Source organism: Acinetobacter sp. OYA S30 (assembly GCF_033599315.1).
In the GTDB taxonomy this organism is placed as follows: Bacteria; Pseudomonadota; Gammaproteobacteria; order Pseudomonadales; family Moraxellaceae; genus Acinetobacter; species Acinetobacter baumannii.
The window spans coordinates 57,126-106,070 of record NZ_JAWVAV010000011.1 but is presented as its reverse complement, the minus strand read 5'-3'; the positions used below and the strand labels follow the sequence as shown (position 1 = coordinate 106,070).

Annotated in this window: 41 protein-coding genes and 2 tRNA genes (1 of these 43 cut by a window edge); 12 read left to right on the top strand and 31 right to left on the bottom strand. The window is 39.3% G+C overall.

Annotated features, from left to right (window positions below; translation table 11 throughout):
* Positions 1-8 precede the first annotated feature (8 nt).
* The 3 genes from R5R67_RS08075 to R5R67_RS08065 all read right to left on the bottom strand — a co-directional run bounded on the left by R5R67_RS08075 (position 9) and on the right by R5R67_RS08065 (position 1,761).
* Positions 9-84: transfer RNA gene (locus R5R67_RS08075), tRNA-Asn, on the bottom strand.
* A gap of 146 nt (positions 85-230) precedes the next feature.
* Positions 231-857, bottom strand: coding sequence for a superoxide dismutase (locus R5R67_RS08070; protein ID WP_000208082.1), 627 nt, complete (start codon positions 855-857; stop codon positions 231-233).
* 145 nt (positions 858-1,002) lie between these two features.
* On the bottom strand, positions 1,003-1,761 hold the full coding sequence (locus tag R5R67_RS08065; protein WP_318754802.1) for a Nif3-like dinuclear metal center hexameric protein: 759 nt from the start codon (positions 1,759-1,761) through the stop codon (positions 1,003-1,005).
* A gap of 193 nt (positions 1,762-1,954) precedes the next feature.
* On the opposite strand from R5R67_RS08065, the gene R5R67_RS08060 reads away from it, so the two are divergent.
* Entirely contained in the window at positions 1,955-3,130 is a 1,176-nt protein-coding gene (locus R5R67_RS08060; RefSeq protein WP_001254962.1) for a S1C family serine protease, read from the top strand.
* 49 nt (positions 3,131-3,179) lie between these two features.
* Here the strand turns inward: R5R67_RS08060 and R5R67_RS08055 are convergent, their stop codons facing one another.
* The 6 genes from R5R67_RS08055 to ahcY form a co-directional block, all read right to left on the bottom strand.
* Positions 3,180-4,418, bottom strand: a complete 1,239-nt coding sequence (locus tag R5R67_RS08055) for a multifunctional CCA addition/repair protein (RefSeq protein ID WP_001198531.1) — start codon at positions 4,416-4,418, stop codon at positions 3,180-3,182.
* Between the two features lie 91 nt (positions 4,419-4,509).
* On the bottom strand, positions 4,510-6,780 hold the full coding sequence (locus tag R5R67_RS08050) for an NADP-dependent malic enzyme (RefSeq protein WP_000342684.1): 2,271 nt from the start codon (positions 6,778-6,780) through the stop codon (positions 4,510-4,512).
* A gap of 236 nt (positions 6,781-7,016) precedes the next feature.
* Positions 7,017-9,866, bottom strand: a complete 2,850-nt coding sequence (locus tag R5R67_RS08045; protein ID WP_318754801.1) for a putative bifunctional diguanylate cyclase/phosphodiesterase — start codon at positions 9,864-9,866, stop codon at positions 7,017-7,019.
* A gap of 134 nt (positions 9,867-10,000) precedes the next feature.
* Positions 10,001-10,723: a 16S rRNA (uracil(1498)-N(3))-methyltransferase gene (locus R5R67_RS08040; protein ID WP_001078583.1), complete on the bottom strand. Its 723-nt coding sequence runs from the start codon at positions 10,721-10,723 to the stop codon at positions 10,001-10,003.
* A gap of 18 nt (positions 10,724-10,741) precedes the next feature.
* Entirely contained in the window at positions 10,742-11,578 is an 837-nt protein-coding gene (gene metF / locus R5R67_RS08035) for a methylenetetrahydrofolate reductase [NAD(P)H] (RefSeq protein ID WP_000167014.1), read from the bottom strand.
* Between the two features lie 71 nt (positions 11,579-11,649).
* The gene (gene ahcY, locus R5R67_RS08030; protein ID WP_000994845.1) at positions 11,650-13,032 is read right to left on the bottom strand and encodes an adenosylhomocysteinase; all 1,383 of its coding nucleotides are present in this window, start codon (positions 13,030-13,032) and stop codon (positions 11,650-11,652) included.
* 221 nt (positions 13,033-13,253) lie between these two features.
* Between ahcY and R5R67_RS08025 the strand changes: the two genes are divergently transcribed.
* Positions 13,254-13,790: a cysteine peptidase family C39 domain-containing protein gene (locus tag R5R67_RS08025; protein WP_001196991.1), complete on the top strand. Its 537-nt coding sequence runs from the start codon at positions 13,254-13,256 to the stop codon at positions 13,788-13,790.
* 38 nt (positions 13,791-13,828) lie between these two features.
* On the opposite strand, the gene R5R67_RS08020 is transcribed toward R5R67_RS08025, so the two are convergent.
* The 3 genes from R5R67_RS08020 to lipA form a co-directional block, all read right to left on the bottom strand.
* Complete coding sequence (locus R5R67_RS08020; protein WP_000043121.1) at positions 13,829-14,212, bottom strand: carboxymuconolactone decarboxylase family protein; 384 nt, start codon at positions 14,210-14,212, stop codon at positions 13,829-13,831.
* Between the two features lie 103 nt (positions 14,213-14,315).
* Positions 14,316-16,781, bottom strand: coding sequence for an acyl-CoA dehydrogenase (locus tag R5R67_RS08015; protein WP_000576650.1), 2,466 nt, complete (start codon positions 16,779-16,781; stop codon positions 14,316-14,318).
* 283 nt (positions 16,782-17,064) lie between these two features.
* On the bottom strand, positions 17,065-18,078 hold the full coding sequence (gene lipA / locus R5R67_RS08010) for a lipoyl synthase (RefSeq protein WP_001289259.1): 1,014 nt from the start codon (positions 18,076-18,078) through the stop codon (positions 17,065-17,067).
* Positions 18,079-18,274: 196 nt separating this feature from the next.
* Between lipA and sthA the strand changes: the two genes are divergently transcribed.
* Positions 18,275-19,687, top strand: coding sequence for a Si-specific NAD(P)(+) transhydrogenase (sthA, locus tag R5R67_RS08005; protein WP_001137505.1), 1,413 nt, complete (start codon positions 18,275-18,277; stop codon positions 19,685-19,687).
* Positions 19,688-19,930: 243 nt separating this feature from the next.
* Here the strand turns inward: sthA and R5R67_RS08000 are convergent, their stop codons facing one another.
* From R5R67_RS08000 to map, 4 genes are all read right to left on the bottom strand, one after another.
* Entirely contained in the window at positions 19,931-21,145 is a 1,215-nt protein-coding gene (locus R5R67_RS08000) for an MFS transporter (protein WP_000169409.1), read from the bottom strand.
* Positions 21,146-21,319: 174 nt separating this feature from the next.
* Complete coding sequence (locus R5R67_RS07995; protein ID WP_000097622.1) at positions 21,320-22,666, bottom strand: MFS transporter; 1,347 nt, start codon at positions 22,664-22,666, stop codon at positions 21,320-21,322.
* A gap of 414 nt (positions 22,667-23,080) precedes the next feature.
* Positions 23,081-24,175, bottom strand: coding sequence for an OmpW/AlkL family protein (locus tag R5R67_RS07990; protein WP_000976523.1), 1,095 nt, complete (start codon positions 24,173-24,175; stop codon positions 23,081-23,083).
* A 204-nt stretch (positions 24,176-24,379) separates the two neighbouring features.
* Positions 24,380-25,207, bottom strand: a complete 828-nt coding sequence (map, locus tag R5R67_RS07985; RefSeq protein ID WP_001089491.1) for a type I methionyl aminopeptidase — start codon at positions 25,205-25,207, stop codon at positions 24,380-24,382.
* Positions 25,208-25,416: 209 nt separating this feature from the next.
* Here map and rpsB point away from each other — a divergent pair, with 209 nt between their 5' ends.
* The 6 genes from rpsB to R5R67_RS07955 all read left to right on the top strand — a co-directional run bounded on the left by rpsB (position 25,417) and on the right by R5R67_RS07955 (position 29,786).
* Positions 25,417-26,169, top strand: a complete 753-nt coding sequence (gene rpsB / locus R5R67_RS07980; protein WP_001982118.1) for a 30S ribosomal protein S2 — start codon at positions 25,417-25,419, stop codon at positions 26,167-26,169.
* Positions 26,170-26,306: 137 nt separating this feature from the next.
* Positions 26,307-27,182 carry a translation elongation factor Ts gene (tsf, locus tag R5R67_RS07975; protein WP_000125378.1) on the top strand — a complete coding sequence of 292 codons (876 nt, stop codon included), beginning with the start codon at positions 26,307-26,309 and terminating at the stop codon, positions 27,180-27,182.
* Positions 27,183-27,247: 65 nt separating this feature from the next.
* The gene (locus tag R5R67_RS07970) at positions 27,248-27,733 is read left to right on the top strand and encodes a DUF3465 domain-containing protein (RefSeq protein ID WP_000182514.1); all 486 of its coding nucleotides are present in this window, start codon (positions 27,248-27,250) and stop codon (positions 27,731-27,733) included.
* Positions 27,734-27,831: 98 nt separating this feature from the next.
* Entirely contained in the window at positions 27,832-28,656 is an 825-nt protein-coding gene (locus R5R67_RS07965; protein ID WP_000554500.1) for a helix-turn-helix transcriptional regulator, read from the top strand.
* Positions 28,657-28,750: 94 nt separating this feature from the next.
* Entirely contained in the window at positions 28,751-29,467 is a 717-nt protein-coding gene (locus R5R67_RS07960; protein ID WP_025466911.1) for an AzlC family ABC transporter permease, read from the top strand.
* Between the two features lies 1 nt (position 29,468).
* Positions 29,469-29,786 carry an AzlD domain-containing protein gene (locus R5R67_RS07955; RefSeq protein ID WP_000118661.1) on the top strand — a complete coding sequence of 106 codons (318 nt, stop codon included), beginning with the start codon at positions 29,469-29,471 and terminating at the stop codon, positions 29,784-29,786.
* A 43-nt stretch (positions 29,787-29,829) separates the two neighbouring features.
* Here R5R67_RS07955 and R5R67_RS07950 read toward each other — a convergent pair whose 3' ends face one another.
* The 11 genes from R5R67_RS07950 to R5R67_RS07900 form a co-directional block, all read right to left on the bottom strand.
* Entirely contained in the window at positions 29,830-30,282 is a 453-nt protein-coding gene (locus tag R5R67_RS07950) for a DUF962 domain-containing protein (protein WP_000835608.1), read from the bottom strand.
* Between the two features lie 556 nt (positions 30,283-30,838).
* The gene (locus tag R5R67_RS07945) at positions 30,839-31,456 is read right to left on the bottom strand and encodes a septal ring lytic transglycosylase RlpA family protein (protein ID WP_001177236.1); all 618 of its coding nucleotides are present in this window, start codon (positions 31,454-31,456) and stop codon (positions 30,839-30,841) included.
* A gap of 290 nt (positions 31,457-31,746) precedes the next feature.
* Positions 31,747-32,748 carry a lytic murein transglycosylase B gene (mltB, locus tag R5R67_RS07940; RefSeq protein ID WP_000951088.1) on the bottom strand — a complete coding sequence of 334 codons (1,002 nt, stop codon included), beginning with the start codon at positions 32,746-32,748 and terminating at the stop codon, positions 31,747-31,749.
* 19 nt (positions 32,749-32,767) lie between these two features.
* The gene (gene rodA, locus R5R67_RS07935; RefSeq protein ID WP_000075225.1) at positions 32,768-33,910 is read right to left on the bottom strand and encodes a rod shape-determining protein RodA; all 1,143 of its coding nucleotides are present in this window, start codon (positions 33,908-33,910) and stop codon (positions 32,768-32,770) included.
* Positions 33,911-34,038: 128 nt separating this feature from the next.
* Entirely contained in the window at positions 34,039-34,689 is a 651-nt protein-coding gene (locus R5R67_RS07930; protein WP_001115740.1) for a hypothetical protein, read from the bottom strand.
* A gap of 23 nt (positions 34,690-34,712) precedes the next feature.
* On the bottom strand, positions 34,713-35,525 hold the full coding sequence (gene queF, locus R5R67_RS07925; RefSeq protein WP_000110173.1) for an NADPH-dependent 7-cyano-7-deazaguanine reductase QueF: 813 nt from the start codon (positions 35,523-35,525) through the stop codon (positions 34,713-34,715).
* Positions 35,522-36,295 carry an ABC transporter permease gene (locus tag R5R67_RS07920; protein WP_001010536.1) on the bottom strand — a complete coding sequence of 258 codons (774 nt, stop codon included), beginning with the start codon at positions 36,293-36,295 and terminating at the stop codon, positions 35,522-35,524. The genes queF and R5R67_RS07920 overlap by 4 nt, the downstream gene beginning before the upstream one ends.
* Positions 36,292-37,227 carry an ABC transporter ATP-binding protein gene (locus R5R67_RS07915; RefSeq protein WP_000128671.1) on the bottom strand — a complete coding sequence of 312 codons (936 nt, stop codon included), beginning with the start codon at positions 37,225-37,227 and terminating at the stop codon, positions 36,292-36,294. The genes R5R67_RS07920 and R5R67_RS07915 overlap by 4 nt, the downstream gene beginning before the upstream one ends.
* A gap of 117 nt (positions 37,228-37,344) precedes the next feature.
* Positions 37,345-37,421 (bottom strand) — tRNA-Arg (locus R5R67_RS07910).
* Positions 37,422-37,520: 99 nt separating this feature from the next.
* Entirely contained in the window at positions 37,521-38,156 is a 636-nt protein-coding gene (locus R5R67_RS07905; RefSeq protein ID WP_168079895.1) for a hypothetical protein, read from the bottom strand.
* Between the two features lie 144 nt (positions 38,157-38,300).
* A complete protein-coding gene (locus tag R5R67_RS07900; protein WP_001147935.1) occupies positions 38,301-38,987 on the bottom strand; it encodes a putative quorum-sensing-regulated virulence factor in 687 nt (228 codons plus the stop codon).
* Between the two features lie 250 nt (positions 38,988-39,237).
* On the opposite strand from R5R67_RS07900, the gene R5R67_RS07895 reads away from it, so the two are divergent.
* Positions 39,238-40,467: an alpha/beta hydrolase family protein gene (locus R5R67_RS07895; RefSeq protein WP_000782581.1), complete on the top strand. Its 1,230-nt coding sequence runs from the start codon at positions 39,238-39,240 to the stop codon at positions 40,465-40,467.
* 32 nt (positions 40,468-40,499) lie between these two features.
* On the opposite strand, the gene R5R67_RS07890 is transcribed toward R5R67_RS07895, so the two are convergent.
* Positions 40,500-40,652 (bottom strand): hypothetical protein, encoded by a 153-nt coding sequence (locus R5R67_RS07890; protein WP_001985370.1) that lies wholly within the window; start codon positions 40,650-40,652, stop codon positions 40,500-40,502.
* Between the two features lie 60 nt (positions 40,653-40,712).
* Here R5R67_RS07890 and glyA point away from each other — a divergent pair, with 60 nt between their 5' ends.
* Positions 40,713-41,966: a serine hydroxymethyltransferase gene (glyA, locus tag R5R67_RS07885; protein WP_000457893.1), complete on the top strand. Its 1,254-nt coding sequence runs from the start codon at positions 40,713-40,715 to the stop codon at positions 41,964-41,966.
* A 40-nt stretch (positions 41,967-42,006) separates the two neighbouring features.
* On the opposite strand, the gene adeH is transcribed toward glyA, so the two are convergent.
* From adeH to adeF, 3 genes are read right to left on the bottom strand one after another with little or no spacing between them, the layout of a single operon-like run.
* Positions 42,007-43,455, bottom strand: coding sequence for a multidrug efflux RND transporter outer membrane subunit AdeH (adeH, locus tag R5R67_RS07880; protein ID WP_000246701.1), 1,449 nt, complete (start codon positions 43,453-43,455; stop codon positions 42,007-42,009).
* Between the two features lie 12 nt (positions 43,456-43,467).
* Positions 43,468-46,647 (bottom strand): multidrug efflux RND transporter permease subunit AdeG, encoded by a 3,180-nt coding sequence (gene adeG / locus R5R67_RS07875; protein WP_001027054.1) that lies wholly within the window; start codon positions 46,645-46,647, stop codon positions 43,468-43,470.
* Between the two features lie 6 nt (positions 46,648-46,653).
* Positions 46,654-47,874 (bottom strand): multidrug efflux RND transporter periplasmic adaptor subunit AdeF, encoded by a 1,221-nt coding sequence (gene adeF / locus R5R67_RS07870; protein ID WP_000010636.1) that lies wholly within the window; start codon positions 47,872-47,874, stop codon positions 46,654-46,656.
* A 197-nt stretch (positions 47,875-48,071) separates the two neighbouring features.
* Here adeF and adeL point away from each other — a divergent pair, with 197 nt between their 5' ends.
* Positions 48,072-48,945, top strand: the 5' portion of a protein-coding gene (gene adeL / locus R5R67_RS07865; RefSeq protein WP_002040670.1) for a multidrug efflux transcriptional repressor AdeL. Its footprint extends 158 nt past the window's final position; only the first 874 of its 1,032 coding nucleotides appear in the window; the start codon lies at positions 48,072-48,074; its stop codon lies off the right edge, out of view.

Below are 48,945 nucleotides of genomic sequence, written 5' to 3'. Positions count from 1 at the left end.
TTAGTAGATGGCTCTCCAACCTGGGCTCGAACCAGGGACCTGCGGATTAACAGTCCGTCGCTCTACCGACTGAGCTATTGGAGAATCTGATGCGCATTTTATGGATGAAATCTAAAAGCGTCAATAAGAATATTAAAGAAAATGAATCGTTTGCTTGATTAATATGCTTTTGTTGTACTAAAAATAAAAAAACCACCCAAAACAGGGTGGTTTTTTATAAAGAAATAAAATTATTTCTCTACACCAGCTGGTTGGCCTGCAAGTTTTGCATTTGCATAGTCCCAGTTCACAAGGTTTTCTAAGAAAGTTGCGATGTATTTAGGACGTAAGTTACGGAAATCGATGTAGTAAGCATGTTCCCATACGTCAATTGTTAATACAGCAATTTGACCATGTGCAAGTGGAGTGTCTGCATTAGAAGTTTTAGTAATAGAAAGTTTACCGTTTACTTCATCAGCAACTAACCAAGCCCAACCTGAACCGAATTGAGTTGTTGCAGCAGCAGTAAATTCTTCTGCAAATTTTTCGTAGCTACCAAAAGCTTCGTCAATTTTAGCAGCGATTGCGCCAGTAGGCTTACCACCACCGTTTGGCTTCATGCTGTTCCAGTAGAAAGTGTGGTTCCAAACTTGAGCAGCATTGTTGAAAATACCAGCTTTAGATGCATCACCAGCAGTTGCTTTAATGATTTCTTCTAAAGTTTTACCTTCAAGGTCAGTACCTTTGATTAAGTTGTTTAAGTTAACAACATAGGTATTGTGGTGTTTATCGTGATGGTATTCTAAAGTTTCTTTACTGATATGTGGCGCTAAATCATCATAGCCATATGGAAGTGCAGGTAAAGTAATGGTTGTCATGTTCCTATTCCTTGCATTTGCTGGGTTATACAATTAAGTGGCTCTATTGTAAATGATTCTGGATGCAATAGGGCAGCCTTTTAAAGAACTATACACAATAAAGATCTAATTAATACGCATAACACAGATTGAAAAAAAGACTTAATTAAATCGGATTATTCAATTCAAAATATTCACTTTCAATAGCAAACTGTTTTGAAATTGCTTGTGCTAAACGTTGAACCCCATAACGTTCGGTTGCATGGTGACCACAGGCAAAATAATGAACGCCTAATTCTTTTGCTTCATAAAAAGTTCGTTCACTGACTTCGCCTGAAATATAAGCATCGCAATTTTGTAAAGCAGCTTTAGCAATAAAATCTTGAGCACTGCCTGTACAAAAGCCTACTTTTTGAATACTTTGTTTTTCAGCCGGTAAATGGATCACTTTAAAATCAAAACTGTTTTGTAGTTTTGCTTTAAATTCCTCTACAGAAAGCGCTTGCTCTAAATAACCGATATTACCAATTGGATGTTTCTCGGTTAGATCAAGTGGTTCTAAATTTTGTAAGTTTAGTTTTTCTGCAATAGCGATATTATTGCCTAAAATCGGATGTGCATCTAAAGGCAGATGGTAAGCGACTAATGAGATATTATTTTGAATAAGTTTTTTTATACGGTTACCTCGCATACCAGTAATTGGATATGGTTCGCCTTTCCAAAAATAACCGTGGTGTACGAGTAAGAGATCGGCATTCTGAGCAATGGCTGCATCAATTGCATCTTCAGAAGCAGTAACCGCACAAAGAATACGTTTTACTTCAGTTGAACCTTCAATTTGCAGGCCATTTGGTGCGTAATCTTTAAATTCTGCTGCTTTTAAGGTTTGGTCGCACCACTGAATAATTTCATGCAAATTTGCCATGATATTTCCTGAATTGAGTAGTAAAAGTTGCTAAAGCTATAGAAACATATTTTGTTGTGTAACTAAAGCTAGACAAATCTTTTTTGACTTTTTTATGTATATCGACATATTTAATTTAAAATGCTTAACTGAAAACTCTTTTTGTTCAATATATTAATTTAATTAAAAACTTCTTTGCGTAGAGGATATGAACGTGCGCCGCACCTTTACATGGTTACCTTGGGTGTTACTTATTATTGTAATTGCCAGTTTTATTGCATGGCAAAAATACCATCAGCCGAAACCAACTGTTGCAGTTGATGGGGTGCAAATGCCAGCTGAGAAAGTTGAGCCACTGGTTGATACTTCTCGAACGGGCGGGGTGGTGTCTTATAGTGCTGCGGTAAAAGTTGCAGCACCAGCAGTAGTTAATATTTTTACGACCCAGAAAGTTAAACAAAATCATCCTTTATTAAGTGATCCGGTATTCCGTGAATTTTTTGGAAATCAGGTTCCTGAGCAACAACAGCAAAATGAAAATAGTTTAGGTTCAGGGGTTATTGTTCGCGCCGATGGTTACATTCTCACCAATAATCATGTGATTGCTCAAGCTGACCAGATTGTGGTGGCATTACATGATGGACGCCGAGCAGAAGCTACAATTGTTGGCACCGACCCTGATACAGATTTGGCGGTTATTAAAATCGATTTAGATAAATTACCAGTATTGCCTTTTAAGCTCAGTGGTAATGAAGTTGGTGATGTTGTTTTAGCGATTGGTAACCCATTTGGCGTAGGGCAAACTGTAACTCAAGGGATTATTTCAGCAACCGGTCGCTCTGATTTAGGTATTAATACCTATGAAGACTTTATTCAAACTGATGCTGCAATTAACCCAGGTAACTCAGGTGGCGCATTAATCGATGTGGCTGGTAACTTGATTGGTGTAAATACGGCGATTTTCTCACAATCGGGTGGCTCTTTAGGTATTGGCTTCGCGATTCCGGCAAAGGTTTGTCAGCAAGTATTAAACTCGATTTTAAAAGATGGTCGTGTTGTTCGTGGTTGGTTGGGTATTAGTTTACTTCCACCTACACAAGACGATGTATTGGCACCTAAACAGCAAGTGGGTGTAGTGGTTGCTGATGTCTTAAAAAATGGTCCGGCAGATGCTGCGGGGATTAAAGTTGGTGATAAAATTGTTCAGGTGAATAATGAGCCGATCACTTCAGCTTCTCATTTAATTAATTATGTCGCTTTGCAAGCACCAAATAGCGAAATTAATGTTCTGGTTGAAAGAGAAGGCAAACAACAAAACTATGTTGTGACGGTAGGTGAGCGAAAAGCACAGAATACACAATCTCAGTATATTCCGCTTCCAAGACGTTAAAACCTAAATAAAAAAAGCCTCATTTTGAGGCTTTTTTTATTGTTGTTCATTAGGAGTGACTAAGACTTTGATGCTGATTTTTAAATTCAGCTAAAGCTTCAATTCGATATTGAATAAGCATTTCACCAATTTCAGCACCCTTAATGTTCTCTGGTAAATCTTGAACTTTAATGGAGCGAACAATTTGCATGGCTTCACGCATGTATTGAGCTTGAGGATATGGACGATCTTCTAGTCCTAATCTGCCTTTTGCATCACACTCGCAGGCTTGTACAAAAGCTTCCACTCTTTCTGGACGACGTAAAACATCTAAACGTTGCAATAGACGCCATAAAGTACCAGGTTTCAAGGACATAATCTGATGACATTTTAAATGTTCTTTGCACACTGATAATGCCAATTGTTTGGTCTGTGTCGGAACTCTTAAACGTTCACATAATTGGGTAACTGGCTTGATTCCACGTTCTTCATGCATGATATGACGAGGAAGTTCCTCGGCTGGAGTGAGGGCCTTACCGAGATCATGCACTAAAACAGCGAAGCGTACATCAAGTGAATAGTTCGACTTACAAGCTTGCTGTAATGACATTAAAGTATGAATGCCGCAATCTACTTCAGGATGATATTCAGGACGTTGAGGCACACCGAATAAAGCATCAATCTCAGGGAAAAGATGTTTTAAAGCCCCACAATCACGCAAAGTTTGGAAATAAATATCGGCATGATTTTCCATTAAAGCGCGTGAAGTTTCTTTCCAGACGCGCTCTGGTGTTAGTGCATCAAGTTCACCTGAATCTGCCATGGTTTGCATAAGTTGCAATGTCTCTGGCGCAATTTGAAAACCATATGGGAAATATCGGGCGGCAAAACGCGCGACTCGCAATACCCGTAGAGGGTCTTCTGCAAAAGCTTCTGAAACGTGGCGCAGAATTTTATTTTCTAAGTCGTTTTTACCACCATATGGATCATATATTTTACCGTCTTGATCCATTGCAATCGCATTAATGGTTAAGTCTCGACGAATTAAGTCATCTTCTAAACTAACTGTTGTATCAGTAAAGAATTGAAACCCGTGATATCCCTGTCCAGACTTTCGTTCGGTTCGTGCAAGTGCGTATTCTTCTTTGGTTTCGGGATGAAGAAACACAGGGAAATCTTTGCCTACAGGTTGAAAACCTTGGGCGAGCATGTGTTCCGGCGTTGCACCGACCACAACATAGTCTTTTTCTTGATAGGGATGCCCAAGTAAATAATCTCGAACAGCACCGCCTACTAAATACACTTGCATGAAAAAACCTCTATTCTTCAAGCAATCATGCTACAGAATAGAGGTTTTCTCAAGTCATTAGAAAGGCTTTTCGTAAAAAGCGGTTTCTAAATTACTTTTCTTGCTGTTGAATTTCAGCAACAGTTAAAGCAGTCATATTGATAAGACGGCGAGTCGTTGCTGTCGGAGTCAAAATATGAACTGGTTTAGCAGCACCTAGCAAAATTGGACCAATTGTTACGTTGTTACCAGAAGTTGCTTTTAACAAGTTGAACGAAATATTTGCTGCATCTAGGTTCGGCATAATCAACAAGTTCGCTGAACCTTTGAAACGAGAACCAGGGAATGCAAAATGACGAATATTTTCGTCTAATGCTGCATCACCATGCATTTCACCTTCAACTTCAAGCTCTGGAGCTTGCTCAGATAAAATACGATAAACTTCACGCATTTTTTGAGCGCTTGAGTCTGTCTGGTCACTACCGAAGCTTGAATGAGAAAGTAGCGCTACGCGTGGTGTAATACCAAAGCGACGTACTTCTTCAGCCGCCAAAATAGTCATTTCAGCAAGTTGTTCAGCAGTAGGATTAGTGTTTACATAAGTATCAGCAATAAACAAGTTGCGATCTTCAAGCATTAATGCATTAAGCGTGAAGAAGTTGTTCATGCCTTCTTTAAGACCAATTACATTGCGTACGAAGTCAAGGTGAATGTTATAGCTACTGTAAGTACCACATAACATACCATCTGCTTTGCCAAACTTAACTAGAAGCGCAGCAATGAGTGTTGAACGACGGCGAGCTTCACGTTGAGCATATTCAACAGTGATGCCTTTGCGTTGCATGGTTTGATAGTAGTCTTTCCAGAACTCTTCGTATAACGGATTTTGTTCTTGATCTACAATCTCGATATTTACGCCGTGTTGTAAACGTAAGCCTAATTTTTTGATGTTTGCTTCAATGACTGCTGTACGACCAACTAAGATTGGTTTAGCTAAATCTTCATCAACTGCAATTTGAACAGCACGTAATACGCGCTCATCTTCACCTTCAGCGTATGCAATACGTTTAGGATCTGTTTTTGCTTGAGCAAAAATCGGTTTCATCAAGAATGCTGAGTTATAAACAAACTCAGAAAGTTTTTGACGATATGCAGAGAAATCTTCGATAGGACGAGTTGCAACACCTGAATCCATTGCTGCTTTAGCAACAGCAGGCGCAATTTCTAAAATCAAACGTTGATCAAGTGGACGTGGAATTAAGTAGTCACGACCAAATGAAGCAGATTTTTCACCATAAGTAGCTGCGTCAGCTTCTACGTGAGCCATACGTGCAATTGCATGTACACATGCAATTTTCATATCTTCGTTAATTGTTGTAGCACCTACGTCAAGTGCACCACGGAAGATATAAGGGAAACATAAAGCATTGTTTACTTGGTTCGGGTAGTCCGAACGACCAGTTGCCATGATTACATCTGGACGTACTTCATGTGCATGTTCAGGCAGAATTTCTGGATCCGGGTTTGCTAATGCAAAAATAATCGGATTTTCAGCCATTTGTTTCACCATATCTTTGGTGAGAATACCAGCAGCTGAAAGACCTAAGAACATATCCGCGCCAGCCATTACTTCATGTAATTGAGTCGCTTTAATGTCTTGTACATAACGTTTTTTCGATTCATCCAAGCCTTCACGTGAAGTTGTAAGAAGACCACGAGAATCGGCAACAATGATGTTTTCTTTATTTACGCCTAAAGCACAAAGTAAATCTAAACAAGAAAGGGCAGCAGCACCTGCACCTGAAGCAACGATTTTGATTTCTTCAATTTTCTTATTAACGATTTGTAGAGCATTTAATAATGCTGAACCTACAATAATACTTGTTCCGTGTTGGTCATCATGGAACACAGGAATTTTCATGCGTTCACGAAGTTTCTTCTCGATATAGAAACATTCAGGTGCTTTGATATCTTCAAGGTTAATACCGCCGAAAGTTGGTTCTAATGAAGCAACAATATCAACGATTTTATCTGGATCGTTTTCAGCAATTTCAATATCAAATACATCGACACCAGCGAACTTTTTGAACAGAACGCCTTTACCTTCCATTACCGGTTTAGAAGCTAATGGACCAATATTACCTAAACCAAGAACCGCAGTACCGTTACTGACAACAGCAACCAAGTTACCACGCGCTGTATATTTTGCAGCAGCTGAAGGATCACGTTCAATCTCTAAACATGGAGCAGCAACCCCTGGTGAATAAGCTAGAGCCAAATCTCGTTGGTTGACAAGTTGCTTACTTGGCGTGACGCTGATTTTCCCTGGATTTGGATATTCGTGGTAATTTAAAGCGGCCTGTTTTAAAGATTGATCGTCCATCTGAGTCTCTATTGATACAAAAAAGCAAACTAGTCAAGTTGCTCACAAAGGTTGGTAATTTATCTGCTTACTATGTACAAAATTATATCAAGTAACATAATAGGTAGACGAATGGCCAATAGCCTCATGGTGAGCTAAATGCTAAAGAATATAACACTACTTCTCTATTTCTCACAGTCAAAAACGCTCATTTTTGGAAAAACCAGCGCATGTAAAATAGACTGTTAAAACAATTATCAAATATGCGTATTTGTTTGTAGATATTGAAGAATCTGATTTGGATGAAGTGGACGGCTAAAGAAAAAGCCTTGTAAAAAATCACATTGCTGCTTTTGTAGATAAATAACTTGTTCTTCGGTTTCCACACCTTCTGCAACTAGCTTTAATCCCATGCTTTTACCCATCGCAATCATCGCATTCACAATTGCTTCTTGTTTTTGATCACCGATTTTCGAAACAAAGGCCCGGTCAATTTTTAAAACATCGATTGGGTATTCTGTTAAATAAGCTAGCGATGAATATCCAGTGCCAAAATCATCTAGTGCAATTGAAATATTACGTTCTTTAATGGAGTGCAATAGTTTTTTTACATTGTCAGTATTATCTAATAAAGCAGATTCCGTGATTTCTAGTTCTAAATTTGAACCATCAAGATGATATGTGTCTAAAACTTCGTCTAAATCACTGAGTAAAAGACCTCGATGAATTTGTTGAGCAACAATATTTACAGAAACTCGGACATCGGCGTAGCCTGCTTTTTTCCATTCTTGTAGCTGTTTGCCAACTTTATCTAAAACGACTTTACCAATATCGGAAATAAGGCTACTACGTTCAGCAAAAGGAATGAACATATTCGGCATAACTAACCCTTTTTCAGGATGCTGCCAGCGAATGAGTGCTTCAAAACCTTTAATCGATTTGTCATTTAAATTAATTTTTGGTTGGTAATACACCACAAATTCATCATTTTGAATGGCTTTACGCAACTCTTGTTCTAAGTCTGCTGTCTTATATGGGTTTGTAGTTTTATTACAATAATAGCTAATAGTGTTGCCACCTAAACGTTTTGCTTCCGACAAGGCTTGTTCGGCATGATTGTTGAGGTGATCAATTTGTCGGCCATGCTCAGGGAAACAAGCAACCCCAATAGAAGCTGTAATGAAATATTCTTGTTCATCAATATAAAAAGGCGCATTTAAAGCTTGTAATATATTTTGGCAATATTGCTCAATGTTGGGATGAATAGGTGATATTTCATAAATAATTGCAAAATCATCGCCGTTTAAGTAAGCCACTAAAATTGCATTGATATTGGTCAGTCGTAGTCGCTGTGCAAATTGTTTAAGTAACTCATCCCCACTATCATTATTTAGAAACTCATTAAATGCTCTAAATCTATCGATATTAATACGTATTAAAGCCAAATTTTTAAAACTATAAGATGGATTAACAAGATATTGATCTAATTGATTATAATAGTAAAAGCGGTTAGGAAGGTGAGTCAAACTATCATAGTTTTTTAAATAAGATAAATGCTGCTCTTGTCGCTTTTGGTCGGTTAAATCACGTGCAAAACCAATATAATTAATAATCTGGTTGTACTCATCTTTAACTGCATTAATATGAAGCCATAAATAGACACTTTTACCCGATGTAAACTTTTCATCAAATTGGCCCATATATTCGCCAGTTTTTAGAAGTTGCTGAGTAATGGAGTCGTGAAATTGTTGTTGCTGTAGCTTCTGATTTATTGTGATATTAAATAGCTGCTGACTTAATAATTCAGATTTTGAAAAGCCAGTTAATTTCTCATAATAGGGGTTAACTTCAATATAGTTGAGTTTTTCATCTAGAATAAAAATTCCTTCAGCTGCCTGCTCAAGCACAATCGCAGAAAGTCTCAAATGTTCTTGATCTTTTTTTTCCTGATGAATATCTCTGGTCATTCCAACCATACGTAAAGCTTTATTGGTTTTAGGATCACGGCTAATGACACGTCCTACGTCATGAATCCAACGCCACGAACCATTACGACGTAGAATACGGAAGGTAATATTGAAGTGATCAGATTTTCCTTCCAAGTGTTCTTTTAAACGTTCATCAAATAACTTTCGGTCATTGGGATGAATGCGCTCTAAAATTGACTTGAGGTGTAAAGGAGTATTTTGAGTTTGTTTTTGTTGATCAAAAAACGTTATTTCTAATTTTTGTTTCTCAATATCCCAATCCCACGGTCGGATACCTGCTGTTTCATGTGCAAATGCTAAATTATGATGATGGCTTTCAAGCCTCTCATTCATTTTAGTGAGGTCATATGTCCTTTCCCGAACCTTTTGTTCGAGCAAATGATTATTAAATTGAAGCTGTGCTTCAATATCTTTAGATTTATTTACTTCTTGTTGGAGCTGTACACATAACTCTTCAGCCCATTGAGTATGCTGTTCTGCTACTTGAACAAGTTGTTTATTTTTAAATAATAGTTGAGAAATTTTTTGATAGTTACGCTGAGTTGCATAAGCACAAAGTAAAGTTGCGACGAAAGCTAAATTATATGCAAAGTAAAAGGGGAGTTGGGTGATTTGAGAATGAGTAAACTGTCCAATAATGAGTGGAACTGTACTTGGAATAAAGAGTAAATAAAAATATCGAGGTTGTTGAGTTAAAAATGTAAGACCAATTATGTGGGCTGAGGTAATAAATAATGCTATGAGGATATGAACATCAGAAACAGATATTAAAGTGTCAGGAAGGGAAAAATGCAGAACAATGATATTTATTCCCATTAAAATTCCAGACGCCAAACAAATGCCTTGTAGCACTAAATCTGTTTTCTTAATGAAATGAATATCACGATAATGTGTTAATACCTTTGGGACAAATAATAGACAAGTAAGCGTCAAAATAGTAAAGCCAATTGACCAAATAAAGTTTGTAATGTAAGAAGTAAAGTAACAAAAGAAAATAATAGCTGAAATTAGGCACAGTAAAATTAGGCTAACAAGATACCAGCGGATATATTGAATTGAGAGGCGAAGCTGCTCAATTTTTGTTTGATGCTGTAAATATTCTTCCTGAAGGCCAGACATAAGATTTTTCTATCCTATTTTTTTACATTTATACAGAAAGAATCTGATTTATCAGTGGAAAAAAATTTAAATTAATATTCATACCGTAAAAGTAAGTTAACTTTAATTGTTGATTTAATCAATGTTCAATAAGTTTATATGGATAAAAACCGATAATTTAAAATAGATAATGCTACAACAGGTGCAGTTTCAGTACGTAATACACGGTCCCCAATACACCAGTTCATAAATCCAGCTTGATTGGCTTGCGTAATTTCATTGTCACTTAAACCACCCTCAGGACCAATTAAGAGGGCTAGTTCAGGTTGTATCCCTGCCAATACATCTTTTTGCTCTTTTTCAGGAGCTAAAACAAATTTAGATGCAGGAAGGTCAGATGAGTTTAACCATTCATGAAGAGAAATAGGGGCTAAAACTTCTGGAACTAAATTGAGTCCACATTGCTCACATGCTGCAATTGCAACAGCTTGCCAATGATCTAATTTTTTTTGATCGCGGTCGTATTTCAAACGCATTTCGCAACGTTCACTGGTCAAGAGCTGAATCTTACTGACGCCAAGTTCAGTTGCTTTCTGAATCGCATAATCCATTCGGTCACCTTTACTCATGACCTGACCAAGAAAGGCTTTAAATGGAGCATTACGGTTTACAGGATTAAAATTCTCAATAGTGACAAACGCATTTTTTTTATTAATTTCGGTCAATGTCGCGAGATACTCACCACCTTGCCCATTAAATAGTGTGGCTTGTTCTTGTAATTGTGCGCGTAAAACACGTACCCAATGATGGAAGACTGATTCAGTTAGTTGAATTGTTGAGCCAACTGTAAGTTCAGTTTCGATAAAAAAACGATTCATTGGGTACGCCTTACAAAATTAATTTAAACCAAGGTCAACAACAAGCTGACGAGTTGGTTCGACTTGGTTCATTGAGTAGAAGTGTAAGCTTGGTGCACCACCTGCAATGAGGCGTTCGCATAGTTTAACAACAACTTCATGACCAAAAGCTTTAATACTTTCACTGTCATCGCCATAGGCTTGTAATTGCTTACGAATCCAGCGAGGAATTTCAGCACCAGTACCATCTGCAAAGCGAATTAAATTACTTGCATTGGTAATAGGCATGATACCAGGAGCGACTGGAATGTTAATTCCAGCTTTTTCCAAACGCTCTATAAAATAAAAGTATGAGTCTGGATTAAAGAAGAATTGAGTAATTCCCGCATTGGCACCAGCTTGTACTTTTTCAATAAAACGTTGGATATCTGAGTCAAGGCTTTCGGCTTGAGGATGCATTTCTGGATAAGCCGCAACTTCAATATGAAAGTGGTCGCCTGAGTGCTCACGAATAAAACGTACTAAATCTTGAGCATAAGGAAGTTCGCCAAGACCAACCTGTCCAGATGGTAAGTCGCCACGTAAAGCGACAATACGGTCAATGCCTTGAGCTTTGTATAAATCGAGTAGTTCAGCAATACGCGTCTTATCATCACCAATACAAGAAAGGTGAGGGGCAACAGGAGTGCCTTTACCATTGAAATCTTCAATAGCAGCAAGTGTGCGTTCACGAGTAGAACCACCAGCACCATAAGTAATTGAGAAAAACTCTGGATTTAATTGCTGTAATTCTTGGTGAACAATACGAAGTTTTTCAGCACCGGCATCAGTTTTTGGCGGAAAAAACTCAAAAGAAATAGGTGTACGTTTAGTCATGTCAAATCCTTGTAAACAGCGAAACATTTTTAGAAAAAAGGGCAGTCGGTTCACCGTCTGCCCTTATGTTCTTAGTATTTGTAAGCGTCAGATTTGAATGGCCCCTCAACAGCAACGCCTAAATAATCAGCTTGCTCTTGAGTTAACTGAGTGAGTACACCACCGAAACCTGCAACCATTGCAGCAGCAACTTCTTCGTCAAGTTTCTTAGGAAGAACTTCTACGCGAATTTTTGCAGCTTTTTCACTTGCAGGTAGGTCGGCAAATTTCTCTTGGAATAAGTGAATTTGACCTAAAACTTGGTTAGCAAAAGAACCGTCCATTACACGTGATGGGTGACCAGTTGCATTACCTAAGTTTACAAGGCGGCCTTCAGAAAGAAGGATAAGATAGTTGTTTTCGTCTTCTGAACGATAAACTTGGTGAACTTGTGGCTTAACTTCAACCCACTTGTAACCACGTAAATAAGCTGTGTCGATTTCTGTATCGAAGTGACCGATGTTACATACAACTGCACCAGCTTTTAAGCTGTCTAACATCGCTGCATCACACACATGGTAGTTACCAGTTGTTGTTACAACAAGGTCAGTGTTGCCAAGAAGATCGTGGTTAATATCTTCTTTTTTACCTGTTTGTACGCCGTTTTTGTATGGAGATACAACTTCATAACCATCCATACATGCTTGCATTGCACAAATTGGGTCAACTTCAGTTACACGAACGATCATGCCTTCTTGACGTAAAGATTGAGCAGAACCTTTACCTACGTCACCGTAACCGATCACAAGCGCACGACGGCCAGATAAAAGCATATCTGTTGCACGTTTGATTGCGTCATTTAATGAGTGACGGCAACCATATTTGTTGTCGTTTTTAGACTTAGTAACAGAGTCATTTACGTTGATTGCCGGTACTTTTAAAGTGCCGTCTTTCCACATTTCGATAAGACGTTGAACACCTGTTGTGGTTTCTTCGGTAATACCGTGAATGCGCTCTAAAAGTGCAGGATATTTTTCATGAACAAGAGCAGTTAAGTCACCGCCATCATCCAAGATCATGTTGGCATCCCAAGGTTGGCCATTTACATTGATTTGTTGTTCAAGACACCATACATATTCTTCTTCAGTTTCACCTTTCCAAGCAAAAACTGGAATACCGCGAGCAGCAATTGCAGCAGCAGCGTGGTCTTGAGTCGAGAAGATATTACAAGATGTCCAACGAACTTCAGCACCTAATTCAACAAGCGTTTCAATAAGAACCGCTGTTTGAATGGTCATGTGGATACAACCAAGAATTTTTGCACCAGCAAGTGGTTTAGACGCTGCATAGCGTTTACGTAAGCCGATCAAAGCTGGCATTTCTGCTTCAGCAAGTTTGATTTCTTTACGACCGTAGTCAGCAAGTGAGATGTCAGCAACTTTGTAATCTGTAAATGAAGCATTAACCGCGTTCATCAGGATCTCCTAGGAAAAAATAGTATTGATCATTCTGTTCGCGGATGCCGTTGTTGGTTAAAACGACTGTTTAACCGATCGTCGAGCCTGGCAAAATGATCTTTAGTGCCGATCATTTGTCGCAGCATCCCTCGACTAGCGAAACATTGTACTTGGAAAAGCTTTTAGTGCCAATCCAGTTTTGTTTATTATCTGCGTAATTACGACTTTAGATTTAAATTATGGCCTTAAATATTCCCGAATCTTTGGCAAACCTCGAAGCGAATTGTGGCCTTTTTGCGGTTTGGATGGTACTTCAACATCATGGAGTGCAAATTGATGTTGCTGAGCTGATTAAAGTTTGCCGCTATGACGATGAAGGAACTTATACGATTGCTTTAGCCGTTGCTTTAAAAAAGTTGGGCTTTGAGGTGTCATTTCACTCAGATCATGATCCTAACATTAGCTCAAGCGAACGCATGAGCTATAAAGAAGCAAAGATATTAAAAATACCAACTGGGCCAGCGCTGAGCTATCAAGATATTCAAACAGAGACGCAAAATGGAAAAATGGTGATTGTGTACTACGACACTTTAGAAGGGGTAGGGAATCAGTCGCTCATTTATTCTATAGATCAAAATGAAATCTGCTTTTTTGATAGTTTTGAGCCGATGTCGGCAGCAGTTTTTGAGAATCAACGTAAAGCAGAAGGTATTTGCCGTCAGGCTGTCGTGATTGGTGATCGTAATTTAAATATTCATTCGACTAAATTGAATTAAATTTAAATGAGCCAGTAAAGTGCTGGCTCATACTGAAGTTATTGTTGTTGATATTCTTGAATGACTTCTAACGCAGCCCGGAAAGCTTCCTGAGTAGCAGGGGCACCGCAATATGGCAGGCTATGCAATAAAGTTTCCTGAATTTCTTCAACTGTACAACCATTGTTGAGTGCACCACGAACATGGCCCTTGAGTTCTGTTGGTGATTTGAGTGCAGTTAACATTGCCAAAGTAATTAATGAGCGATATTTACGTGGCAGCACACCTTCACGTTGCCAAGTCGATCCCCATGCATGTTCATTAATCCAGTCTTGTAAAGGCTGGGTAAAGGGCACGGTATTTTCTTGGGCACGTTTTACAAAAGCTTCTCCCATCACTTCTGTGCGAACTTTTAATCCATTTTCGTAATCTTGCTTAGACATTAATTTCTCCTAAAAATAAAAGCGTCGAGTGACGCTTTTATGGCTGTTTATTAATTAATGCGATTCAAAAATGATTGCAATAGTGAATTAGTGGAGGCATCAGTCACACTATTTGATGAGGATTTGATAAAGGTAGGTCTTTATTTAGCTTTTCATCAAAAACATCGGTAAGCATGCTATCGAATCGAATTGCGTTGTACTGCAATAATTGTTGAGCTTCGCTTTCAGAAATAAAGCCTTCTTTTATCGCTTGAGCAATATTCTCTTCAAAAGTAAGACCCGTAAATTTGCCTTTGGATTCAGCTTTCTTAAACTTATCCCAAAGCGGCTCAATGGTTCTTAACATTTGGAATGTGTGCTCTAGACGGCCAGTGACATCATTAGGTTCAGTTGAATAGTACACATGGCGTTTGAGTTGCTCTCTAAACGGATGTTCTTCCATCATGAGTTCAGCAACTTGTTGTTTTAACTCATCGTCAGGTTTTGAAATCACACGACCTAGCGGGAAACATATCCATTTGACAAATGCTGCTGGAAGCTTGGCTGGGAAGTTGTCAAATAGCCCCCAAAATGCTTCCTGAATATTCAAGAATGCTTTTTGCAGTGCTAGTTTTGCATGCAATTGTTCAGCTTCAGTTTTTTGTCCAGCCTCATAAAATTTTAAAATCGCTGTGGCAATAAACAAGTGCGCGTGAATATCTGCCAAGCGGCCTGATAGCATTTCTTTACGCTTTAGGTCTCCTGCGAGTAAGCCAAGTGCCATATCGGAAACAAGTGAAAAATTGGCGCTAAAACGATTGATGGTTTTATAGTAACTTGCAGTGAATTGATCTGCTGATTGAGGTGCATCACTCGAACCACCCGTCCAACCATAAGCAAATGATCTAGCACCGCGGTTAAAGGTATAGGCTAAATGTTTAAACAACAAATCATCGAATTTTTGTACGGCATTGGCTTTGTCGTCAGACTGAAGTAATTGCAATTCTTCAAAAAGATAAGGATGACAACGCATTGAGCCTTGACCAAAAATCATCAACGAGCGGGTTAAAATGTTTGCACCTTCTACCGTAATGGCAATTGGAATCGCTTGATAGGTGAGAGCAAGGAAATTGCGTGGTCCAAGTTGAATTGCACGTCCTCCAGCAATATCCATTCCGTGATTAACCACTTTACGCATCGTTTCAGTTGCATAGTATTTTGCCATGGCAGTCATTACAGCAGGGGTTCCACCTTGGTTTAGACCACACGTCACTAAATAACGGAATGCTTCAAGCATATAGGCATCGCTGGCAATTTCACTGCTTGCTTCTTGTACACCTTCAAATTTGCCGACAGAAATATTGAACTGTTGACGAATTCTTGCAAATGCACCGACAGTGAGATAGCTCATTTCACCTGCGGCTGTGGCTAATGCTGGCAATGAAATGCCGCGGCCAACACCTAGGCATTCCATCAGCATGCGCCAGCCTTTACCGGCATTTTCTTGTCCGCCAATAATCCAGTCAATTGGAATGAAGACATCTTTACCCTCTACTGTCCCATTCATAAATGGAGAGCCTGGATAATGTCGTGCACCTATTTTTACGCCTGCATGATTGGCTGGAATTAAAGCACAGGTAATTCCGTACTCAGTTTTAGTTTTATCTCCAAGTAAACCTTCGGGGTCATAAAGTTTGAATGCTAGACCGACCACTGTGGCAATTGGAGCGAGCGTAATCCAACGTTTAGAGAAATTCATGCGGAGTCCAAGAACTTGAGCACCTTCATATTCGCCATAGCAGACTACACCCGAATCTGGAATTGCACCTGCATCTGAACCTGCTTCCGGACTGGTTAAACCAAAGCATGGAATTTCTTCACCTTTAGCAAGTCCCGGTAGATATTGCTGCTTTTGCGCATCTGTACCGTAATGCATGAGTAATTCACCGGGTCCTAATGAGTTAGGAACCATACAACTCACCGCAGCAGTTAATGAACGCGAGGCAATTTTGCTCATAATGCGACTTTGAGCAAATGAGCTGAACTCTTTACCGCCAAAGGATTTTGGAATAATAAGGCCTAAGAAGCCTTTATCTTTAATGAACTGCCAAACTTCAGGAGGAAGATCTTTTAATTGATGGTGAATTTCCCATTCATCAAGCATGCTACATAGCACTTCAACTTCATTATCGATAAAACTTTGTTCTTCTGGTGAAAGTGTAGGATAGGGATATTTTTCAAATTGCGACCAATCTGGAGCCCCCATAAATAACTCTTTTTCCCACCAGCTTGTTCCTGCTTCTAAGGCTTCTTGTTCAGTGGTACTGATGCTCGGCATTGAGTTGGCCAGAGTTTTATATGCAGGTTGGGTAATTAAGTTAAACCGTAAAGGTTTAAACAAAATAATAATGCTAAGTGCAATAAGGGGGATCCCTAAAAGTAATGCCCACGGCGTTAAAATGAAAGCAGTAAGTATGGCTACAGCAATCGTAATAACACTACCAGCGACTCTATTTAGGTTAAAAAAGAAAATTGCCCATATTGCAACAAGCTGAATGACAATACTTAAAACAAAGAGTAGGAAAATCATACTTGCTCCTTGCTAGATAAGCCCTCAAGTTAGAAATAATAAAAAAGCGAGGAGAGATTTAAGGCTTAACTAGCGAATTTTTTAATGCTGTTTAAATTTGATTTTTTATGTCGCAATTGATGTATATGCTAGAGCAGGGATATATCGTGCTTTTAGGTATAAAATATTTTTGAATGAAAGTGTAATGGCTTGTTTTATCGATTTGTCAAGAAATGTTATTGATTTTCTTGTATAAATAAAAAAGCCCTCATAATCTGAAGGCCTTTTTAATACTTATGAAGTGTTAAGCTTCGATTGCTTGTACCGCAATTTTTTTCGCAGGATCTACCTTGCGACGAACTTCAGGAACAGGTTCACCATAGTATTGGCGATCAGCAAAATAGCTTGAACGAACCATTGGTGCAGACCAAATATTTCTAAAGCCAAGTTTACGGCCATGCTCTGCATAACGTTCAAATTCTTCTGGTGTTACAAAACGGTCAATTGGTGCATGCTGTTTAGAAGGCTGCAAGTATTGACCAATAGTGACATAGTCGACATCGTGAGCACGTAAGTCATCAAGCAATGCAATGACTTCTTCTTCAGTTTCACCAATACCGACCATCAAACCACATTTTGTTGGGATGTCTGGGCAGTATTCTTTAAACATTTTTAATAGGTTTAAAGAGTGCTGATAATCTGAACCTGGACGCATCGCTTTATATAGACGAGGCACAGTCTCAATGTTGTGGTTAAATACGTCTGGTGGACATTCAGTCATAATGCGTAAAGCAATATCCATACGTCCACGGAAGTCTGGTACTAAAATTTCAAGTAATGTATTTGGGCTAAGTGCGCGAGCTTCTTTAATACAGTCCACAAAATGTTGTGCACCGCCGTCAAGCAAGTCATCACGGTCAACCGAAGTGATTACTGCATATTTGAGCTTAAGATTGGCAATTGTCTCTGCCATATGGCGTGGTTCATCAGGGTCCAATGCATTTGGACGACCATGCGCTACGTCACAGAAAGGGCAACGACGTGTACAAATATCACCCATAATCATGAATGTTGCTGTACCACCGCCAAAGCATTCTGGAAGGTTCGGACAAGCTGCTTCTTCACAAACGGTATGGAGTTTTTGAGCACGTAAAGTCGTTTTAATACGCTGAACTTCTTCTGGTGCCGTCATCTTGACACGAATCCAGTCAGGTTTACGCGGCACTTCAACCGTAGGTACAACTTTTACAGGAATTCTTGCGACTTTTTCTGCGCCACGAAGTTTTACACCCTGTTCAGGTTTACGGTGTTCTGACATATTTAACTTTTCCACTCGTTTATAGAGACATTGACATTGTATTATAGCGGACTTCTACAAGTAATAGCGGAAAATAACTATTCATATAATAAATGTGGCTATTCAGAAATATAGGGTTGAGAAATACATAAATTCACCGCATATTAGCCATAATTTATTATAAAATATGGTCATTCAACAGAGGAAGGAGCTTTCAATGCCACGTAAAAAAGAGGTCGTTAGTGGGAATTTCGTTAAGTACGATGCGGTAGTTCTCGGTTCTGGACCTGCAGGTGAAGGCGCGGCAATGAAGCTTGCAAAAGCTGGTAAGCGTGTTGCAATTGTAGATGTACGTGATCAACTCGGTGGTAACTGTGCACACGTAGGAACCATTCCAAGTAAAGCATTACGTCAAACAGTTTCTAGCATTATTCGCTATCAGCGTGATCCAATGTTTCAAAAAGTAGGTGAATGGAAACAGTTCACTATGAAACAGGTCTTGCGTAATGCGCACAAAGTGATTCAACAACAGGTTGATACGCATACGCGCTTTTATGACCGTAACAAAATTGGTGTCTTCCACGGTCGTGCATATATTCAAGACAAAAATACAGTTTTAGTTTTTAGCCACGAAGGCATTAAAGAAACAATTATCTGTAAGCAAATCGTGATCGCGACAGGTAGTCGTCCTTATCATCCGCAAGGTCTTGATTTTGACCACCCACGCGTATTTGATTCGGACAAAATTCTTGATCTTGATTACTCAATTCAAAAAATTATTATTTACGGCGCAGGTGTTATTGGCTGTGAATATGCCTCAATTTTTATTGGTTTAGACCATAAAGTTGACTTGATCAATACTCAACAAAAACTCTTAAGTTATCTAGATGATGAAATCGCCGATGCTTTGTCTTATCACTTACGTGAACAGGGTGTGTTGATTCGTCACAATGAACAAATGGATCATCTTGAAACATTTGATGACCACGTTGTTCTACATTTACAAAGTGGTAAAAAGATTAAAGCTGATGCGATTCTTTGGTGTAATGGTCGTTCAGGTAACACAGAAGGTTTAGGTCTTGAAAATGTTGGGTTGGTACCAAATAGCCGTGGTCAACTTTCTGTAAATGATCAATATCAAACTGAAGTTGAAAACATCTATGCGGCTGGTGACGTGATTGGTTGGCCTTCACTTGCTTCGGCTGCCTATGACCAAGGGCGTTGTGCTGGTGCAAACATGAGTGGTGAAGACGCTAAGCCAGTACGTGATATCCCTACAGGTATTTATACCATTCCGGAAATCTCGTCTATTGGTAAGAATGAACAGGAATTAACGGAAGAGAAAATTCCGTATGAAGTCGGTCAGGCTTCTTTCCGGCATTTAGCTCGTGCACAAATTACCGGTGATACAGTAGGTGAGTTGAAGATTCTTTTCCATCGTGACACTTTGGAAATTTTAGGTATTCACTGTTTTGGTAATAATGCTGCTGAAATTATCCACATTGGACAAGCAGTTATGCACAGCCCAAACAATACTTTGAAATATTTTGTTGAAACGACTTTTAACTATCCAACCATGGCTGAAGCATACCGTGTGGCTGCACTTAATGGTATGAATCGTTTATTTTGATTTTAAATAAGTTTTTCATAAAAAAGCCCGCAAACTTGCGGGCTTTTTTATTTTTATTAGACCATATGTTTTTTATATTTTTATGACAATGTACAGAGTGATTTCAGCGTCTCATCTTTCTAGTGTGCACAAAATGCTTGATTAAAATATTCAAACAAATCAGGTGTCTGTTTCCATAAAACAATAGAAAAAACCAGAAGAGCTAAGATGAGGAAAGTCATAATTGTTTTCAAAAGTACGGCATTATGCGTCATGAATAACAGCCTCCTCATTTACAAAGAAATGTACGATTACCCCTAATATACTCAATGCGATAGAACAGAGCCAAATCGCATTGTAATTACCTGTTAAATCATGGTTAACACCACCAAGCCAACCACCAAAGAAAGACCCGACTTGATGGGTGAAAAATACAATACCACTTAACATTGAAAGGTATTTAACACCAAACATATTTGCCACGATACCATTGGTGAGAGGAACCGTAGAAAGCCATAGAAGCCCCATGATAATACCGAAAGCATATACTGTATAAGTGCTTAGAGGTAACAATAAGAAAGCAATGATTGCGATGCCGCGGCTACCATAAAGTGTCATTAATAACTTAGGTTTCGAGAAACGATCTCCTAACCAGCCTGCGCCATAAGTCCCTACGATATTAAATAATCCGACTAAAGCAAGAAACACCGTACCTGTAGCGGCATCAAAGCCGTGGTCGATTAAATAACCTGGTAGGTGAACACCCAGGAAGACAACTTGGAAGCCACATACTAAAAAGCCTAAAGCTAACCACCAAAAAGGTTTATGTTTTCTCGCAATGTGAAGTACTTGTTTAAAGGTGAGCTGAGGTTGGGCAATTGCTTTTGGGGTTTGGTTGCTTGGCCCTTTTAACATCCATGCTAGAGGAATAATAAGAGCGATTAACAGCGCACTTACCATTAAAGCTGATGACCATCCCACTGTCTTAAGTAAGAGAAGGGTAGAAGGCAGCATAATAAATTGGCCAAAAGAACCGGCTGCACTGGCAATACCCATTGCCATACTTCTTTTTTCTGGCGGAGCAGCTCGGCCTACTGCGCTAAGCAAAACTGTAAATGAGGTTGCTGATAAAGCTAAACCAATAATAAGACCTAAGCTTAAATTCAAAATGAGTATACTCGAACTAAAAGCCATTAAAAGTAGGCCTAGGGTATAAAGTAAGCCACCAACAGCAACCACAACTTTACTGCCATATTTATCTGCAATTGCCCCAGTAAAAGGCTGAACTGCACCCCAGATTAGATTTTGCATGGCAATTGCTAGACTAAAAACATGCTGTCCCCAACCGAACTCATGACTCATCGGGACTAAATAAAGCCCAAAACCATGTCGTACACCTAGTGACAAAGCCAAAATAATGGCACTTCCAATGAGCATATAAATGAGTGATTGAGAAAACTGATGGCTTGTTTTAGTCATTGTGAGTAGAAAATTATAAGAATGTGATAAATCATTGTAGAAGATATATCGAATAATATCGATATATCTATAAAATTATTTTAAGAAAAATTAAAAAGTATCTTAGAGATTTCGGATTATTATGAAAAAGGTGAAGAAGCAAAAATCATTTGTGATTTCTGCTTCTTATCGGAATTAGGCTGCGGAATTGCGTTCAAGTAGAGCTTGTTCAAAAAGTATTTTTTCTTTTTCTTTGTGCTCGGTTGTGAAGCGAATCAAAATTACACTACAGCCTGCAACCATAACCAGTCCACCTAAAATAAATAGACAAGTTTGCAGATCGAGTACGCCTTTTAGTAAGAAACCAGCTGCCACTGCACCCACATTTCCACCTGCGCCAATAATGCCGGCGACGCCGCCTAATGCATTTCGGTCAATAAAAGGGACCAGTGCATATGTTGCTCCGCAAGCCATATGGGTAAACAATGCAAAAACTGTCATGGAAATAATTGCAAGAGCTACGACGTTCATTTGAGAGAAGAGTATTAAGAATAAACCTTCGCCTAAAATCATCAGTACAAGTACTTTAGTACGTCCGTCTAAACCTTTTTTAAGTGCGACTTTATCGGAAATAATACCACCCAATGCACGTGCAAATAAGGCTAGAAGACCAAATATACCTGCGGTTAACCCTGCTGTTTTTAAATCCATTTTGAATTGGTCAACATAGTACATTGCCGCAACATTATGGATGAAAATTTCAATACCAAAGCAAGCACCATAAGCGAGAAATAAAATCCAGACACGGTAGTTACGAGCCGCTTGCATTAAGATTGCCATGCCACCTTTTTTACCGCTACCCACCTCAATACCTTGTGCACGAACTTCTTTAAAGTTTCCTTGAGGACAGTCTTGGGTAAGTTTCCAGTAAAGAACCCCAACAATTACCATCATTACGCCTGGTACGATTAATGCAACGCGCCAACCCATAGTTTGCTCGACACCGAACATTACAATTGCACCGAGTAATAAAGGCATTAGAGCTTGTGTTGCACCACCGCCAGCATTACCCCAACCCGCAGCAGCTGCATTTGCTGTGCCTACGACATTTGGTGCAAACATGATACTGGTATGATATTGCGTAATGACAAAGCTTGCGCCAATTGCACCGATGAGTAAACGGAAGAAAAGAAAAGATTCATAGCTGTTGGCAGCGGCAACACCAAATACAGGAATACTGCCAAGTAAGAGAAGGGTGGTGTAAGTAATACGCGGACCATATTTATCACAAAGTGGTCCGACAGCAAGCCGCACTAAAATTGTAATTGCAACGGCGGCAATATTAATATTGGCAATTTGATCTTTGGTTAAGCCGAACTCACCTTTAATAACGGGCATTAATGGAGCGCAAGCAAACCATGCGAAGAAGCAGACAAAGAACGCGAGCCAAGTCATGTGGAAAGCACGCATGGCTGGGGTTGAAAAACTGAATAATTTAATTTCAGTCGCTTTTTTTGCATCTAAATTAATATTTGAAGACATACGCCGTCCCCCTGAACTGAACGAAATTTTAATTTGCATGACAAAATGAATTGTCTATTTGCATACCGATCAGAGCGGACATCTTTGGCCGTCTTGGTTTATCCATTGAATCGCCATTGATTCATCATGTCATAAATAAAGCAAAGGGCGTGCCAAAAGATAATTTTTACTAAAAGGAAAATCTTAGTTTTTAATTTTATTAGGTTAGTTATCTAACATAAAAATCATTAGAGAAAAGGAATTAAAAGAAGAGGTATTAAATAAAAAATAAAGAAGGTTGAACTTAGTAAATATGATCCTAAAAAATGCTCATTTTTTTGGCATTTTGGTTTAAAAAGAAGCAATTTTGGCAGGATAAATAAAAAAGCTATAAAAGCTTAAGTAAAGCTTTTATAGCTTGTGTGCTTTTGAGATTTAGAATCGGTAACCAATACCGGCATAACCTAATATTGGATTAATTTCGATATCTGCTTTTGCATTAATTAACTCACCGTATTTGGCGTCATTGACTGTAATAGTTGTATCTGTTTTTAAGTGAGCATAAGACACAGAACCAACAGCATACCATTTGTCATTAAAGTCATAGGTGAAACCGGCAGTCGCAACAGGTGCAATGGCATCGGAAGCCTCAAGATTTACTTTTGGATCACCAGAACTTTTTAAACGATCAAGAGCAGCTCCCGCTTTGCCATCTTTAATATTGACAATCATATGACCAGCATTTACTAAATCTTTTTCGATTTCAGGATTTATTTCTAATTCATTGAAATATGCATACATTACGCCCAGTCCAATATAAGGCCTGAACTTATTTACACCGGTCTTGCCAAAATGATATTGAAATTCAAATGCTGGTGTCCAAGCTCGAGCTGATGCCGCACTTCCATGGCCTTCAAGGTCAGTGATAAAAATTTGTTTTTCTAAATCAATAGATGGTAAACCAATACCCCCAATTAAAGGTAGCTCAATTGATGGATGAGCTTGGGCTTTAAGAGGAGCATAAATTTTACCTTTACCCTGTAAGTCGACTTTTGGGGGAATACCTGCCTTTATTTCTAATGAAACATTATCGGTAAAGAAGTAGTTTGTCATGATGCCTAGTGTTGTAACATCATCTGCTTCTAAACCTGTCCCCGGATTATCCCATTGATCTAATCCATAAATATTCGCATTACCACTTAATTCTGCTGGTAGTTTTTCTTTTCCTAGTTTATCTAAGAAATCTATAAAGAATGTAGATAAGTTGGGATCCATATCTTTAGACATGCTCTCTTTGACTGTCTTAATAGAGACATCGCCAACCTGAGCTTGTTCACCTTTTTTCACAGCAGTATTCACAAAAACAGGTTGGGCTTTTCCTGTTGGTTTGACATATAAAGGACCAGCTGAGACTGAAAAACGTTTGAAACCATCACCATCTTTTAAACTAAAATATGGGGAAGCGGCGGAAGTGACTGTTGGCAGAGCAAATAAGGCAGCTGTCATACAAAATAATGACTTTTTCATCATAAAAGGACTCCATGTCCGAGCATTTGTTTACTGATTTTTATTGAGCCCACCATAACGCGTTTTATTGAAAAAATTGTGTATTAAAAATTAATAATTGTAATTTTTTTGAAATATTTGTTTATATTTGGAAATATTTATTAATAAAAAGTACAAAATAAAAAAGAAAAGGCTACATAAAGCAGCCTTTTATTAATTTTGATTAAATTATTGATTAAAGCGTGAAAGATCTTCTTCTGGGCGAGCTGTTAATACTTCAATCCCTGTTTTAGTAACTAAAATAGTATGTTCATATTGAGCTGAAAGTTTATGGTCTTTGGTTACAACTGTCCATTTGTCACCCAGCAATTTGGTTTGCCAAACACCCGCATTTACCATAGGTTCAATAGTGAAAGTCATACCAGCTTCTAAACGCATGCCCGTACCAGCTTGGCCATAGTGCAACACTTGAGGTTCATCATGGAAAACGGTACCAATGCCATGACCACAATATTCACGCACTACGCTAAAACGCTCTGATTCGACATATTTTTGGATGGCATGTCCAATATCGCCTAAATACGAACCATCTCTAACTGTTGCCATTCCACGATACATCGCTTCTTGAGCTACTTTACATAAACGATTTGCCAGAATAGAAGTTTCACCACCCACGATATACATCATGTTGGTATCGCCATGATAACCATCTTTAATGACGGTCACGTCGATGTTAAGGATATCGCCGTTTTTTAAGATTTTATTTTCAGAAGGAATACCATGACATACAACATGGTTAACCGAAGTACAGATAGAGTGTTGAAAAGCAGGGCGTCCTGGCGCACCACCGTAACCTACACAGGCCGGAATAGCGTGCTGTACATTTTCAATATGATTACGACAAATCGTATCAAGCTCGAGTGTGCTTACACCGGCTTTAATATGCGGCTTGATCATATCTAGAACTTCAGCCGCCAGTCGTCCTGCAATGCGCATTTTTTCAATTTCATCTGGAGTTTTGATTAATCGACGTGGAGCTGTATAAGTACTGTTCATGATCTCTAAAAACTTTTGGTAATTTACAAGCGTCTATGGTATAAATAGCCGCCCATTTTATCAAATGCTTTTCGTGAATATCTTTTACGAAGAATTTTGATAGGTGGAGTAAAAATCCGCACATATATCGTCACATTACTCTGGGTGCCCGTAAAAAGGTGGAGAATGCGGATATATGGAGGCCTAACCCAACTTTTAAGGTAAAGAAAATGGCAGATTACAACGTAAGCATGCGCGACCTTCTTCAAGCAGGTGCGCACTTTGGTCACCAAACTCGTTTCTGGAACCCAAAAATGCGTCAATACATTTTTGGCGCGCGCAACAAAATTCACATCATCAACCTTGAGCACACTGTTCCTGCGTTAAATGATGCTTTGAACTTCGCTAACCAATTAGCAAGCAAAAAGAACAAAGTTTTGTTCGTTGGTACAAAACGTGCTGCTTCTAACATCATCCGTGAACAAGCTCAACGCGCTGGTCAACCATACGTAGATCACCGTTGGTTAGGTGGTATGTTGACGAACTGGAAAACACTTCGCCAATCTATCAACCGTTTAAAAGATCTTCAAACTCAATCTCAAGACGGTACTTTTGCTAAGCTTACTAAACGTGAAGCTTTAGAACGTACTCGTGAGATGGAAAAACTTGAGCGCTCTTTAGGCGGCGTTAAAAACATGGGTGGTTTACCTGACGCATTATTTGTAATCGACGTTGATCACGAAGCGATTGCAATCAAAGAAGCGAAAAACTTAGGTATTCCTGTTATCGGTATCGTTGATACAAACTCTAACCCAGACAACGTAGATTACGTTATTCCTGGTAACGACGATGCGATCCGTGCAGTAACTTTATATGCTTCAGCTATGGCTGATGCAATTCTTGCTGGTAAAGAATACGCTCAATCTCAAGCGAACGCTCAAGCAAAAGGCGATGACGCTGCGAAAGACGCTTCTGAGGCTTAATGCGTTTTGACGCAGGCTTGTCATTTTTGCGACATGTAATGGTGGCAAATTAAGCGTCGAGAGTGCAAACGGCCCAGAGTTTCTTTGGGCCGTTTTTGTTGAACAGATTTATTTTCTACCGATTTTAGGAGATCAACATGACTGCAATTACTGCAAGCATGGTAAAAGAATTACGTGACCGTACTGGTCTTGCAATGATGGAATGCAAAAAAGCATTAACAGAAGCGAACGGTGACATCGAACTTGCTATTGATAACCTTCGTAAATCTGGTCAAGCTAAAGCTGCTAAAAAAGCTGGCAACATTGCTGCTGACGGTGCAATCACTATCGTTCAAGACGGTAATAAAGCGATCTTAGTTGAAGTAAACTGTCAAACTGACTTCGTTGCTAAAGACGAAAACTTCTCTAACTTTGCACACACAGTTGCTGCTGCTGCATTAGCTGCTGGCGAAACTGATGCTGCTAAAATTGCTGAATTAAAATTGGCTGATGGCCAATCAGTTGAAGAAGCTCGTATCGCGCTTGTTCAAAAAATCGGTGAAAACATCCAAGTTCGTCGTGCGAAAATCGTTGAAGGCGAACAATTGGCTATCTATAAACACGGTTTAAAAATCGGTGTTGTAGTTTCTTATACTGGTGATGCTGACACTGGTAAAGGTATTGCAATGCACGTTGCTGCATTCAACCCAGTAGCAGTAAATGCTGAAGCTGTTCCAGCTGACCTTATCGCTAAAGAGAAAGAAATTGCTGAAGCGAAAGCGTTAGAATCTGGTAAACCAGCGAACATCGTTGAGAAAATGGTAACTGGTTCTGTTGAGAAATACTTAAACGAAGTTGCTCTTGACCGTCAAATGTACGTTATCGACAACGAGAAAAAAGTTGCTGACGTATTAAAAGCGACTGGTACAAATGTTGCTAACTTCGTACGTTTCGAAGTTGGTGAAGGTATCGAGAAAAAAGCTGAACTTAGCTTTGCTGAAGAAGTTGCTGCTGCTCAAGCTGCTGCGAAGTAATTCGTATCTTCAAAAAAAGCCCCCTATGGGGCTTTTTTTATCTCTGTTGAAAACGGAATCTAAAGATGACAAATAAAAAGAATCTAGGTATTGGCGGCATAATTGTTTTATTAATTGCTGCATATTTGGGTCTGGACTTATCTGGGCATAAAAACAATCCGACACCATCATCAAGCATACCTGCGAATCAGCGTACTGAAACGACGTTTTCAAATGATGGAGTAGACACCATAAAGGCTGCTTATGAACGTAGACAAAGTAACGTTCAAGTGGAGGGTAGTGGTCGAGTAAAAGCAATCTTAAGAGAAGATAATGATGGGTCGAGACACCAGAAATTTATTTTGGTATTAAAAAATGGTCTTTCAATTTTAGTAGCACATAATATTGATTTAGCACCAAAAATTGAAGATTTAAGAAAGGGTGATATTGTCGAATTTAACGGGGAATATGAATATAACGAAAAAGGTGGAGTATTACATTGGACGCATCATGATCCACAGAACCGCCATGAAAATGGTTGGCTAAAACATAATGGTCGTATTTATCAATAGAAAATAGGGTATCCATTTCCGCATAACAGCAATTTTGTTCTATGCATCTTTTTAAAACATGCTATGTTTTTTTGTAGATAAATAGATGAGATGTATATATGCACCGGGAACAGGCTGACTACTTGCATTTGCGAGAGTTGGGCGGTTTAGAATTATTAAAAGCACATTATCACCAAACACAATTTTCAAAGCATACTCATGAAGGATATTGTATTGGTGTCATTGAAGAGGGTGCACAGTCTTTTTTTAGGACGGGTCAACTGCATGTTGCTCCTAAAGGTGACATTATTTTAGTTAATGCAGATGAAATTCACACAGGCTCATCTGCTGTTGAATCGGGCTGGCGTTACCGTGCAATCTATCCTACGCCCGAAATGCTTGCTGAAGTAAGCCAAGATTTTTTTGAGCAAGGCCATGGGGCACCTTGGTTTCCGCAAGCTGTAATTCAGGACTTGGGATTATCTCAACAACTGTGTTTATTATTTGATTTATTAGAACAAAAAGACAATTTTTTGCTTAAAGAAACCATGTATTTATCAACATTAGCATGCTTAATGGTACGTCATGGTAAGTCAAGACACACCTTTTGCGAGTTACCAGAAGCTTATTCAAAAGTATTAAAAGTTAAAGATTTGTTAGCTGATATGCCTGAAAAGAATTTTTCTTTGCAGGAATTAGCTGATATGGTCGGATTAAGTGCATGGCATTTTTTAAGACAATTTAAAAAACATGTAGGTTTACCGCCTCATGCATGGTTAGTACAGGCGCGTTTGCAAAAAGCGAGACAATTATTAAAACAAGGCGTTCAAATTGTAATGGTTGCACAGCAATGTGGTTTTTCTGATCAAAGCCATTTTAATCGTCATTTTAAAAAGGCGATGGGTGTTACACCAACCCAATATGTGGCGAGTCTTAATCTTTAAAATTTATTTGCAGTGCTAACCGCAATTTTGTTCAAGAGAAGCTGAGCTAAATACCAGAAAATCTATAAATAATAACTGTTATAGATGTCTAGGGATGAATACTCATTTAAATCAATCTATTAGATTTTCTAAAAGCCGACCACCGCATCTTTTTTCACGAGGGGCGATAGATATATTGCCACTATCTATTTCGGTTATACCATGGGCTATTTTAGCTGGATCAATGGCAATTCATGCGGGTTTATCATTTTATAAAGCACTAGCGATGTCAGGAATTGTGTTTGCTGGCGCTGCGCAATTAGTAAGTTTAAGCATGGTGATGGAAGGTGCATCGTTATTAACCATCTATGTCACTATTTTCTTTCTTACTGCTCAACATTTTATTTATGCTTTAACTTTAAGAAATGACGTTTCTATTTTACCTCTCTCAAAAAGACTAACTTTAGGGTTTCTGCTTACCGACGAATTATTTGCAGTAAGTGTTCCTAATGAGAAAAAACATCCTCAATACTTATTCGGAGCAGGTCTTTGCTTTTATTTATTTTGGGTGGTTTTTAGTTTAGTTGGTATTTTATTAGCAACCGCGCTACCTAACTTATTAAATTATCATTTGGATTTTTCCATTATTGCTATTTTCGTTGCCATGATTGTTCCTATGTGTAAAGGGAAGCCTGTAATGGCAGGCATTTTAATGACTTGTGTCAGTGGTTTTGTGCTTAAATTTTTTCATATAGAAGGTGCCATTCTAATTTCTGGTTTATTGGGGATGTTTATTGCGGTAATAGTCGAAAATAAAATGGGAGGAAAATAAAATGTCATGGCTCATGATTTTAGGACTGGCAGCTATCGTACTTTTTAATCGTTATTATTTTTTGGAACCAAACGTAAAAGTTAAATTACCAGTACTTATGAATAAAATGTTGAATTATTCAGCTCCTTGTTTATTAAGTGCTATTTGTATTCCAGTAATTTTTTTTGAAAATAATGAATTAAGAGGATTTTTAGATAATCCTTACTTATACGCAACGATATTTTGTACTGTCGTGGCTTTCTATTTTAAAAAAGTGTTACCGAGCGTTCTGCTGAGCCTAGCATTTTTTTATTTTATAAATTTTCTAATAAATCATTAAGTTAAAGCTGAATCTTTTTAGGATTCAGCTTTAACTTAATGATTTATTGAGCAATCAGTTTCTTTTGTCGGCTTTTCCAATGAGGTAATATCTTTGCAAGATAAGCATCCATACACCAGACCGGACCAATCAAGAGAAATTGCAAATCTTTAAAGAAAGAAGGTTTTTTTCCTTCAACTTTATGTCCATAAAATTGTCCAATCCAGGCAAACACAAAAAGAGCAATATAAAATCCTACACCTACTGGTAGAACATAAATAAGCCATGCCATCACAACAAGTAGAGCAGCCATTGCTACTGCAAGTACAAGATCAAGCCGAGCATAAAAAATGAGTGTAAGTACTACGAGTAAAGCGGTGAGTAGGGCACTAAAGTGAGCAATAATTCCAATAATCGAAAATAAAATAGCTGGAACACATACCCAGTGAATTTTCTTATTTATCGGGTTTTGATGACTTTCACTATATTCATCAAACCATTCACCGATAGATTTCATAGACCTTGTTCTCCTTGTCTAATTTTGAGCCATTCTTTTTCTATTTATATTTTATCCTCTCGTTATCGGGAGAGACAAGACAAGTTCTATATCGACATGTTTGTAAAATCAAGTAAGCCTAAAATTTAAAGTTTATTCATTGCGGCGCAAAAATGAAAAACAGCACGGAAGAAAGGGGAGGATGAGCTCAAAAATTTCAGGTTATTTATTTGTGATTTTGAGAGAGTCAAATCCTCAAAAAAACCTCATTTTCATGAAGAATGGGAAAATAATAGAAAAATACTCAACTCATCTTGTCTTAAAACGCGTTAAACAACTCTTTTTAGACTAAAGTGGTACTAGGGTAGCGGAATTATTTTAAAATGGCTGTAATCGAAAAATATGCGCAAAAATCGATAAAGAATAAATCAGTGTGTTTTTGGGTTAAAAAATAATCATTTTTGTAATGAAAAAACGAATCTAGACACAAAATTTTTATAGGTTTTTTTTGCTCTTTTTATATTAAAAAAGCCACAACTTAACTGGTGGCTTTTTCATGAACTCGAGGAGTAATCGCTTATGAAGTAGGACCGTCTACACGCTCAATACTTACTTTAGCAGTACCAGCATTGGTAATACCAAGGCGTTTAGCTGCACCGTATGATAAATCAAGCACACGATTACCATGGAAAGGACCACGATCGTTTACTTTTACCACTACGCTTTTGCCATTGTCTTTGTTGGTGACACGGATATAACAGTTAAGCGGTAAGCTACGGTGAGCAGCAGTAAGTGCATTCATATCGAATGTTTCACCACTTGCAGTTTTACGGCCATGGAATTGACGACCATACCACGATGCCATACCAGTTTGGCTAAACTTACGAACAGTATTTGAAGCTACTGTGTTAAGTTTTTCAATCACTGAAGGCTCATCTTCAGGGATTTCAATTTTAGCTGCGATAGCTTGACGACGGATTTGATCGCCAGAACGTTCAGTGATTGAAAGACTGTTAATGTTAGAGAAACGAGAATTAAAGTTTTGAGTATCTTTACTCAACACACGTGCAGCTAAATTTGCATTTGGACCATCTACATCGCTATTTAATGATGATGATTGCATCATTTCAGCGTGCAGTGGGGCCATGCTTAAACTAGCCGTCAGTGCAAGAATGTATTTCAGCGATAACTGCATTTATATAAACTCCTGAGAACATGCACTTTTTCATTTAGCCAAAGAGCTAAAAATTGAAGTGAACATGCCTAATTATTCACTTTTGCAATTGCTTGATTGGGGTGGATAATATTCATCGCTTACGGAGAGTGTCTAGTCTTTAACGAGAAATAGTTACAAAAAGGGCAAAAACTTACAGTTTTAGGTTAAAAAATAATCAAATATGTAACAAGGTATTTAAAGTGTATGTATTGTGATCGATTTAACAAAAATATTTATTGACTTTTACATAAACTCATCAAAAAGCTAGCCTATCGGCTAGCTACTTCTGTACCTAACAACCATACGGCAGTCGCATACATTCGGCTTTTGTTATAAGTCGTAATTACTTGAAAGTTCGGATAGGTTAAATAGTAAATTGGACCGTTATAGTCTTGTAATTGAATAACATTTACCATATCTAAGTCATCAATTTTGACTAACGGATTTAAGGGAGAAATCCCTTGATTTTTTAGTGCACCATACGGAGTGGGCTGGGTCAAATCTTTAGCAATGATACTTTCCGGATTTGAACCTGTGTAACGAGCCATAAAACCAATAGGTTGATCGCGTTGCCAGCCTTGCTTTGCTAAGTAATTTGCGATTGAGCCAATCGCATCTTCTGCAGAGTTTCGTAGGTCGATATGACCATTACCATCAAAGTCCACCCCGTATTTACTAATGTTGCTTGGCATAAACTGCGGGAAGCCAATGGCACCAGCATAAGAACCTACAATACTATTGGTTGGATAGCCTTCTTTGTAAGTCCATGCAATGAGAGCAGCTAACTCATCACCAAAATATTCAGCACGGCGTGGGTAGCCAAAAGCTAACGTTGCAAGTGCATCACGAGTAATAAACGAACCTTTATTGGCTCCATAACCTGTTTCAACACCTAAAATGCCTAGAATAACCGCTTGAGAGACACCAAATTGTTGTTCAGCACGATTGAGAGCATCGGCATATTGGTTTTTAAAGCGGACACCACGTTGAATAGTACCTTCGACTAAAAACATAGAGCGATAGTCGTACCAAGGCTTACTTTCACCAGGGCGAGTCATAATATTTATAATGTTTGGTAAATTTTTTGCACCATTCATAGCGGCGTCAACCTGTTCACCGCTTAAGCCATAAGTGCTCATGGCTTTTTGTTTAAAATTTAAATAGTTAGGATGAGTTACAAAATCATTGGCCTGAGCAAAATGACTTGTGCTAATAAGGCCAGTACACAAGGCAAGCACTTTTAAAGTTTTATTAACAAATTGAGACAACATATCTTTTTTAAATTCCAGATTATCGATGTGTATGAATAGACATGACTAAACCAAAAGTGGCCATTAAAGTAATAATAGCGGTACCGCCATAACTCATAAAAGGTAAGGGAACACCCACTACAGGTAAAATACCACTGACCATTCCTGCGTTTACAAATACATAAACAAAAAAGGACAAACCAAACGCGCCAGCCACTAATCGGCCATAATTGTGAAAGCTTTGTAAACCGATTTGAAATGTTCTAAAAATAATGGCCGAATAAAGAATTACTAATATAAGTACACCAATTAAACCGAATTCTTCTGAGTAAGCAGCAATAATAAAGTCAGTATGGCCTTCTGGTAAGAAGTGTAAATGTGATTGAGTACCTTCGAGGAAACCTTTACCTGAGAACCCACCAGAACCGATTGCTGTTTTGGACTGAATAATGTTCCAGCCTGTTCCTAAAGCATCCGCTTCTGGGTCAAGCAACGTTAATACCCGTTGACGTTGATAGTCGTGTAAAAGGAATTCCCATGCAATTGGAATCACAATAGCTGCACAAGCTGCTGCTGCACCGATCATGCGCCAAGATAGCCCACTTAAGAACAGTACAAAAATACCACTTGCTAATACTAATAGTGATGTTCCTAGGTCAGGCTGTTCTGCAATAAGTAAAAATGGAACACCAATTAACATTAAAGACAAAATAACCTGCGTGAAGCTAGGAGGAAGAGGTTTGCGAGCTAAAAACCATGCAACCATCATTGGCATGCCAATTTTCATAAATTCGCTGGGTTGAACACTCCCGAACCCCGGAATATCGATCCAGCGCTGCGCACCCATGCGAACTTCACCAAAAACCATAACGCCAATTAGGGAAAACAGGCCAAATAAATAAAAATAAGGTGAAAAAGCTTGATAAACCTTGGGTGGAATTTGCGCTAGGCTAATCATGACCAGAAAGCCGATACCAAAGCTCATGGCCTGTTTACTGACGAGTCCCACATCTTGTGCAGATGCACTATAAAGTACCGTTAAACCTAACAATGCATTTAGGAATAAAAATAGGCATAACCAAGGGTCAATATGAAGCTGCTGCCAGCGCGAAGGTTGCATGGCAGTACTAAGGCCATCTCGAGGAGCTTGGCGTAAAAATTTATATTGTGGACTAGGAGACATGCGGCTTTAACTAAAGGTCAATCAGTGCTTGGCGCATGCTAACATAAACCTGATTTATGACAATGTATATCAATATTTTGCAATAAAAAAACCTGGCTCTCACCAGGTTTCCGATAGACTATTTTTTATTAGTTAAAGAATAGTCCATCATGATATTCAGCCATCGCTTTTAGTTCAGTGCGATTTAAACTTGGAATGAGTTTGTCGATCGCAATATGAACTGCTTTAGTTACAGCAGCAGCGCCAATATCGGCTGCTTTACGCTTAATCATGCCTAAATCTAATGTTTTATTAAAGTCAGACATAAAATGTCTCACCATAGCATCACCGAACTGTTTATATAGTTCTGCTAATGCTGCTTTATTAATGTCATTACCCGCTTGAAGCTCGGCAAAATTATGCTTCAAGTTGGTAACTAGGCCAGCATCTAAAGCTACGCCAACTTTATATTGGCCTTGTGGATCTTTAAATAAGCTTTTCTCTGAAAACTCAACTGACTGTTTAACCACATCGTTTGGCGCTTTGCTGAGTAATTGCTTTAAAAGCACGGCAACTGTTGATTTGACATAACCAGCTAGTTTTTCGGCGGTATCTCTTTTTTCACTCGCTGGGAAATGTTGTACTAACTGAGTAAGTACATTTTCAATAATTTCCTCATTAAGTTGTAAAGCGATTTTGTCTCGAAGTGGATATAACGGTTCACTAGAATTTTTATTCGCAATTCCAGTCTGTATATCGTTCAATAAGCCTTCAGAAGGGGTAAAACCAAAAAACGGCATGGTGTATCCTCAAATTATTCGTTTTATTGTCGTGCCAATCGAATCGGTTTTGGCATCCATGTAAGATCCGATACTCGGCAAGGATTGATATCAAGTCCACCGCGGCGAGTATAAGTTGCATAAACCATCAGCTTTTCAGGTTGCAAATTTTGCCAAATATCGGCAAAGATTTGTTCGACACATTGTTCGTGGAAACCGTTATGCTGACGGTACGAAATAATATAGGCTAAAAGACTACGATAACAAGGTTTTTTGCCCTTAAAACGAATAAAAACTGTCCCCCAATCCGGCTGACCCGTGACTGGGCAGTTACTTCTCAAAAGATGAGAATACAGTTCAACTTCGATTTCTTCACCTGACTCATCAAGTTTTAAGAGAGTAGCATCAGGATGTTGTTCTAAACGCTCTGGCATAAGATCATCAATACAGATCCCTTGAGGTTTAGAAGTCTCTAAATCATCTACTTGAAATAGGGTTAATTCAACTTTTGCACCTGCCGCAGCAGATAGATCTTTTTCAACTGTTTCAATGAATGACTGTGTAGAGTCAAACTGAGTGAAGTTAAGACTATTGAAATAAAGTTTTAATGACTTTGATTCAATCAAATTCGGTGAAGAAGCTGGCAGTGTAATTCTGCCGATAGCAACCTGTGGAATACCGTGAGCATTCAACCAAGAAATTTCGAAAACGTGCCACCAATCTTTACCTTGGGTTATACCTTGGATATGAGCATATTTTTCACGAGATTGAGCACGTGCAATTGGAAATAACACATCGGGTTGATAGCTAGTTGGATATTGGGTTTCTTTACCCAATAAAGACTGTTCGACACTCATTCACGCATTCCTGAACCACGAGCAAGTAAATAATAAGCAATTCCGTAAAGTACAGCACAGCACAATGTCACAATGATTAAAGAGAACGAAACGTTCACGTCACTATGACCTAAAATGCCGAAACGGAAAGCATTTACCATATAAACAATAGGATTAATTAAAGAAAGTTTTTGCCAAAAAGGACCAAGTGCACTAATGGCATAAAACACACCACCTAAATAGGTAAGTGGAGTAAGTACAAATGTTGGAATAATAGAAATATCATCAAATGATTTTGCGTAGACTGCATTAATAAAACCGCCTAAAGAAAATAAAACGGATGTAATTAATACTGTATATATAGTTACGAACCAGTTATGGATAAAAAGATCAGTAAAAAACATACTCATCGCGGTAACGATTGCACCAACCAAGACACCTCGACAAATACCACCAATAACATAGCCCCATAAGATAATATGTAAGGGCACAGGGCTCATAATCAGCTCTTCAATGCTTTTTTGAAATTTCACACTAAAGAAACTCGATGATACATTGGCATAACTGTTGGTAATGACAGCCATCATGATGAGGCCAGGTACAATAAATTGCATGTAACTTACGCCACCCATTTCACCAATACGTGAGCCAACCAAATTACCGAAAATGACAAAGTACAAACTCATGGTAATTGCAGGTGGTAATAAGGTTTGTGGCCAAATGCGTAGAAATCGGCGTACTTCTTTACGAACTAGAGTCCAGAGGGCAATTTGCAGTTGGTTAAAGTTCATTTTGCCGCTCCTTCAAGATTTTTCTCGACCATTTTGACAAATAGCTCTTCAAGACGATTCGATTTATTTCGCATGCTGCGAACACGAATACCTTGTGACTCTAAAAGTTGGAATAAATCATTTAATGTATGTGCTTTATCCATTGTTACTTCTAAAGTACTACTATCAATTAAGTTGAATTTCACACCAATAATATTGAGCTGGAGTGGGGCAATAGGTTCAGCCAAATCAAAAATAAAAGACTCTTCACTTAGCTGGTTTAAGAAACTTTTCATGCTGGTATCTTCTTTAATGACACCACGGTCAATGATGGCAATTTGACGACACAACATTTCTGCTTCTTCAAGATAATGTGTCGTTAAAATAATAGAAGTACCGTTTTCGTTCATTTCGGTCAGAAAATCCCACATAGAACGGCGTAACTCAATATCTACACCTGCAGTAGGCTCATCTAAAATAAGAAGTTGAGGCTCATGCATCATGGCACGGGCAATCATAAGACGGCGTTTCATACCACCCGACAGCATGCGTGCTTGTATATTACGTTTTTCCCATAGGCCCAGTTTTTCTAAATAATGTTCTGCGCGCTTTTCTGCAATCTTTCTATGGATACCGTAATAACCAGCTTGCGTTACTAAAATATCAAATGCTTTTTCAAACTGCCCAAAGTTAAATTCCTGAGGGACAACGCCAAGCTGCTGTTTTGCCAAGGATGGATGAGTATCGAGATTATGTCCGAAAATCTCAACTGTTCCTGAGGTCTTTTTCGTGAGGGAGCTGATAATACCAATGGTTGTTGATTTGCCGGCGCCATTTGGACCTAACAACGCATAAAATTCACCTTCAGGCACAGTGAGGTTAATACCTTTTAACGCCTGAAAACCATTACGATATGTTTTGGACAAATCTCTTAAAACCAAAGCATCAGTCATGAAATTCTCACATTATGAAAGAGGGGTATATTTTGAGCGATAATGATTAATAAACCAAGTAAAATAGTCGGAATTTTATAAAATTGAGATAAATTTATGAAGTTATTATATATAAAATGGTGCGCTCGGCGGGGATCGAACCCACGACCCCAGGCTTCGGAAACCTGTACTCTATCCAACTGAGCTACGAGCGCATGTGTGGGGCACATCATAGGAAAAAAACACTTGCAGGTAAAGCACGAAATACGTACCAAGTGAATTTAATGCTTAATTAAACAGCAGCTTGTTATGTTTTAGTTCTTTTGCTGAATGAGCTGAATTGAATAATTAATAGAGTGAAGCGTATGTGCCAGCTCATGAGGGGGAATCCTTGACTCTTGCAAACTGGTAATCCATTGCATTTGGCAAATTTTTAGTTCTTGAAGATTTTTAATTTGTTCTATTTTTTGAATAAGTGGTTTGGCCATAAGCCCACAGTATTGGCTTAAGCTTTGTTTCATTAATAGTTGTATTTCTTCAAAACTAAGTTGTTGAACAGGAATTGGTGGCTGAGTATTTTCAATATTTGAGGAATGGCATGATGGTTCTAGAGAAACTTTAATTTCTCTAGTCAGATCGGCACTTTCATTTTCATCTATGGTGCTTTTTTGTTGCGCTTTTACTTCTAAACTCGTGGTAGGTGATACTGAGAGAGCTATTTGTTCAGTAAATTCTGAATCGTTTTCGCTAATAGGGGCAATAAGCTTTAAGTCAATAAGTTGTTGAATGAGTTCTGGTGGAGCAATGCGTTTTTTAAACTCGGTATTGAGACTTTGAAAATCTTCATGATCAATTAATAGAAGTAAACGTCTTTGTTTGGCATTTAAAGCAATATTACGTTGTTGAAGCGCGACTCTTCCCAAATTGGTTCGATAAAAACCAGCCATCATTTTTCCCCAATATAAAAATGAAGCAGCCTGTTTGATTTTTTCTATCAAACAGTACTGTTCTTAATAAAATATAAATGGGGCTAACGATAAAACTCAAAAATGACAATATGATGAAGAATTTATGAATATCATCTATTTAGGTCGTTAAAATGCACTTTCTAATGCTTTACGTAGGTAAACGTCCAGCTCGTCTTGGCGCAATAGCCATTGAATATAGTCTTTAGGGAGTTCAGCAATAGCTGTACCTTTATGCTTGCCAAAGTTAATTGTTGTGGGAATACGTGCTTCTTCAGAAACTCGGTACAACTCTTCAATGTCTTGAATATTTAAATGATAGACAATATGCATCAAGATATTGGCAGTTAAAATAATATCCGCATCGGCACGGTGTGCGCCTTTGAGTAATTCACGAGCTTTACTGCTGCCTTGAGAAATCATATAGATCAGTGCTGAAATATTATGCGCTTCTGCATCAGGCCAGGTTTTACGTGCTAAAGCTAGCGTACAAATTGGTTTGATATGAGAAACATCTACACCGCAACGCGCAATCGCGGCAATATCATAATCAATATTGTGGCCAATAATATAAGTTGTAGTGTCTGGCAATTTAAAAGTTTTATAGTGGGGCTGATTTTCTAAATCCGATTCTAATATATGGTGTACTGCCATAGCCGCGTAAGAGATAGGAGTCCCAACTTGATAAAGTTGATCAAACAATTTGCTTTTATCTAAGGTGAGCTTGCCTGCATTAATTTCAATTGGGGCATATGCAATTTCAATAGGCAAACCATTTAGTGTATGTGTTTCTGTATCTAAAATAATGGCTTGCATATCCGGCCCTTTAAACAATTACGAGTAATCAAGAATGTTAACAGTTGGCCTCGCACTTTAAAACCTGAAGTGAGGCTAGAAAGTGGTGAGAACGACAATTTATATCAAAAATAGAATTTTTCAGGGATTGATTTTGTCGAATAGAACTTGCGGAAAATTAAGATTAGGCGTAATTGTTTTTAAGACATTAGAGAATGTTGATTAAAAAACTAAAGCACAACAAAAATGGAATTTAAGGGAAGATATACCAATGAAAATGAAACTATTAATGACGAGCGTTCTTAGTACGAGTTTATTTTTAGTCGCTTGTGGAGGCGGAAGTAGTGATGATGGCCCAGCTACTACTAATCCATCCGGAACTCCAACCAATAATATTCAAAATCCAGTTGTTAAAGTTGAAGCCTATACAAGTACTAACTTAGGATCAGTTGCCGCAGAAAGTAGTATTTTAACTTATAAAATGTTAGGTCAAAGTGGACAAGAAGTGCAGGCAACAAGTCTAGTGTTTACACCAATCACTCCACCACCAGTAGGTGGTTGGCCCATTGTAGTCTGGGCGCATGGCACTACGGGGGTGGCAGATGCTTGTGCACCAAGTAAAGCAGCTTTAGCAGACAGTACAAAAGATTTAATTAGTAAATTACTAGCAGCAGGTTATGTTGTTGTGGCACCTGATTATGAAGGTTTGGGTACCCCAGGTATACATCCTTTCTTAAATGTTAAAAGTGAGGCTTTTTCAATTACCGATGCTGTGGTTGCAGCGCGTAACTATTTATCGCAACGTAATTTATTAACTTCGAAAAAATGGGTCACTGTGGGCCATTCTCAAGGTGGGCATGCTGCATTAGGAGCTGCACAGTATGCGAGCCGTGCACAACTAGACTATAAAGGTACTGTAGCTGTAGCACCTGCTTCTAATTTGGGAAGTATTTTAGTAGATGGAGAGGCACAAGTTGCGAATGCACCTATAGACATTAAAATTGGAACCTATGCACAGCTTGATACATATACAGCTTTGGTTACAGCTGGTATTCGCAACACACAGCCGAGCTTTGATTATGGACAAGTATTTACTTCACAAATTTCAAGTATTGCTGCCCAAGCAGAAAACCTTTGTTCTGGACCATTGTATGGAGCCTTTTATGAAGGTATGAGTAATTATGCTAAAGACCATAATGGGACACTAGATGGCTTTACACGTACACAACCTAACTTTATGGCTGTACCGTTAGTTAAAACATTTTTAGATAAAGATTCGCAGCCGTTACAAGTAAAAGTTACGACACCAATCATTATCTATCAGGGTTTAGCAGATTCGACAGTACCTAAATTGGCAACTGATCTATTGATATTTAATGCCACTGTCGTAGGTACTAAAATTAATAGTTATGTGACGGGTAACTGGGATCATGGGACGGCGATGAGTAGTAATGTAGATAATATTGTTGGAAATGTTCAGTCTTTACTGGAAGCTCAATAGAGTTATTGATATTTAAAGACTTTTTAATATTTTTATAAGCTAAAATTAACGATGGATAAATTTAAAATATAAGCTTTAAACGAGCTTTTTAATTGATTTATAAACAATGGCTCATTTTTTATAAAACTTGAGCCATTTTTATTTAAAACTGAGCTAACTTCATTCTGTTTAATTATAAAGTTCATGCTACAATATGCCGCAATCTTAGCACGGCTTAAAAGCCCTAATTTATAGGACCCCCGCTAATGTTTGCCAATATTTCCATTTCTGAATTTGATCCAGAATTAGCTCAAGCAATTGCTTCTGAAGATGAGCGTCAAGAAGCACATATCGAGTTAATTGCATCTGAAAACTATTGCTCTCCTGCGGTAATGGAAGCGCAAGGATCAAAACTTACGAACAAATACGCAGAAGGTTATCCTGGCAAACGCTATTATGGCGGTTGCGAATTTGTAGATGTTATTGAGCAAATGGCGATTGACCGTGCTAAAGAACTTTTTGGTGCAGATTACGCAAACGTTCAACCACACGCTGGCTCACAAGCTAACTCTGCTGTTTATCTAGCGCTTCTTAACCCAGGCGATACAGTTTTAGGTATGAGCTTGGCTCACGGTGGTCACTTGACTCACGGTGCAAAAGTTAGCTTCTCTGGTAAAACGTATAACGCTGTTCAGTATGGTCTAAATGCTGAAACTGGTGAGATTGATTACGAAGAAGTTGAACGTTTAGCATTGGAACACAAGCCACGTATGATCGTTGCTGGTTTCTCTGCTTATAGCCGTGTTGTAGATTGGCAACGTTTCCGTGACATCGCGGACAAAGTTGGTGCTTACCTTTTTGTTGATATGGCTCACGTTGCAGGTCTTGTTGCTGCTGGTGTATATCCAAACCCAGTTCAAATTGCTGACGTAACAACAACGACGACTCACAAAACACTTCGTGGTCCACGTTCTGGTTTAATCCTTGCGAAAGCGAATGAAGAAATCGAGAAAAAACTTCAATCAGCTGTATTCCCTGGTAACCAAGGTGGTCCATTAATGCATGCGATTGCTGCTAAAGCAATCTGCTTCAAAGAAGCAATGTCTGACGACTTTAAAGCTTACCAACAACAAGTTGTGAAAAATGCTCAAGCAATGGCTGAAGTATTCATCGCACGTGGTTATGATGTTGTTTCTGGTGGTACAGACAACCACTTATTCTTGTTATCTTTAATCAAACAAGACGTAACTGGTAAAGATGCAGACGCTTGGTTAGGTGCTGCTCACATTACTGTGAACAAAAACTCAGTTCCAAATGACCCACGTTCTCCATTTGTGACTTCTGGTATCCGTATCGGTACTCCGGCAGTAACAACTCGTGGTTTTGGTGAAGCTGAAGTTCGTGAACTTGCTGGTTGGATCGCTGACGTGATTGATAGCAAAGGTGACGAAAAAGTTATTGCTGATGTAAAAGCAAAAGTTGAAGCTGTTTGTGCAAAATTCCCTGTATATGCAAAATAATTTGTGTATATAAAAAAAGCGCCGTAAGGCGCTTTTTTTATTAACTACTCCAACCGCCCCCTAAAGCACGGATTAAATTGATGCTTGCAATGATTTGGCTGCCTTTCAGCTGAGCTGCTAATTGTTCTTGTTGCAAAATAGTGCGGTCAGAATCAATGACATCAAGATAGCTAATAGCACCTTCTCGATAACGTAAATGAGAAAGTTGATTGGCATGACGAGAAGAGGAGAGTGCTTGGTTTTGAGCCTGAATTTGCTGATCGAGAATTCTTTGATCAGATAAACCATTTTCAACTTCGCGAAATGCGTTTAGTACAGTTTGTCTATAGTTGGCGACGCTTTCCTCATAAGCCGCTCTTGCTTGAGCAACGCCTGCTTTACGTTGTCCACCATCAAATAAAGGTAACGACAAAATAGTACCAGCGACAGGTCCTAGTAAAAAAGTCCGACTCGACCATTTACCTAACTCGCTTAAACTTGAAGATTCATAACCTAAAGCTCCTGTAAGACTGAGTTTTGGGAAAAATGCTGCACGAGCAATTCCAATACGTGCATTATCTGCTGCCATTGCACGCTCTGCAGCCGCAATATCGGGTCGTCTTTCAAGTAAAGTTGACGGCAAACCGGCAGGGAGACGGATACTATTTGCAGTTAAAGGTTGAACTGCCAAGTTAAAGTCTGCTGGTGGTTTTCCTAATAAGACTGCAAGCGCATGTTCCGCACTGGCTCTGTTACGAGCAATATTTAGGGCAGTGGTTTGTGCGGTAGCAAGTTCGGTTTGTGCACGAGAAACATCTAATTCACTGACCAGTCCGTTTTTAAAACGAAGCTGCATTAAATCTCGTGTTTCACCTAATAATTTGATTGTACGGTTATAAATTGCTTGTTCGGTATCAAGTTGACGTATCAGAAAATAACCTTGAGCTACATCCGCTTGTAGAGCTAAAAGTGCCGACTGATATAGAGCCTCTTGTTGCTGTAGATCTGCTGTTGCTGCGTTGACACTACTTGCTACACGACCAAATAAATCGAGCTCATATGAAACATTGGCTTGAGCGCGCCATAAGGTTTGAGCCGAAGTATGTGCATTGTCATCTAAACCGAGTGAAGCCGGAGACGGCTTTTGGCGAGTTGGCCCAAATCCGGCATCAATACTTGGTAAGCGTTCAGCTTGAGCTGCCGAACGTAGTGCACGTGAAGCCTGAATATTTGCTGCCACCGCTTTTAGGTTCTGGTTGCCTGCGATAGCTTGCTGTTCAAGTTCATTCAGTTGAGCATCATTGTAAATACGCCACCATTCACCACGAGTTTGTTGATCGGCAGGTTGGGCAATCTTCCAGTTATTATCTTCAAGTTTGGGGTCAGATTCTTTGAATTTGACTGGCACTATAACTTTTGCAGGTTGATATTCCGGAGCTAATGAGCAGCCTGCAAGGAGCAGGCTTCCCATGAGTGAGGACAATAACAAGCTTTGTTTTACTGTAGCCATCAAATGTCCTCCTTAATGGTCATGTGGGGTAGATAAAGGCGCTTCATGAACTGCTGCCGAATGCAATTTATGTTTGCTGTTCAGTGTACGAATCAGGACATAAAAGGCGGGAGTCAGGAATAAACCAAAGAAAGTTACCCCGATCATTCCGAAGAACACAGCAACACCCATAGCATGACGCATTTCAGAACCTGCGCCAGTTGAAGTAACCAGTGGGACTACACCCATAATGAATGCAATAGAGGTCATTAAGATTGGGCGTAAACGTAGACGACTTGCTTCAACTGCTGCTTTAAAGGCAGTTGCACCTTGCATTTCGAGTTCTCGAGCAAATTCAACAATCAAGATGGCATTTTTACAGGCCAGCCCGACCAGTACCATTAGACCGATTTGAGTAAAGATGTTGTTATCTCCAGCTGTCAACCAGACACCTGTCAGAGCCGCTAGGATTCCCATCGGTACAATTAAGATAACTGCTAATGGTAGGGTTAAGCTTTCATATTGAGCAGCTAAAACCAAGAACACGAGTAATACGCTAATAGGGAATACCCAAAGTCCTGCATTACCAGCCAAGATTTTTTGGTAAGTTAAATCTGTCCATTCAAACTTGATACCACGCGGCAGAGTTTGTGCAGCAATACGTTCAACCGCAGCTTCTGCTTGGCTAGATGAATAACCTGGTGCAGGGCCGCCGTTAATATCTGCTGATGTGTAACCGTTATAACGAACGACCATTTCAGGACCATAGGTTTGAGTTACATTCACCAATGAAGATAATGGCACCATTTGTCCGGCACTATTACGGGTTTTAAGCTGCAAAATATCTTCAGGGTTAGCACGGAAAGGCGCATCGGCTTGTGCACGAACCTGATAAACACGTCCAAAGCGGTTAAAGTCGTTAACGTACTGAGAACCTAAATAAATCTGCATAGTGTTGAAAACATCTGTCACAGCAACGCCTTGCTGTTTAGCTTTTACACGGTCCAGATCTACATTGAGTTGAGGTACGTTAATTTGATAACTTGAGAACATTGGACCAAGTTCAGGGGCTGATTGTGCTGCTTTCATAAAGTTTTGAGCAGCATCGTTCAAGGCTGAATAGCCTAAGGCACCTCGGTCTTCAAGTTGCAGTTTAAAGCCGCCCATCGTGCCTAAGCCCATCACTGGTGGTGGTGGGAAAACCGCGATATAAGCATCTTGAATAGCTGAATATTTCTGGTTGAGTGCACCTGCAATTGCATTTGCAGATAAGTCTTTAGCCTTACGTTCATCGAATGGCTTTAAGGTCACGAAGACAATACCGGCACTCGAGCTATTGGTGAAACCGTTAATTGATAGGCCGGGAAAGGCAACCGCACTTTCTACACCAGGTTGTTTAAGCGCAGTATCACTCATTTTACGAATCACCGCTTCGGTACGATCTAATGACGCGCCGTTTGGTAGCTGCGCAAAGCTAATTAAATATTGTTTGTCCTGCGCAGGAACGAAACCACCTGGAACAATATAGGAAATACCAACGGTTAAACCTAGAAGTGCTGCATAGACACCCATTGCCGAAGCTTTATGGGAAATGACACGGCTGACACCTTGACTATAATGATCTGAAGCACGTGAAAACACACGGTTAAACAGTGCAAAGAAACGACCGAATAAACGATTCATAATACGTGTTAATGCATCCGGTTTAGCATCATGTCCTTTAAGTAACAGCGCTGCCAAAGCAGGAGATAGGGTAAGCGAGTTAAATGCCGAAATAACCGTTGAAATGGCAATAGTCATGGCAAATTGTTTATAGAATTGCCCTGTTAAGCCTGTCATAAAGGCAAGAGGTACGAATACTGCAACAAGTGTTAAAGCAATGGCAATAATCGGTCCACTGACTTCTCGCATGGCACGGTAAGTCGCCTCCCTTGGGTTTAAGCCTGCTTCAATATTCCTCTCGACATTTTCGACGACCACAATCGCGTCATCGACGACAATACCGATGGCAAGCACCATCCCGAACAGTGATAGCGCATTGATTGAGTAACCAAAAGCGAGCATGAGCGCGAATGTACCAATAATTGAAACCGGTACGGCAAGCAATGGAATGATTGAGGCGCGCCATGTTTGTAAAAATAAAATAACAACCACAACAACCAGTGCAATTGCTTCAAGTAGGGTATGAACGACCGCTTTAATACTGGCACGTACGAATTGAGTCGGGTCATAAACAATGTCGTATTTAATTGAAGATGGGAAATCTTTTGAAAGCTCCTTCATCGTGCTACGCACTTGATCGGAAACTTGTAAAGCATTCGCACCCGGTGCTTGGAAAATTGGAATCGCGACCGCTTGTTTATTATCAAGCAATGAACGTAAGCCATATTGAGAGGCTGCAAGTTCAACACGAGCAACATCACCCAATCGGGTAACCGCGCCATCTGGTGCAGTTTTTAAAATGATATCTGCGAATTCTTGTTCAGTAGTTAAACGACCTTGAGCATTGACTGAAAGTTGTAAAGGGGAATTACTTGGTGAGGCACCGATTGTACCCGCTGCAACCTGAATATTTTGTTCACGAATTGCATTCACAATTTCGGTCGCGGTGAGGTTACGCTGCGCTACTTTTTGCGGGTCAAGCCATACACGCATCGCGTAGTCACCAGAACCAAATAATCCGACTTCACCAACCCCTTGTAAACGCGCTAAACGGTCTTTCACGTTGAGCACCGCATAGTTACGTAAGTAGGTCATGTCATAGCGATTATCTGGGGAGGTCAGATGTACCACCATAGTTAAAGTAGGTGAGCTTTTTAGTGTGGTTACACCTAAGCGCTGTACATCTTCAGGTAAACGGGGCATGGCCTGAGACACACGGTTTTGAACCAATTGTTGGGCTTTATCTGGGTCGATACCGAGCTTAAAGTTCACCGTAATGGTTAGGTTACCGTCGCTGTTTGCTTGAGATTGCATATACAGCATGTCTTCGACGCCGTTGATTGACTCTTCGAGCGGAGAAGCAACCGTTTCAGCAATCACTTTTGGGTTTGCACCCGGATATTGGGCGCGTACCACCACAGATGGTGGAACAACCTCGGGATATTCAGAAATCGGTAACTGAAATACCGAAAGCAGACCGGCGAGTAAAATCAAGACTGATAGCACACCAGCAAAGATCGGCCGATCAATAAAAAATTTAGAAATATTCATATGTGATTAACCTTTTGCCGGAGTTGATGTTTTATCTGTTGGCTGAGGTTGAGGAGGAGTAGCGCTAGCAGTGATTTGTGAATTTGGCATCGGAACGAGATGCGGTGTAACAGGGTCACCCGGACGAATCCGTTGTAAACCATTCACTACAATACGATCACCCGCTTGTAATCCACTATTTACGATTTGCAAGCCATCTTGTTGGGCACCGAGTTTTACTTCGCGGTAAGCAGTTTGATTTTTAGCATCAACGACCACGACAAAACGTTTATCTTGGTCGACACCAACCGCGGTTGGACTAATCAGAATCGCTGGGCGAGGTTGGCCTCCACCTAAACGAATTCGTGCATATAGGCCTGGTAATAAAACACCGTTTGGATTGTCAAAAGTTGCGCGAACACGGATCGTACCTGAGGTTGTATTCAGGTTGTTGTCGATTGAGTTGATTGTACCTTCACGAGTAAAGCCTGTTTCATTGGCAAGTCCCATATAGACAGGTACTTGTGCTGAATTACGCTGATTACTGATATATTTCAGGTAAGTTTGTTCATCAACATCGAAAGATGCGTATAGGCGTGATACAGACACTAAACTTGTTAAAACCTGTGCTCCGTTACCTGCAGAAACTACATTACCCACGGTCACTTCAGCTCGTGAAATCCGGCCACTGACTGGTGCTGTAATACGGGTGTATTCCAGATTTAAACGTGCAGATTGGACAGCAGCTCTAGCGGCTTGTAGGTTAGCATTGGCTGAACGTGCATCATTTTCGGCTAAATCCAGTTCTTGGCGAGAAACAGCATTACTCTGAATGAGACGTTGAATACGCGAAAGATTGCTTGCGGTATATGTTACCTGTGCTTCAGCTGAAGCAAGCTGGGCTTTTGCACGGTTCAGTTCTGCTTCAAAAGGACGAGGGTCGATTGTGAAAAGTAAATCACCTTTTTTAACGAGGCTTCCATCTTTGAAATGTACGGCAATGAGTTTTCCTGAAACTTGAGGTCGAATATCAACTTGATCAATTGCTTCTAAACGACCGGAATATTCTTGCCAATCGGTAATGGTTTTGCTTACTACTGGGGCTACATCAACAGTAGCAGCTTGTTGGGCAGCGGTTGGTGCAGCTTTTGCATCGGCATTTTCATGTAACAACATAAAACTGCCACCGGTTGCTAAAATAGCGACAAAGATGGCAGACAGTGCAAACTGTTTGCGGGAAAATGACATGAGGTGCTCCTAGTTATTTGGATACCTGTTTTCAGACTTTTAGTTATGGTCCGTATGGGAGAAACAGGGTTTATGGAATGGACGGAGCATAAAAGTTTGTCAATCACGAATAAATATATTAAAATTGATAACACTATTCGTATTTTTATAACAATTGATGTGTTTGCACTAGAAAATGCATTAATAGGAGTGTGCGTGTGGATCTATTTCATGCCATGAGAGTATTCAACAAAGTTGTTGAAACAAATAGTTTCAGTTTAGCAGCTGATAGTTTGGGTTTACCGCGTGCTTCTGTGACCACAACTATTCAGGCTTTAGAGAAGCATTTGCAAGTTCGATTGCTTAATCGGACAACACGAAAAATTAGTCTCACACCGGATGGCGCCGTATATTATGATCGGACAGCCCGTATTTTAGCGGATGTTGCCGATATTGAATCTTCTTTTCATGATGCAGAGCGGGGGCCAAGAGGTCAGCTTCGTATTGATGTGCCTGTATCGATTGGACGTTTAATTTTAATTCCAAGGCTCCGCGATTTTCATGCACGCTATCCTGATATTGATTTAGTAATTGGTCTGAACGACCGACCTGTAGACTTGGTTGGAGAAGCGGTTGATTGTGCAATTCGGGTGGGTGAATTAAAAGATTCAAGCTTAATTGCGCGTCGTATCGGAACTTTCCAGTGTGCAACTGCTGCTTCACCGATTTATTTAGAAAAATATGGCGAACCTACCTCAATTGAAGATTTGCAAAAAAATCATAAAGCGATTCACTTCTTTTCAAGCCGTACCGGACGCAACTTCGATTGGGACTTTGTGGTTGATGATTTAATTAAAAGTGTGTCAGTACGTGGACGTGTTTCGGTAAATGACGGTGATGCTTATATCGACTTGGCTTTGCAAGGTTTTGGTATAATTCAAGGCCCACGTTATATGCTCACCAACCATTTAGAATCAGGTTTATTAAAAGAGGTATTGCCTCAGTGGACGCCAGCGCCGATGCCGATTTCAGCAGTTTATCTTCAAAATCGTCATTTATCGCTTAAAGTAAAAGTGTTTGTAGATTGGGTCG

Excerpts from the sequence above, each read along its gene's own strand:
- R5R67_RS08055 (WP_001198531.1), bottom strand. The coding sequence starts at position 4,418 with ATGCAAGTGTATTTAGTAGGCGGTGCTGTTCGAGATTATTTACTTGGG.
- adeG (WP_001027054.1), bottom strand. The coding sequence starts at position 46,647 with ATGAATATTTCTAAATTTTTTATTGATCGGCCGATCTTTGCTGGTGTG.
- glyA (WP_000457893.1), top strand. The coding sequence starts at position 40,713 with ATGTTTGCCAATATTTCCATTTCTGAATTTGATCCAGAATTAGCTCAA.
- adeH (WP_000246701.1), bottom strand. The coding sequence starts at position 43,455 with ATGGCTACAGTAAAACAAAGCTTGTTATTGTCCTCACTCATGGGAAGC.
- R5R67_RS08065 (WP_318754802.1), bottom strand. The coding sequence starts at position 1,761 with ATGGCAAATTTGCATGAAATTATTCAGTGGTGCGACCAAACCTTAAAA.
- mltB (WP_000951088.1), bottom strand. The coding sequence starts at position 32,748 with ATGTTGTCTCAATTTGTTAATAAAACTTTAAAAGTGCTTGCCTTGTGT.
- R5R67_RS08050 (WP_000342684.1), bottom strand. The coding sequence starts at position 6,780 with ATGGACGATCAATCTTTAAAACAGGCCGCTTTAAATTACCACGAATAT.
- R5R67_RS07950 (WP_000835608.1), bottom strand. The coding sequence starts at position 30,282 with ATGAAATCTATCGGTGAATGGTTTGATGAATATAGTGAAAGTCATCAA.
- R5R67_RS07990 (WP_000976523.1), bottom strand. The coding sequence starts at position 24,175 with ATGATGAAAAAGTCATTATTTTGTATGACAGCTGCCTTATTTGCTCTG.
- R5R67_RS07930 (WP_001115740.1), bottom strand. The coding sequence starts at position 34,689 with ATGCCGTTTTTTGGTTTTACCCCTTCTGAAGGCTTATTGAACGATATA.
- R5R67_RS08015 (WP_000576650.1), bottom strand. The coding sequence starts at position 16,781 with ATGATTTTCCTACTCTTTGTTTTAAGTATTGTCATTCAGCTTGTTGCA.
- R5R67_RS07905 (WP_168079895.1), bottom strand. The coding sequence starts at position 38,156 with ATGATGGCTGGTTTTTATCGAACCAATTTGGGAAGAGTCGCGCTTCAA.
- lipA (WP_001289259.1), bottom strand. The coding sequence starts at position 18,078 with ATGTCAGAACACCGTAAACCTGAACAGGGTGTAAAACTTCGTGGCGCA.
- R5R67_RS07915 (WP_000128671.1), bottom strand. The coding sequence starts at position 37,227 with ATGACTGATGCTTTGGTTTTAAGAGATTTGTCCAAAACATATCGTAAT.
- tsf (WP_000125378.1), top strand. The coding sequence starts at position 26,307 with ATGACTGCAATTACTGCAAGCATGGTAAAAGAATTACGTGACCGTACT.
- R5R67_RS08070 (WP_000208082.1), bottom strand. The coding sequence starts at position 857 with ATGACAACCATTACTTTACCTGCACTTCCATATGGCTATGATGATTTA.
- R5R67_RS07965 (WP_000554500.1), top strand. The coding sequence starts at position 27,832 with ATGCACCGGGAACAGGCTGACTACTTGCATTTGCGAGAGTTGGGCGGT.
- R5R67_RS07995 (WP_000097622.1), bottom strand. The coding sequence starts at position 22,666 with ATGTCTTCAAATATTAATTTAGATGCAAAAAAAGCGACTGAAATTAAA.
- R5R67_RS08000 (WP_000169409.1), bottom strand. The coding sequence starts at position 21,145 with ATGACTAAAACAAGCCATCAGTTTTCTCAATCACTCATTTATATGCTC.
- map (WP_001089491.1), bottom strand. The coding sequence starts at position 25,207 with ATGAACAGTACTTATACAGCTCCACGTCGATTAATCAAAACTCCAGAT.
- ahcY (WP_000994845.1), bottom strand. The coding sequence starts at position 13,032 with ATGAACGCGGTTAATGCTTCATTTACAGATTACAAAGTTGCTGACATC.
- R5R67_RS08045 (WP_318754801.1), bottom strand. The coding sequence starts at position 9,866 with ATGTCTGGCCTTCAGGAAGAATATTTACAGCATCAAACAAAAATTGAG.
- R5R67_RS07970 (WP_000182514.1), top strand. The coding sequence starts at position 27,248 with ATGACAAATAAAAAGAATCTAGGTATTGGCGGCATAATTGTTTTATTA.
- R5R67_RS07920 (WP_001010536.1), bottom strand. The coding sequence starts at position 36,295 with ATGAACTTTAACCAACTGCAAATTGCCCTCTGGACTCTAGTTCGTAAA.
- R5R67_RS08020 (WP_000043121.1), bottom strand. The coding sequence starts at position 14,212 with ATGTCTAAGCAAGATTACGAAAATGGATTAAAAGTTCGCACAGAAGTG.
- R5R67_RS08025 (WP_001196991.1), top strand. The coding sequence starts at position 13,254 with ATGGCCTTAAATATTCCCGAATCTTTGGCAAACCTCGAAGCGAATTGT.
- adeF (WP_000010636.1), bottom strand. The coding sequence starts at position 47,874 with ATGTCATTTTCCCGCAAACAGTTTGCACTGTCTGCCATCTTTGTCGCT.
- metF (WP_000167014.1), bottom strand. The coding sequence starts at position 11,578 with ATGACTAAACGTACACCTATTTCTTTTGAGTTTTTTCCGCCAAAAACT.
- R5R67_RS07890 (WP_001985370.1), bottom strand. The coding sequence starts at position 40,652 with ATGAACTTTATAATTAAACAGAATGAAGTTAGCTCAGTTTTAAATAAA.
- R5R67_RS07895 (WP_000782581.1), top strand. The coding sequence starts at position 39,238 with ATGAAAATGAAACTATTAATGACGAGCGTTCTTAGTACGAGTTTATTT.
- R5R67_RS07960 (WP_025466911.1), top strand. The coding sequence starts at position 28,751 with ATGAATACTCATTTAAATCAATCTATTAGATTTTCTAAAAGCCGACCA.
- rpsB (WP_001982118.1), top strand. The coding sequence starts at position 25,417 with ATGGCAGATTACAACGTAAGCATGCGCGACCTTCTTCAAGCAGGTGCG.
- queF (WP_000110173.1), bottom strand. The coding sequence starts at position 35,525 with ATGAGTGTCGAACAGTCTTTATTGGGTAAAGAAACCCAATATCCAACT.
- R5R67_RS07900 (WP_001147935.1), bottom strand. The coding sequence starts at position 38,987 with ATGCAAGCCATTATTTTAGATACAGAAACACATACACTAAATGGTTTG.
- sthA (WP_001137505.1), top strand. The coding sequence starts at position 18,275 with ATGCCACGTAAAAAAGAGGTCGTTAGTGGGAATTTCGTTAAGTACGAT.
- R5R67_RS07955 (WP_000118661.1), top strand. The coding sequence starts at position 29,469 with ATGTCATGGCTCATGATTTTAGGACTGGCAGCTATCGTACTTTTTAAT.
- R5R67_RS08040 (WP_001078583.1), bottom strand. The coding sequence starts at position 10,723 with ATGAATCGTTTTTTTATCGAAACTGAACTTACAGTTGGCTCAACAATT.
- rodA (WP_000075225.1), bottom strand. The coding sequence starts at position 33,910 with ATGTCTCCTAGTCCACAATATAAATTTTTACGCCAAGCTCCTCGAGAT.
- R5R67_RS07945 (WP_001177236.1), bottom strand. The coding sequence starts at position 31,456 with ATGCAGTTATCGCTGAAATACATTCTTGCACTGACGGCTAGTTTAAGC.